This window comes from Kosakonia arachidis, from assembly GCF_900116535.1.
In the GTDB taxonomy this organism is placed as follows: domain Bacteria; phylum Pseudomonadota; class Gammaproteobacteria; order Enterobacterales; family Enterobacteriaceae; genus Kosakonia; species Kosakonia arachidis.
In genome coordinates, this window is record NZ_FPAU01000002.1 from 442047 (window position 1) to 498847 (window position 56801).

Annotated in this window: 58 protein-coding genes (2 of these 58 cut by a window edge); 20 read left to right on the forward strand and 38 right to left on the reverse strand. The window is 52.4% G+C overall.

From position 1 onward, the window contains the following. From BM427_RS10235 to budA, 8 genes are all read right to left on the reverse strand, one after another. A protein-coding gene (locus BM427_RS10235; protein WP_090121328.1) for a PACE efflux transporter crosses the window boundary here: on the reverse strand, positions 1-36 show its beginning. The gene continues 411 nt to the left of window position 1, outside the view; the window shows 36 of its 447 coding nt (coding positions 1-36); its start codon is at positions 34-36; its stop codon lies beyond the left edge, outside the window. A 388-nt stretch (positions 37-424) separates the two neighbouring features. Then, positions 425-859 carry a universal stress protein UspF gene (uspF, locus tag BM427_RS10240; protein WP_090121330.1) on the reverse strand — a complete coding sequence of 145 codons (435 nt, stop codon included), beginning with the start codon at positions 857-859 and terminating at the stop codon, positions 425-427. Between the two features lie 465 nt (positions 860-1324). Then, positions 1325-2362: a phosphate ABC transporter substrate-binding protein PstS gene (gene pstS / locus BM427_RS10245; protein WP_090121744.1), complete on the reverse strand. Its 1038-nt coding sequence runs from the start codon at positions 2360-2362 to the stop codon at positions 1325-1327. Positions 2363-2785: 423 nt separating this feature from the next. Then, entirely contained in the window at positions 2786-4339 is a 1554-nt protein-coding gene (locus BM427_RS10250) for an MFS transporter (RefSeq protein ID WP_090121332.1), read from the reverse strand. Between the two features lie 406 nt (positions 4340-4745). Further along, positions 4746-4913 (reverse strand): hypothetical protein, encoded by a 168-nt coding sequence (locus tag BM427_RS25725; RefSeq protein ID WP_167518554.1) that lies wholly within the window; start codon positions 4911-4913, stop codon positions 4746-4748. A 376-nt stretch (positions 4914-5289) separates the two neighbouring features. Beyond that, positions 5290-6060 carry a (S)-acetoin forming diacetyl reductase gene (locus tag BM427_RS10255; RefSeq protein ID WP_090121334.1) on the reverse strand — a complete coding sequence of 257 codons (771 nt, stop codon included), beginning with the start codon at positions 6058-6060 and terminating at the stop codon, positions 5290-5292. Between the two features lie 17 nt (positions 6061-6077). After that, a complete protein-coding gene (gene alsS, locus BM427_RS10260) occupies positions 6078-7757 on the reverse strand; it encodes an acetolactate synthase AlsS (protein ID WP_090121335.1) in 1680 nt (559 codons plus the stop codon). A gap of 22 nt (positions 7758-7779) precedes the next feature. Next, positions 7780-8559, reverse strand: a complete 780-nt coding sequence (budA, locus tag BM427_RS10265) for an acetolactate decarboxylase (RefSeq protein ID WP_090121337.1) — start codon at positions 8557-8559, stop codon at positions 7780-7782. A 107-nt stretch (positions 8560-8666) separates the two neighbouring features. On the opposite strand from budA, the gene BM427_RS10270 reads away from it, so the two are divergent. After that, positions 8667-9539 (forward strand): LysR family transcriptional regulator, encoded by an 873-nt coding sequence (locus BM427_RS10270; protein WP_090121338.1) that lies wholly within the window; start codon positions 8667-8669, stop codon positions 9537-9539. A 34-nt stretch (positions 9540-9573) separates the two neighbouring features. Here BM427_RS10270 and BM427_RS10275 read toward each other — a convergent pair whose 3' ends face one another. From BM427_RS10275 to BM427_RS10285, 3 genes are read right to left on the reverse strand one after another with little or no spacing between them, the layout of a single operon-like run. Next, positions 9574-9930 carry a TehB family protein gene (locus BM427_RS10275; protein WP_090121340.1) on the reverse strand — a complete coding sequence of 119 codons (357 nt, stop codon included), beginning with the start codon at positions 9928-9930 and terminating at the stop codon, positions 9574-9576. A gap of 23 nt (positions 9931-9953) precedes the next feature. Further along, entirely contained in the window at positions 9954-10283 is a 330-nt protein-coding gene (locus BM427_RS10280) for a DUF1869 domain-containing protein (RefSeq protein ID WP_090121341.1), read from the reverse strand. Positions 10284-10293: 10 nt separating this feature from the next. Then, a complete protein-coding gene (locus BM427_RS10285) occupies positions 10294-10626 on the reverse strand; it encodes a TehB family protein (protein ID WP_090121342.1) in 333 nt (110 codons plus the stop codon). A gap of 209 nt (positions 10627-10835) precedes the next feature. On the opposite strand from BM427_RS10285, the gene BM427_RS10290 reads away from it, so the two are divergent. After that, the gene (locus BM427_RS10290) at positions 10836-11423 is read left to right on the forward strand and encodes a flavin reductase family protein (RefSeq protein ID WP_090121344.1); all 588 of its coding nucleotides are present in this window, start codon (positions 10836-10838) and stop codon (positions 11421-11423) included. 42 nt (positions 11424-11465) lie between these two features. Here BM427_RS10290 and BM427_RS10295 read toward each other — a convergent pair whose 3' ends face one another. From BM427_RS10295 to BM427_RS10310, 4 genes are all read right to left on the reverse strand, one after another. Beyond that, positions 11466-12551, reverse strand: a complete 1086-nt coding sequence (locus BM427_RS10295) for a pectinesterase family protein (RefSeq protein WP_090121346.1) — start codon at positions 12549-12551, stop codon at positions 11466-11468. A 388-nt stretch (positions 12552-12939) separates the two neighbouring features. After that, positions 12940-13974 carry an ABC transporter ATP-binding protein gene (locus tag BM427_RS10300; protein WP_090121348.1) on the reverse strand — a complete coding sequence of 345 codons (1035 nt, stop codon included), beginning with the start codon at positions 13972-13974 and terminating at the stop codon, positions 12940-12942. A gap of 1 nt (position 13975) precedes the next feature. Continuing rightward, on the reverse strand, positions 13976-15550 hold the full coding sequence (locus BM427_RS10305) for an ABC transporter permease (protein WP_167518553.1): 1575 nt from the start codon (positions 15548-15550) through the stop codon (positions 13976-13978). 22 nt (positions 15551-15572) lie between these two features. Then, the gene (locus tag BM427_RS10310; RefSeq protein WP_090121350.1) at positions 15573-16589 is read right to left on the reverse strand and encodes an iron ABC transporter substrate-binding protein; all 1017 of its coding nucleotides are present in this window, start codon (positions 16587-16589) and stop codon (positions 15573-15575) included. A 338-nt stretch (positions 16590-16927) separates the two neighbouring features. Here BM427_RS10310 and BM427_RS10315 point away from each other — a divergent pair, with 338 nt between their 5' ends. Continuing rightward, entirely contained in the window at positions 16928-17164 is a 237-nt protein-coding gene (locus tag BM427_RS10315) for a hypothetical protein (RefSeq protein WP_090121352.1), read from the forward strand. A gap of 347 nt (positions 17165-17511) precedes the next feature. Here BM427_RS10315 and BM427_RS10320 read toward each other — a convergent pair whose 3' ends face one another. After that, on the reverse strand, positions 17512-18003 hold the full coding sequence (locus BM427_RS10320) for a hypothetical protein (protein ID WP_244316546.1): 492 nt from the start codon (positions 18001-18003) through the stop codon (positions 17512-17514). Between the two features lie 412 nt (positions 18004-18415). Here BM427_RS10320 and BM427_RS10325 point away from each other — a divergent pair, with 412 nt between their 5' ends. Together BM427_RS10325 and yghU are read left to right on the forward strand one after the other, a co-directional pair. After that, positions 18416-18973, forward strand: coding sequence for a DsbA family protein (locus BM427_RS10325; protein ID WP_090121354.1), 558 nt, complete (start codon positions 18416-18418; stop codon positions 18971-18973). Between the two features lie 63 nt (positions 18974-19036). Next, positions 19037-19900, forward strand: a complete 864-nt coding sequence (gene yghU, locus BM427_RS10330; RefSeq protein ID WP_090121356.1) for a glutathione-dependent disulfide-bond oxidoreductase — start codon at positions 19037-19039, stop codon at positions 19898-19900. A 140-nt stretch (positions 19901-20040) separates the two neighbouring features. Here the strand turns inward: yghU and hybG are convergent, their stop codons facing one another. The 10 genes from hybG to BM427_RS10380 form a co-directional block, all read right to left on the reverse strand. Next, positions 20041-20289 (reverse strand): hydrogenase maturation factor HybG, encoded by a 249-nt coding sequence (gene hybG, locus BM427_RS10335; protein ID WP_090121357.1) that lies wholly within the window; start codon positions 20287-20289, stop codon positions 20041-20043. Between the two features lie 7 nt (positions 20290-20296). Beyond that, on the reverse strand, positions 20297-20635 hold the full coding sequence (gene hypA, locus BM427_RS10340) for a hydrogenase maturation nickel metallochaperone HypA (protein WP_090121359.1): 339 nt from the start codon (positions 20633-20635) through the stop codon (positions 20297-20299). Continuing rightward, entirely contained in the window at positions 20628-21110 is a 483-nt protein-coding gene (hybE, locus tag BM427_RS10345; RefSeq protein ID WP_090121360.1) for a hydrogenase-2 assembly chaperone, read from the reverse strand. Before hybE ends, hypA begins: the two co-directional genes overlap by 8 nt. Then, on the reverse strand, positions 21100-21597 hold the full coding sequence (locus tag BM427_RS10350) for a HyaD/HybD family hydrogenase maturation endopeptidase (protein WP_090121361.1): 498 nt from the start codon (positions 21595-21597) through the stop codon (positions 21100-21102). Before BM427_RS10350 ends, hybE begins: the two co-directional genes overlap by 11 nt. Further along, positions 21597-23300 (reverse strand): hydrogenase 2 large subunit, encoded by a 1704-nt coding sequence (gene hybC / locus BM427_RS10355; protein WP_090121363.1) that lies wholly within the window; start codon positions 23298-23300, stop codon positions 21597-21599. The genes BM427_RS10350 and hybC overlap by 1 nt, the downstream gene beginning before the upstream one ends. Beyond that, positions 23297-24469 carry a Ni/Fe-hydrogenase cytochrome b subunit gene (gene hybB, locus BM427_RS10360; protein ID WP_090121364.1) on the reverse strand — a complete coding sequence of 391 codons (1173 nt, stop codon included), beginning with the start codon at positions 24467-24469 and terminating at the stop codon, positions 23297-23299. Before hybB ends, hybC begins: the two co-directional genes overlap by 4 nt. Continuing rightward, the gene (gene hybA / locus BM427_RS10365; protein ID WP_090121366.1) at positions 24459-25436 is read right to left on the reverse strand and encodes a hydrogenase 2 operon protein HybA; all 978 of its coding nucleotides are present in this window, start codon (positions 25434-25436) and stop codon (positions 24459-24461) included. Before hybA ends, hybB begins: the two co-directional genes overlap by 11 nt. A gap of 2 nt (positions 25437-25438) precedes the next feature. Continuing rightward, a complete protein-coding gene (gene hybO, locus BM427_RS10370) occupies positions 25439-26557 on the reverse strand; it encodes a hydrogenase 2 small subunit (protein WP_090121367.1) in 1119 nt (372 codons plus the stop codon). Between the two features lie 242 nt (positions 26558-26799). Further along, positions 26800-27087, reverse strand: a complete 288-nt coding sequence (locus BM427_RS10375) for a DUF2623 family protein (protein WP_090121368.1) — start codon at positions 27085-27087, stop codon at positions 26800-26802. A gap of 65 nt (positions 27088-27152) precedes the next feature. After that, positions 27153-28802, reverse strand: a complete 1650-nt coding sequence (locus BM427_RS10380; RefSeq protein WP_090121370.1) for a methyl-accepting chemotaxis protein — start codon at positions 28800-28802, stop codon at positions 27153-27155. Between the two features lie 1237 nt (positions 28803-30039). Here BM427_RS10380 and BM427_RS10385 point away from each other — a divergent pair. After that, the gene (locus BM427_RS10385) at positions 30040-31080 is read left to right on the forward strand and encodes an aldo/keto reductase (RefSeq protein ID WP_090121371.1); all 1041 of its coding nucleotides are present in this window, start codon (positions 30040-30042) and stop codon (positions 31078-31080) included. A 63-nt stretch (positions 31081-31143) separates the two neighbouring features. On the opposite strand, the gene BM427_RS10390 is transcribed toward BM427_RS10385, so the two are convergent. Together BM427_RS10390 and BM427_RS10395 are read right to left on the reverse strand one after the other, a co-directional pair. After that, positions 31144-31638, reverse strand: a complete 495-nt coding sequence (locus BM427_RS10390) for a TIGR00645 family protein (protein WP_090121373.1) — start codon at positions 31636-31638, stop codon at positions 31144-31146. An 87-nt stretch (positions 31639-31725) separates the two neighbouring features. Further along, complete coding sequence (locus tag BM427_RS10395) at positions 31726-32232, reverse strand: ESA_00282 family adhesion-associated protein (RefSeq protein WP_090121375.1); 507 nt, start codon at positions 32230-32232, stop codon at positions 31726-31728. Between the two features lie 102 nt (positions 32233-32334). Between BM427_RS10395 and BM427_RS10400 the strand changes: the two genes are divergently transcribed. Both BM427_RS10400 and BM427_RS10405 read left to right on the forward strand, forming a co-directional pair. Continuing rightward, the gene (locus BM427_RS10400) at positions 32335-32739 is read left to right on the forward strand and encodes a hypothetical protein (protein WP_090121377.1); all 405 of its coding nucleotides are present in this window, start codon (positions 32335-32337) and stop codon (positions 32737-32739) included. Then, the gene (locus BM427_RS10405) at positions 32732-33196 is read left to right on the forward strand and encodes a cytoplasmic protein (protein WP_090121379.1); all 465 of its coding nucleotides are present in this window, start codon (positions 32732-32734) and stop codon (positions 33194-33196) included. Before BM427_RS10400 ends, BM427_RS10405 begins: the two co-directional genes overlap by 8 nt. An 82-nt stretch (positions 33197-33278) precedes the next feature. Here the strand turns inward: BM427_RS10405 and exbD are convergent, their stop codons facing one another. Continuing rightward, positions 33279-33704: a TonB system transport protein ExbD gene (gene exbD, locus BM427_RS10410; RefSeq protein WP_090121380.1), complete on the reverse strand. Its 426-nt coding sequence runs from the start codon at positions 33702-33704 to the stop codon at positions 33279-33281. Between the two features lie 6 nt (positions 33705-33710). Then, the gene (gene exbB, locus BM427_RS10415; protein WP_090121382.1) at positions 33711-34442 is read right to left on the reverse strand and encodes a tol-pal system-associated acyl-CoA thioesterase; all 732 of its coding nucleotides are present in this window, start codon (positions 34440-34442) and stop codon (positions 33711-33713) included. A gap of 252 nt (positions 34443-34694) precedes the next feature. Here exbB and metC point away from each other — a divergent pair, with 252 nt between their 5' ends. Both metC and BM427_RS10430 read left to right on the forward strand, forming a co-directional pair. Next, entirely contained in the window at positions 34695-35882 is a 1188-nt protein-coding gene (gene metC / locus BM427_RS10425) for a cystathionine beta-lyase (protein WP_090121384.1), read from the forward strand. Between the two features lie 116 nt (positions 35883-35998). Beyond that, complete coding sequence (locus BM427_RS10430) at positions 35999-36658, forward strand: DedA family protein (RefSeq protein WP_090121386.1); 660 nt, start codon at positions 35999-36001, stop codon at positions 36656-36658. Between the two features lie 32 nt (positions 36659-36690). On the opposite strand, the gene BM427_RS10435 is transcribed toward BM427_RS10430, so the two are convergent. After that, positions 36691-37590 (reverse strand): AraC family transcriptional regulator, encoded by a 900-nt coding sequence (locus BM427_RS10435; RefSeq protein WP_090121387.1) that lies wholly within the window; start codon positions 37588-37590, stop codon positions 36691-36693. Positions 37591-37786: 196 nt separating this feature from the next. On the opposite strand from BM427_RS10435, the gene yqhD reads away from it, so the two are divergent. After that, positions 37787-38950: an alcohol dehydrogenase gene (gene yqhD / locus BM427_RS10440; protein ID WP_090121389.1), complete on the forward strand. Its 1164-nt coding sequence runs from the start codon at positions 37787-37789 to the stop codon at positions 38948-38950. 101 nt (positions 38951-39051) lie between these two features. Continuing rightward, positions 39052-39879: a 2,5-didehydrogluconate reductase DkgA gene (gene dkgA / locus BM427_RS10445; protein WP_090121391.1), complete on the forward strand. Its 828-nt coding sequence runs from the start codon at positions 39052-39054 to the stop codon at positions 39877-39879. A gap of 62 nt (positions 39880-39941) precedes the next feature. Here dkgA and BM427_RS10450 read toward each other — a convergent pair whose 3' ends face one another. The 4 genes from BM427_RS10450 to parC all read right to left on the reverse strand — a co-directional run bounded on the left by BM427_RS10450 (position 39942) and on the right by parC (position 46981). Further along, positions 39942-42125 carry a YgiQ family radical SAM protein gene (locus BM427_RS10450; RefSeq protein ID WP_090121393.1) on the reverse strand — a complete coding sequence of 728 codons (2184 nt, stop codon included), beginning with the start codon at positions 42123-42125 and terminating at the stop codon, positions 39942-39944. 151 nt (positions 42126-42276) lie between these two features. Further along, complete coding sequence (gene ftsP / locus BM427_RS10455; protein WP_090121396.1) at positions 42277-43689, reverse strand: cell division protein FtsP; 1413 nt, start codon at positions 43687-43689, stop codon at positions 42277-42279. 72 nt (positions 43690-43761) lie between these two features. Further along, the gene (locus BM427_RS10460; protein ID WP_090121400.1) at positions 43762-44499 is read right to left on the reverse strand and encodes a 1-acylglycerol-3-phosphate O-acyltransferase; all 738 of its coding nucleotides are present in this window, start codon (positions 44497-44499) and stop codon (positions 43762-43764) included. A 223-nt stretch (positions 44500-44722) separates the two neighbouring features. Beyond that, the gene (gene parC / locus BM427_RS10465; RefSeq protein WP_090121403.1) at positions 44723-46981 is read right to left on the reverse strand and encodes a DNA topoisomerase IV subunit A; all 2259 of its coding nucleotides are present in this window, start codon (positions 46979-46981) and stop codon (positions 44723-44725) included. Positions 46982-47379: 398 nt separating this feature from the next. On the opposite strand from parC, the gene BM427_RS10470 reads away from it, so the two are divergent. From BM427_RS10470 to BM427_RS10495, 6 genes are all read left to right on the forward strand, one after another. Further along, positions 47380-47961 carry an NAD(P)H-dependent oxidoreductase gene (locus BM427_RS10470; protein WP_090121405.1) on the forward strand — a complete coding sequence of 194 codons (582 nt, stop codon included), beginning with the start codon at positions 47380-47382 and terminating at the stop codon, positions 47959-47961. 34 nt (positions 47962-47995) lie between these two features. Then, positions 47996-48310, forward strand: coding sequence for a putative quinol monooxygenase (locus tag BM427_RS10475; protein WP_090121406.1), 315 nt, complete (start codon positions 47996-47998; stop codon positions 48308-48310). A gap of 326 nt (positions 48311-48636) precedes the next feature. Beyond that, on the forward strand, positions 48637-49548 hold the full coding sequence (locus BM427_RS10480; RefSeq protein WP_090121408.1) for a LysR family transcriptional regulator: 912 nt from the start codon (positions 48637-48639) through the stop codon (positions 49546-49548). A gap of 102 nt (positions 49549-49650) precedes the next feature. Beyond that, the gene (locus BM427_RS10485; protein WP_090121410.1) at positions 49651-50058 is read left to right on the forward strand and encodes a DoxX family protein; all 408 of its coding nucleotides are present in this window, start codon (positions 49651-49653) and stop codon (positions 50056-50058) included. A 10-nt stretch (positions 50059-50068) separates the two neighbouring features. Further along, a complete protein-coding gene (locus tag BM427_RS10490) occupies positions 50069-51025 on the forward strand; it encodes a glutathione S-transferase family protein (protein WP_090121413.1) in 957 nt (318 codons plus the stop codon). 12 nt (positions 51026-51037) lie between these two features. Further along, positions 51038-51646, forward strand: coding sequence for an alpha/beta hydrolase (locus BM427_RS10495; RefSeq protein ID WP_090121416.1), 609 nt, complete (start codon positions 51038-51040; stop codon positions 51644-51646). Between the two features lie 35 nt (positions 51647-51681). Here the strand turns inward: BM427_RS10495 and BM427_RS10500 are convergent, their stop codons facing one another. Continuing rightward, a complete protein-coding gene (locus BM427_RS10500) occupies positions 51682-53049 on the reverse strand; it encodes a formimidoylglutamate deiminase (RefSeq protein ID WP_090121418.1) in 1368 nt (455 codons plus the stop codon). 110 nt (positions 53050-53159) lie between these two features. Between BM427_RS10500 and hutC the strand changes: the two genes are divergently transcribed. Together hutC and BM427_RS10510 are read left to right on the forward strand one after the other, a co-directional pair. After that, positions 53160-53921 carry a histidine utilization transcriptional repressor HutC gene (hutC, locus tag BM427_RS10505; RefSeq protein ID WP_090121420.1) on the forward strand — a complete coding sequence of 254 codons (762 nt, stop codon included), beginning with the start codon at positions 53160-53162 and terminating at the stop codon, positions 53919-53921. Continuing rightward, the gene (locus BM427_RS10510; RefSeq protein WP_090121422.1) at positions 53918-54472 is read left to right on the forward strand and encodes a HutD/Ves family protein; all 555 of its coding nucleotides are present in this window, start codon (positions 53918-53920) and stop codon (positions 54470-54472) included. The genes hutC and BM427_RS10510 overlap by 4 nt, the downstream gene beginning before the upstream one ends. 71 nt (positions 54473-54543) lie before the next feature. On the opposite strand, the gene BM427_RS10515 is transcribed toward BM427_RS10510, so the two are convergent. Further along, complete coding sequence (locus BM427_RS10515) at positions 54544-56094, reverse strand: HAL/PAL/TAL family ammonia-lyase (RefSeq protein WP_090121425.1); 1551 nt, start codon at positions 56092-56094, stop codon at positions 54544-54546. A 14-nt stretch (positions 56095-56108) separates the two neighbouring features. Next, a protein-coding gene (locus BM427_RS10520; RefSeq protein ID WP_090121428.1) for an ABC transporter substrate-binding protein crosses the window boundary here: on the reverse strand, positions 56109-56801 show its 3' portion. The gene runs 189 nt beyond the window's last position; the window shows 693 of its 882 coding nt (coding positions 190-882); its start codon lies beyond the right edge, outside the window; its stop codon occupies positions 56109-56111.

Consider the following 56801-nt stretch of genomic DNA (forward strand, 5'->3'; position numbering starts at 1 on the left):
CCTTTCCTGAACACTTTTGTTTAGTTCAATTTCCATAGAATCATAATAATACTAACGAAGACGAAGCGTCTAAGTCTATCGCTCACACTTCAACAGAAATTAAACATATAATAAATATCTCAAACAGGCTAATTTATCTAACGAATAAGCTTCCGGATGCCCCGAGTTTTAACATACCTCGTATGACATGTTTTAACACGCTGTTTTACAGAATATTCGCGACATGCCGGCAATGCACAATGCAACGCGGTTTCCGGGACAGAAACTACTGACACAGTAATCCTCTCCCCGGAGCGAGTTCATCGCACTCAGTGAAACCAACCCTGACTCAGCACTCCGCCAACGACTGTATGCAGGAGCTTCAGGAGAGAGCAGGACACTCCTGCCTTCTCCGGGGTTCCTTTTCTGGCAAGTGCAGGACATGTTACCGAACGACCAGAACAGGGCATCTGGCGTGTCTCACCACTGCCGCAGCATTTGAACCTAACAGATAGGTAGAGATATCCGGCCGATGCGAGGAAATGATGATCAAATCCGCATTAATCGAATCGGCGAGCTTGAGGATTTGATCCTTTGGTGATCCGGTTACAACATGGGTCTGGATCTTTTCAGATGGCAATTTGAATTGCTTAGCAAGCTCATCCAGTTTTGATAACGCTGCATGCTGAATTTCTTTCATTTTCGGCATTTCAAGCGAATAGGCCAGACCCAACGATGAGTAATATGGTACCGAGGGTATAACCGTGAGAAAATGTACTTTGGCGGTATTCATCACGGCGTGCGCCTGCACAAAGGGTATGACCTGATGGGTCAGCTCTGTTTCAGAAATATCGATGGGAACCAGAATAGAATTGTACACTTTCGATCTCCTGTATTATTTTGATCACTTCAGAATAGTCTCCTTACAATTAAAAAATGTGTACCTGCTGCCAAATTTCAGCCCTTATCGAAGATGAAATATACCCTGAGGACGGCACATCAAAACCAGAAGATTGCGCTGTTTCATTAAGATAACGAACCGTGACACGGCGACCAGACAATCGTTACACCCGTTACCTGAAGATAAAAGAAGACCTCCCTGCCGATAATTATATTTCTTATCACTTTGAAGAAATTACTGATTTCTCTGGTCTCATGATTCAGCCAAAGTTCTGCAAGCGCTGATGGTGGAATTGTCGACTGAGATCTGGCCAGCGTTCCGGCACTCTGGAAGATTGAAAGCACCCGCTGGAAATCAATCACCACCTCCCCAGAAGGTGGTTTAGGGGTGACAATAAAAAAGCCCGGTACACAAGTATCGGGCTTTTTACAGGGTGATAAAAAATTAGTACAGCGCTTTACCGGAAGCGTCCTTGATATTCGCTTTCCAGGCAGCACGAATCTGGCTGGTTACAGAATCCGGCAGCGGTGCATAGTCAAGGCTGCTCGCAATCGCACTACCGTTTTTGTAAGACCAGTCGAAGAATTTCAGCACTTCTGCGCCTTTCGCGGCGTCATCCTGTTTTTTGTAGACCAGGATAAAGGTCGTAGAAGAGATTGGCCACGCGTCTTTGCCTTTCTGGAAAGTCAGATCCTGGGCAAAAGATTTGCCCCAGTCAGCCCCTTTAGCGCTGTTGCTGAAGTTCTGCTGCGACGGTTCAACGACTTTGCCATCGGCATCAAACAGTTTAGTCCAGGTCAGGTTGTTCTGTTTGGCATACGCATATTCCACATAACCAATAGAACCAGGCAGGCGCTGAACAAAAGCGGCCACGCCGTCGTTGCCTTTACCGCCGAGACCGACCGGCCAGTTAACGGTTGTACCTTTACCGATTTTGCTGGCCCAATCTGCGTTCACTTTAGACAGGTAGCTGGTGAAGACGAATGACGTGCCGGAGCCATCTGCACGGCGTACAACGTTGATATTGGTGTCCGGCAGTTTTACTTTTGGGTTCAGCTTAGTGATTTCCGGATCGTTCCATTTTTTGATGGTACCCAGGTAGATATCACCCAGCGTTTTACCATCCAGAGTCAACTCGCCGGATTTCACGCCCGGGATGTTCACCGCCAGCACCACGCCGCCGATCACGGTCGGGAACTGGAACAGGCCGTTTTTTGCCAAATCGTCATCGCTCATCGGAGCGTCGGATGCGCCGAAATCAACGGTTTTTGCAATGATCTGTTTGATACCGCCAGAAGAACCAATTCCCTGGTAGTTGACCTGAGAACCCACTTGTTTCTGATATTCAGCGGCCCACTTTGCGTATACTGGAGCCGGGAAGGTGCCACCTGCGCCCGTCACATTGGTTGCTGCAAATACGGTAGTCGTAGAAAGCGCAAGTGCTGCGGCCATCAGGCGAACAGATGCATGAAACGTTGCCATAATCTCTCCAAAAACAAATAAGTTGATAGATTTTTGAATAATTTTGCGGACGGAGGGAAGCATAGAGCGCTTACATGACAATTTTGTGTCAAGACAAAAAAATAGAACGGTATCAATCAGCAGAAAAAAACTCCGGGCAATAACCCGGAGGAGTGAATGAAAAGCAAAATAAATATGAAATTAACCCAAGGGTTAAAATGTGCAACCCGGCAATCATAGATTGGGCGAAGTTGCAGTAGCCGAGGATTATTAGATAGTGAAAAAATCGCAGCTATATGACAAAAGCGCCAAAATAGTGTAAGAGTATTTTTCTACACATGATCATGCTGTTACAATTTTCGCAAGGCAACATTAGTGATATTAATCGCCGCCCGAAGGACCTTTCATTCTGCTATTTCCCTGGCGGGGCGTTACTTACGCCAGTTATTTCCGCAGTGGCATCATTTTATTGAGCGTAACCGGTTCATACTGACCCGCAGAATCTTTACACCACAGTTTTTCATAGCCATAGCCGCTCAAATCTTCCACCACCGCACGCGCTTGCGGCGCAACATTCTGTTTCAGACCGTTCGCTTTCAGACGATCGAGTTCATCGACAAAAATCTTGTGCGTACGCTTGTTCAAATGGAATGTCAGCGCCTGCCACAATGCCACCAGCAATAATCCAACGGTGCCGACAAACAGCAATATCACAATGGTGGTCACCGCTTCCTGCGGTTGTACCTGGCTGCCTTTAACAAAGCCACCGCTTTGCAACAACAAACCGACAATAAAGGTGGCAATTGCAACGGTGGTTTTGCGTGAGAAGGTCATTACAGCGGCAAATAACCCCTCACGGCGCTGGCCGGAAATCATTTCGTCAATATCCGGAATAAATGGGAAAACATTCCATGGTGTGAATTCCAGTACACATCGGCCAACCTGATACACCCCAGCAAGAATCACCAGCAACACCACTTTGTTCTCAGTCGGGAACTGGTACACCAGGAAGAAACCGCCCAGACACAGAATCATCACGCTGTAGGCGAAAACATAAAGCCGCGATGGGCCATATTTAATCATCGCCACCCCCGCTGCCAACGTGACTGGTAGCCCGACGATACTCATCGACAGCAGGGTTCCCGCCAGTGAAGAGGAGACGTGCAAGCAATAGACGCAGAAGAAAACAAACACCGTGTTATAGATATCTTTTGCCGTGAATGAAAACAGATAGATAGCCAGATGTTTACGAAAAGCACGTACTTTGAGCGTTGAAGCGTAATCTTTAAAAAGGGTGAAAAACGCCTGCAATTTCTGGCTCACGCTGGTCGACTGGTTGCCTTTTTCCATCTCCGCCAGCATTTCAGGCGTTAATTCACGTTCCCAGGTGACTCGCCAGGAAATAAACACGCAGAGCATAAATAGCACGGCAAAAACGATACCGTTAATCATATAGGCATCAGCATTTTTCTCCCCCAACCAGCCAATCAACACGCCGGGAATAAACGTGGCGAGGAACGTGCCAGCAGCGGAAAGAAACATACGACAGGTGGAAAGTTTAGTACGCTCATTAAAGTCTTTGGTCATTTCTGAAGGCAGCGTTTCCCAGGGAATAAGCACCATTGCCGCGATAACTTCAAATGCCAGATACACGGCGAGATAAAAGAGAAAACTCATCCCGTCGAGCCACAACAAAATATAAACCAGCATTAATGGCGCACCGATTAACAAGAAAAACCGACGACGGCCAAATTTCTTACCGAAATAGTTTTTGTAAAAGTGATCGGTAAAGCGCCCCATAAATAAACTGACGATAGCATCAACTATGCGGGCAATAGCCACAATCGAAGCCGCTTCAATAGGCGACAAGCCCACGAAGGTGGTATAGAAAAAAAGTAACCATGCACCAATAACGGTAAATGCGCCACCACCCATAATATCCGTCATGCCATAGCCGATACTGACAGGAATGGTGACTTCCCGGTTTTTGCGCATCATAGCGTCTCTCCGCGTTTATACAGCTTGACCGCCAACGGAAAGCCTTTAAGACATTGATTTTGTTGTTTATTTTTCATGGACATCAAAACTCCATAAGCGAATCTTCATTCAACCCGTCCAGCGTAAAGCCGGGATCGTTAAAGCCAATACATCACGGCTTTCACGGTATCTCCCTTATGGTTTTCATGTCTACTACCATACAAGATAAAATGTATGAATTGTGACCAGAGGCGAAGGGTGCAGAAATATATCCCCTAAAAAGACGGAAATGAGAGGTGAAACGCAATTTCAAAATGGATTTTGGTGGGGTGAGAAAATAAAAAAACCGCCTCCTTTTTCAGGCGGGTTCTAATCCAGTACGCACAGTTCATTCCAGTAGCTGTAGCGCATCACCAGATGGAAGCGATCATTTTTCATCGTAAATCCATACAGAAGGATGATAATCAAGACCGTAGAGCAGACCGAATGGGATCATCAGCGCCACATGGCGACCAGAATCATATTCCCCCTCCTCCACCTGCACAGGCAGAACGGGAGCAAGACGTTCAAACCACTGTTGCAATATTCTCTTCATCTGCGATTTCTCCAGCTAAGGTTGGCCTTTTCAGTTAAGCGCAAACGCTTCCATAACCCAAACGAGAAATTTTGCGCTGGATTGCCGAAAATCGCATATACCACGGCAGATCATTTTCGCGAACAGCTGGCGATATAATTAAACTGGCGTCGATCAGCGAGGAAAAAGCGGAGCATACTGAGGAAATGAGCATGATCTTCACGGTTACGCAAACCGTTAAACATGGTTCTCTGCTCTCCATCTGACACAACTCACCAATAGCGTGTATTTAGATGCAACTTAAAATCTCTGTATATTGGTGATGACCGTCATTCCTGTTATAAAAAAGCCCCTGCGCGATCGCAGAGGCAAGGCTGTGTCCGAGCCATAAAACGGATTAGTTAAATACCATACCACCATCAATCAGCAGAGACTGACCTGTCATATAGTCCGAATCCGGCCCAGCAAGATATGAGACGCAAGCAGCAACATCTTCAGGCTCTGACAAGCGCCCAAGCGTGATGCGTTTGGCGAATTGTTCGGTACCGTAACCGAGCGGTTTGCCCGCGGCTTCAGAAATCTGGCGATCAATTTCGGCCCACATCGGGGTTTTCACAATCCCCGGGCAGTAGCCGTTAACCGTAATGCCCAGCGGCGCCAGATCACGTGCGGCGGTCTGGGTTAAACCGCGCACGGCGAATTTGCTTGAGCTATAAACCGCCAGTTCCGGGTTGCCAACATGCCCGGCCTGCGAGCAGGCATTGATAATTTTGCCGCCGTGTTTTTCCGCCTTAAAAGCGCTGACCGCCGCCTGAATCCCCCAAATCACGCCTTTAACGTTGATGTTATAAACCTTATCCACCACTTCCGGGGTGATCGTTTCAATTGGCGTTGAGGGCGCAACACCTGCATTATTGACGATAACATCAAAGCCTTTTAACTTACTTCTGGCCTCTTCCACCGCAGCAAAAACCTGTTCGCGATCGGATACATCTACTGTCACAGCCATCGCGCGCCCCTGATGGCTATTGATCTCGTCGGCAACGGCTTTGGCGGTGGCGGCGTTATAGTCGGCAACAGCGACGGCAAAACCATCTTTCGCCAGACGCAGCGCAATGGCTTTGCCAATTCCCTGACCGGCCCCGGTCACGAATGCGACTTTTTTCATCATTTCTCCTTGGTTATTCAAAGAATCTGATTAAGGTTAAGCTGGCCCATCAGCAGCGGGTTATCGCTATAATCCACCGGAATGGCAACAACTGCCGGGCCATCTGTGTCCATCGCTGTACGCAGGGTCGATTCAAGTTCCGCCGTGCTCTCGACGGCAAAACCTTTAGCGCCAAACGCTTCAGCATAGGCTTTAAAATCTACCGGGCCGAAATTCACCCCGGAAAGACGCTGGTATTTTTTCTCTTCCTGAATTGCCACCATGTTGTAGGCATTATCCACCCAGATGATGTGCAGCACATTCGCGCCGAGACGCACAGCGGTTTCCAGCTCCATACTGGATTGCAGAAAACCGCCATCGCCGGAAACCGACACCACTTTGCGTCCGGGGTTAACCAGCCAGGCGCCAATCGCCCACGGCAGAGAGACACCCATCGTCTGTTGGCCATTAGAAATCATCATCTGGCGGGCGCGAAAGCTGTAAAGATAACGGGCGATCCAGATGTGAAAACTGCCCATATCGACCGTCAGCGTCACGTCGTTATTCACAATGTCCTGCATCGCCCGCACAATGCGCAGCGGATGAATGGCGAACTGGTTAAGCTGCGTACCTTTGCGGTTGAGCAAGTCACGCTGGTTGCAGCGGTCAATCAAAATCTCCGATGCACGCGGGGTGAGGATTAGCGTTTTTTCAATTTTCGCTGCCATTTTGTTCAGCGTGCTGGCGATATCGCCAATCAGCTCAACATCTGGAATATAGTTGCGCTCTTCATAGGCGGGCAGCACATCAATGTGCACCAATCTGCCGTTGCCGGTGTTCCACATCGCAGGTTCATATTCCACCGGGCTGTAGCCAATACAGATAATCAGATCCGCCAGATGCAACAATCGATCCCCGGCCTGGTTATTGAATAACCCAACGCGTCCGGCGAAACGGCTGAAATGTTGCTGGTTAACTGCGCCTGCTGCCTGGTAAGTACTGGTGACCGGAATGTGGCTTTTTTCCAACAATAGATGCAGCGCCTCAATATTTTCCTGTCGGCTGGCCATAAGCCCCAGCAGAAACACCGGGTTTTCCGCCGCTGCGATCATTTTTACCACGTCGTTAATCATCGCATCCGGCGCAGCGCCTAACACAGGAGGCGAACCGGCAGGCAGGATCGCGCCACTGGCAGGCTGATCGGCAATATCCTGCGGCAAGCTAACAAAAGCACTGCCCGGTCGCCCCTGTTCTGCGGCGCGAAACGCATTTGACACCACTTCGGCAATAGCATCAGAAGAAGGGACTTCCACAGCGTATTTGGTTACCGGGCTAAACATCGCTACGGTATCCATACTTTGGTGCACCAGTTTGGCTTTGTCAGCGCGTTTAACCGCACCACCCAGCGCCACCACCGGGTCACCTTCGCTGTTCGCCGTCGCCATGCCAGTGATAAGGTTGGAGCAGCCTGGCCCGGAGGTTACCAGCGCCACGCCTGCCTTGCCGGTAATACGCCCAACCGCACCCGCCATAAAAGCGGCATTGGCTTCGTGACGAACCGGAATGATTTGGATGGATGAATCCAGAAGGGAGTCAAAAACTTTATCGATTTTCGCGCCGGGAATGCCGAAAATCTGTTTAACGCCCTGGGCTTCCAACTGCTTCACCACCATGTCGGCACCATGAGCCCACTGCTGCGTATGGTTTTCATTGCTCATTAGTCACTCCTTTGTCTGTGTCTCAGCTTTCTACCGAACGAATGGCGGCATCGAGATTTTCCGGGTGTAGATCGGCCTGAAGAAATGCCTCATCCGCAGGCAAATCAATCATCAGTTTGTGAATCTCACCGAAGGTCAACGTGCCGTGATCCAACTGATAATCCAGCAAATGGCCACCGCCGCGTCGATCGTCGGTAATAAAATGCTCGTGATAACCGGCAACATTGATTCCCTGCATATGCTGCGGCGTGCGGAAGCCGACTAACACGCCCGAACGGCTGTTAAAGCGAAAGACCGGCTGGTCGTCGAGTACGTCGGTCATCGCCCGGTAAGGCGGCGTCTGGCGCGGCACGGTGCGGGTATGTGCATGGCGAAAATGACCCTCAATGCGCAGGGCGCAAAAGAGGTTGTCGGAAGGAATCTGTTTATCAATGATATCGTGCAGTTGTTGCCGACTGACGGTAGCATCGAACTGCTGGCTGTAACTCGGTCGGAACCAGGTCATCACGGCGAACGGGGTTTTTTGATCCGGGCGCGCCTCCCTGGCACTGCCATCGGCACGTAACTGGTAGATCTCGCTATTAAAGGCAATCAGTTCGCCATCCAGTTCATTAAACGTGCCGAGCCCAAAGTCGCCGTGATTGAGTAAATCCTTAATCGTGGTATTTCCTTCGTAAACCCCACTTAATAGCGCACTCATTAGCGATGTTTGATATATCACACATTCAGGTTTGCTTTTAGAAAAAGCACGAATTGTTTTACTTAAATTTTCTTTGCAGGAACAATCATTTAGATTAGTCATCCTCTAATACCTCATTGAGTAGACCTTTAGGAAAGCTGATTAAATATTGACGTGTTCCAGCGAGAGATTCCAATATACAAACCATCACGGTTTGAGATGTTTTCGATATGGAACTTCGTTATCTACGCTATTTTGTCGCCGTTGCGCAGACGCAACATTTCACCCGCGCGGCGGAAATGCTGGGTATGTCGCAGCCGCCACTGAGCCAGCAAATTCGCCGTCTTGAGCAGGAAGTAGGAACGCCATTATTTCACCGTTTAACGCGCGGCGTGGAGCTTACCGAGGCGGGCGAAGCCTTCTATGAGGATGCCTGCCAGATCCTCGCCTTAAGTGATGCCGCACTGGAAAAAGCCAAAGGCATCGCGCGGGGAATCAATGGCAAACTCTATCTTGGCGTGACCAGTTCCAACGCTTTTCACATCCGCATTTTTGCCGTACTGCGCCAATTCCAGCATGACTATCCGCAGGTCGCGCTCCATCAGAAAGAGGACAATATGGCAACCCTCATGCAGGAGCTGGATGAAGGGCTGATCGACGTCGCTTTCGTGCGATTGCCCTGTGAAAACAGCAAAATATTTAATCTGAAATTAATTGATGAAGAACCGATGCTCATTGCGTTGCACCGTTCACATCCGCTGGCTGATGAAGCCGATCTGTTGCTGTCGGAGTTGTGCGACACGCCTTTGGTGATCTTTCCGCAGGCCGTGGCACCGGGGCTGTACGAACTGATTTACAACGCCTGTCTGCGGGCTGGCATCGATATGAGCCACCCACAGCAGGCATCGCAATTTTCTTCATCACTGAGCATGGTCAGTGCAGGATTTGGTTTCGCCATTGTCCCGCAGTCCATGTCCTGCTTTAGTCATCCGCTAGTGACGTTCCACCGCATCAAGGGTGAAGGGTTGAAAACAGACGTGGCGCTGGCGTGGAGAAAATTCGAGCGTTCACCGACGGTGAGGCGGTTTATTGATAACTTCTGAACGAAACGCCCGGTCTGCGCCGGGCGCGTGGCGTTTAGCTGCGGTGCGTATTGACCACCTGACCGATCCCTTTTCCTTCCAGCACTTCGTTCGGATCGGCAAAGAAATCGATATTGAAGTACGTGTCATCGGTAAGTAATTCAATGTGATGCCAACATTGCGGCGGGCTGATGCCAAAGTGCCCGGCTTCAATCACCACTTCCACTTCCGGTGTGGTGTCGTGCTCACCGGCAAAACCGAAATACTTCACCGCGCCCTGCATCACCGACAAACGACCATAAACGCCCTTTTTGGTATTGTGATGTGTAAGCAGCGCCTGCGGTACCGTCTCTTTCGTCCAGAAAGGCGTGGAGCGGGTATGGCGGAAGTGAATCGGAATTTGATATGCCATCGTGAACCTCCTGAAGTGTCGTATTACCAGCCACACACATTGGTTTCTTCATCCGATTCGTAGCCACGAACAATGTTAATCAACTCTTTTATCGAATCGGCGGCATTAAGCGGATCTTTCAACGCTTCAAGGCTGGAAAATTCTTTATCGACAGAAACGCCATTATTGTTGTTCGTAACCGTCAGAACATATTCACTGTTATTTTCGCTAAAGCCGGAAGTCAGCTCCGCAACGGCTTCTACGGCGACATCCGGAACATATAACGACATCGGCTTCAGCCATATTTTTTCTTTTGTTTCATGCTTGCTGGAATGCGAAACCGCTAAAGAATAACCTTTATTTTCAGTCGTCATGATAACTACCTCACTCTTCTAGCAAAATTTTCGGATCAACATAGAAATCGACGCTGAATATCGTGTCGTCAGTTAAGGCCTCAATGTTGTGCCATTTTTCCGGCGGAAAGACGGCAAATTCCCCAGCGTTGATTGTTACTGTTTCCACCGGTTGCGCACTGGTTTCATCCGCGTAGCCGTTATAGCGGATCGCCCCTTGTGACACGCTCAGTCGCGGGTACACACCCTGCCGGGTACCCGCGTCAAGATGGCGCTTCCAGATAGACGCCGGCGCGGTCTCTTTCGTCCAGAACGGCGTAGTGCGGGTATGAACATAGTTTGCGGGTATGGCAATACGTTGCATGTTTCATCCTCAAAGTTCTCAGCAAGTTGTGCTCACCGGGAGGGGAAAACCATATGTTGCATATCATATACCCCTTTTAAAATTTGTGGGATACTTTTTTAATGGTTATTTATTGCTAATTTTAGCTACTCAAAAATGGTTATTGTAAAAAACCATAAATAGAGTGAAAAATAGTCTCATTACGCCTTTAAATATAAGATAAAAGGACAATGAAAAACAAATCAAAACTCAACTCATTCTATTATGGCTTTCCTGTTTTTATGGTCACAACACAAGACTGTGATGGGATAAATAATATTTGCGCCGCATCTTCATCTATTTCCCTTGGTGAGAAAATCATTATCGGAATAAGTAAGGGTAGCAAAACACACAATAATTTAGTTGCCGGTTCCGATGCGGTCATCAATATTCCCGATCATACCCTGTGGGAGAAAGTCGAGCAGGTGGGCAGGCTGACTGGCGGCGATAAGCTGTCGGAAAACCAAACTAAATGGGGCGTGGAGATCTGCCATGATAAATTCGCCAAAGCCGGGCTGACAGCTGAAGCCTCGATTGATGTTGCGCCGCCGCGCATTGCTGAATGCCCGATTCAGGCAGAATGCCGTTTAGTGTCCATCAGCGATAAAGGCCGTTTTATTCTCGCCGAGCTAGATATTGTCAATCTGTGGGTAGAAAACCCCTTATTAGGTGAAAACGGCATTGTCGATTCCACCAAATGGAAGCCGCTTATTTTTAATTTCCGCGAATATGACACCGTTGGGGATGCACTGGGCTTTAACGTTAAATATGGCAACTGATAACGATAATCGCCCCCGTTACCGGGGGCAATGCCTGAAAATTCACTCCAGTAGGCTTTTATCCCAGCCATCAAAAATCGCTGCCAGGCTGTATTGCGCTGCGTTCGCTTTAGTGAGTTGATAGCGTGCACCACCCTGCCCGGCACCAGGTCCGCGGTTGTCGGATTCATAAAAACGGCTATCTTCCGGGTAGAACCAAATTTTATTCCCGGCTTTATCTTTGCCGGACATTTTGTCCCAACCGTAAATATGGTCATCCATCTCGCAGTGAATAAACGCCGCCAGGCCAATGGCATGCGGATCGGCATAGCGCCCGTCACTGAATTCAGTGGTTGGATGCCACGGACGCCCAAGCGCAAAGCTATTTGCCGGTACGCCCGGCTCTTTGCTTAATTTACTGTTGATGATAAACAGGCCAAATTTCTGATCCTGTGGGGTGGCAGGCGCAGTGATATAGCCGTACGGCGGGTCAATATCATGACGATTGCGGGCAATAATGTTACAGCGGTCAAACACCGCAATGCCAGGACCAAAGATAAAATCGACATGACCGCTCACTTCACAATCGGTGAAATAACTGCGGCTACCGCTTTTGCTGTAGAACGTATCCTGATACCCCTCCAGCCGGATATGGCGGAAACGCGCCTTATCCACACCTTCAGAAATCATCAGCGCTACCGCCTGCGTATCTTTCAGCTTTTTCGGATCCGTATCCGACAGCGCGGCATTGGCAGGAAAATCAAAGCGGTTGCGGATGGTCAGGTTCTCGATGGTCACGCCGGTGGCGCGGATCTCCACTGTGCTGGTCCGCCCGGTTCCCCACTTTTTCCCGCTGCCATCCAGCGCGCCCGCAGGGGTATTCGATTCAATCTGTGTCCGATCTTTTGACTGCCCCACCAGCGTGACCGGTTTTTCAATCACCAGCCGCTCGTTCCAGCGTCCCTCTTTGATCAGAATACGCCACGGTGTACCACTTTTCGGCGCAGCGGCCAACGCCTGGCTGATGGTGGCAAACTCGCCCGTCTTTGGCACGGTGGAAACGACCGCATTCCACTCTTCTGCCCGCACAGCAAACGGGCTGGCGCCCATACAGGCCAGCAACAGCGCGGAATAGTGCAGTGTCTTCATCAAAACTCTCCTTCGTTTTTCAGTAAGTCAGCCAGCGCGCGCAACGAAGGTGTCTGGCGAATTTGCCGGGCCACCTGTGTGGCGGCATTCGTCATGACGGGCAGACAGCCCAACAGCACAGTCAATCCCGGAGGTATTGCATAGGCATTATCCTGAAACAGATCTCCCCGTCCTCACAGCACCAGCGTAATCGAGAATTTCTGTTTCCTGGAAAATGCGAACTTAACAAAATGCCGGAGCACGCAATGCATATCCGGCCAAGAGAAGGTATTAATTATTATAGAGATAAAAACGAAACGAAGTTTTACACATTAAAAAACATCGTTTTGAGATCGAATTCAAAAATATGACAGATGGCAAACTCGCCCGCTGTAAAGCGGGCAGACGATCACAAGGCAAACACGCGCGCGCAGCCGTTAATCTGGATATTAACCTTCATACCCGGCAACCACCCTGGCCGGGTAACAGTCTGCACGGTAATGTGTTCGTTTGTATGCGTAAAAGCGAGCGTCAGTGCGGAAAGGTAACCAGCGAAATCGATATCCACGATGCGTGCCTGCGGCAGCTCCACTGCGCTATCGCACGGCTCGACGCTGATTTGCTCCGGGCGCAGCATAATGCGTCGCGCACCGGATACTGACGCATCATCAACGGGAATGTCGCCAAGCTGGCAGCGTGCTTTTCCTTGCGCAACGTCGGCTGACAGAATCAGCGCGTCGCCTAAAAACAACGCCGTCTCTTCATCCGCAGGCTGCGAATAGACCTCAAAGGGCGAACCAATCTGGGCAAAGCGCCCGTGGCGAATCACCGCAATCTGACTGGCGAATGACAACGCCTCTTTCTGATCGTGAGTGACCAGAATCGATGCCACACCAGCCTGAGTTAGTAAATCTGCCGTCGCTTTACGTGTGGCGGCACGCAAACCGGTATCAAGAGCGGAGAAAGGTTCGTCGAGCAGCATCAGGGACGGTTGCTGCGCCAGTGCACGCGCCAGAGCGACACGCTGCTGCTGACCACCGGAGATCTCATGCGGCCAGCGCTGGGCCAGTTTGCTATCCAGCGATACCATCGCCATTAACGCGTCCACGCGCGCACGCTTCTCATGACGAGAGCCGCTCAGCCCCCAGGCAATGTTTTCCCCCACACGCAGATGTGGGAACAACGCGCCTTCTTGCGGAACAAAACCAATTTTACGTTGATGAGCGGGAACAAACTGATCGTCAGCAAACAGCGGCCTTCCGTTCATCATCATCTGCCCGCTGTCCGGTCGCTCAAACCCGGCAATCAACCGCAGTAACGTGGTTTTCCCCGAGCCAGACGGGCCAACTATCGCCGTACGGCTGCCGGGTGGAATAAGCAGGTTCACACCGTCCAGCACGCGTGCGGAGCCAAAGCTTTTGGAAATATTGCTCAGTTCTAACATCTTAAAGACCCGACAGTTTTTGTGATTGCTTATAGAGAAGGCCGGTCAACGGCAGGGAAATCAAAATCATCAGCAGCGCATAGGGCGAGGCCGCAACATAATCGATCTCGCTGGTGAGCGCCCAGAAACCGGTTGCCAGCGTGCGAGTACCTAGCGGTGAAAGCAGCAGCGTGGCGGTCAGTTCATTGCTGACGCCGAGAAAAACCAGCGCCGCCGCCGCCGCCGCGCCGGGCGCCGCCAGCCGCAGCGTGACGCTCAACAGTGCTCTGCCGGGTGAAGTGCCAAGGCTTTGAGCCACCTGTTCCAGCTCCACTGGCGCTTGCGCAATCCCGGCACGCAGATTGATGAGCGCTCTGGGCATCAGCATCAGCATATATGCCAGAAACAGCGTTACCTCGGTTTGGTAAATCGGTCGGGCATAATGGATGGTGACAGTGACCAGCGCCAGTGCAACAACGATGCCCGGCAGCGAACTGGTGACGTAGTTGCATCCCTCCAGCACGCGGATCAGCGGGCGCGGATGGCGCACTGCAAGCCAGGCCGTCGGCAGCGCAAATGCCGTTGTCAGCAATGCACCGCAAAATGCCAGAAACAGCGTCTGGCGCAAAGAGAGCCACAAATCGGCGCTTGACCAGTTCGCCAGACCGCCAAGCCATAGCCAGCGGGCAAGCACCACCATAGGCGTACCGAGCGCGAGTATCGCCATCACCAGCATCAGCGTGAATCCGCACGCCGAACTCCCGCCGCCAAGCACAAAGCGGTGCTGCTTGCGTGCCGCACCTGCGCCGACGCGAGCATAACGCGCTTTACCGCGCGCGGCGGTCTCCAGTAATAACAACGCCAGACAGCAAAGAGCGAGCACGCCCGCCAGCATGTTGGCAGCCGGGCCGCTAAAGGTGGACTGAAATTGGTCATAAATGGCGGTGGTGAAAGTATCAAAACGGATCATCACGAACAGGCCATATTCCGCCAGTAAATGCAGTGCAACCAGCAGCGCGCCGCCGCAAATTGCCAACTTGAGTTGCGGTAAAACTACACGGAAAAAGATGCGCCACGGTGGCGTGCCCAACGAGGCGGCAACATCTTCAAGACCTGGATCCAGCCGACGCAATACGGCAGCCACTGGCATATAAATAAAGGGGAAATAGGCCAGCACCGCGAGAAAAACGGCGGCGGCCAACCCATTGAAACCCGGCGCGACGCTGACCCAGGCATAACTTTGCACAAACGCCGGGATTGCCAACGGCGCAACGGCCAGCAGCGACCAGATGCGCCGCCCAGGCAGCGTGGTTCGCTCCGTCAGCCAGGCCATGGCAACACCTGCGGCCACACAGGCCGGAACGGCGCATGCAATCAGCAAAAAGGTGTTGTTGAGCAATTCACCAACACGCGGGCGAAAAATGAGCGCCCTCACCGTCGGCCAACCGGTATCAATACCCACCCCAATAACAAATCCCAGGGGTAGTAAGGCAAGCAGTGCCGCAAAAGTGGCTAATACCACCAGCACCACAGAAGGGCGGCGCCGGACGGTTTGGCTGGCCGCGCGGCGTGTCGCCGGAAGACTCAAACTGGACATAAAACGCTCATTCATACGGCAATTACAGGAGACCGGCCTCGGTCATTAACTCATTCACTTTTTTGCTGTTCAGCGCAGAAGGCTCAACCTTCGGCGCATCCAGTTGGTTCAGCGGTACTAGTTTCGCGTTGGACGTCGCGCCCACACCAACGGCATATTCAAAAGCGGTATTGGTACGCAGCATATCCTGCCCGGTTTTACCGGTGATCCACTTGATGAAGGCCTGAGCCTGTTTCTGGTGCTTACTGGAGGCTAAGACACCGCCGCCGGAAATGCTGACGAAAGCGCCCGGATCCTGATGCTTAAAGTAGTGAAGCTGGGTGTTTTTGCTGTTTTCGCCAGTTTTGGCCTGATCAACAAAGTAGTAGTAGTGGTAGATAATGCCGCCATCAATCTGCCCGGCATTAACCGCTTTTAAGACGGTGCTGTTGCCTTTATAAGGCACGAAATTGGTTTTCATGGCTTTCAGCCAGTCGAGCGTAGCCTTTTCGCCTTTCAGCGTGAGCATCGCGCTGACAATTGCCTGGAAGTCCGCACCTGACGGAGACGCCGCCCAGCGGCCTTTCCATTCCGGTTTGGCTAAATCCATCATCGATGCCGGAAGCTGCGCCGCGCTGATTTTTGTCGGGTTATAAACAAACACCGTGCTGCGCGCGGCAATACCGATCCAGCGGCCATGCGCCGGGCGGAACTGCGCCGGAACCTGTTTCAGGGTATCGGCATCCAGCGGCGCGAACAGGTTGGCATTATCGACCAGCGTCATTGCCGGTGAGTTTTCGGTCAGGAAGACATCAGCCGGAGAAACCTTTCCTTCCTGAACAAGCTGGTTGCCCAGCTCCGTGTCGCCGCCGTTACGCAGCGTCACTTTAATACCCGTTTCTTTGGTGAATTCATCAACCCAGGATTTTGTCAGGTTTTCATGCTGCGCGTTATACACCACGATCCCGTCGTCGTTATTGGCGGCAGAGGCCGCAGACGCGGCGAAAACTGAAGAGATGACCAGTGCGATTGAACAGAACGGCAAAAAGCGATTCTTCATCCTCATTCCTTTTAAAATAAGTGTAATAGTCAGCGCATGCGACCCGGCAGAAGTTTAATACCAGTAAAGGATGAATGAGAATCGAAATAATTATCAAAAAGAGCGTTCAAAATTAAATACTATAAAAATGCGGATAACCAAATTAATATTCTAGACATTAATTGCGGGATACTACTAAGCTTAAGATAACCTTAAGTTATGCGACAATATTTCAGCTAATATTAAGCTCGGGGTTATAGCAACCGTCGATTTTCTTTGAGAGGATAATAAATTAGCACCTGAACACACGGAATAGAATACAGGCATCGCATAACAGCCTGAAAAGGTAAAAAATAACCATGAAAAATAAAAAGATAGATACGATGGCAAAAGTGGCGATGCGCAGCAGAGGCTTGTCAGTGAAGGAGAGACGTGTTCGCTATCAGGGGAAAATTTTCACATTTAAATATGTATCCGGACACTATGAAGTGTTCTTTAACGATGAAAAGGTTGATGTTATCGAAACAGAAAACATCAATCAGGCAATTGCCGACTACAAAGAAAAACACAACAAAACCAAACGCCAGATGCCGTAAAAATTAACCACAACGTTAATGCGGCTGTACGACGTGTCTTCATCGTAATAACCCATCGTTTACCCCGACAAATTCCTCACACAGCAAATATTAAGCCTGCTAAGTAAGTAGTGCATTCTGCCGTCAGTAAAAACAGCAGTGATGTACCTTCTCTCGTGGCAGACGCCAGACAGCCGCAATCCTCAGCAATAAATAGCTGAAGCAAAATGGCACCGATACTGACTTAAACTAAATATACATCAACACAACTACGCTATTCCGCTCAGGCCACCCATAACATATAAGATATATTTTATGGATAAATTCTGAATTGCCTTTGCTTTGATTACGGATTTACCGCCAGAGGATTATTTCAGATCCGTCGGCTGTGATTCTCCGGGAGTGAATGCCTGCACTTCCTGCGCAACCTTTTTCGCTTCCTGCTTGCGTTGCACATGTTCGCTGTTTTCTTTCTCGGCCCGGGCCATCTCCAATTCCTGCTGCGTTACTTTTTTGCCGGAAAAGGCGTCAATCATTTCCGTGCTGCCGTCAGGATATTTAACAATCGTTACCAGACGTCCACCAAATTGCGGAATGCCGGTCATCGCCAGCGCATAATCAATTTGATGATTTTCGACTTCTTTCTTTTGTGCGAGCTGTTGCTCCTCCTTTATAGCCTTCGCCTCTTTATGGCTTTCGGCACGGCTGGAGAGCGTCACTTTGGTACTTTCTTCCTGATGAGATTTATTACCCGCTCCGCTTTCAGTGGTGGTGTGTAGATCAGCTTTAACCGCCGTATTTTCATGTGTTGCATTGGCAAGCTGCGAGGTTGCCTGAATCGCCTGAATCTCCTGCATCATTATCTCCGCTGATGGTTACCCAGATAATTCTCTGCTGACTCATCCGATCTGAGTCGAAAAAAAACCCTCATAACGATTATCGACAGCAGAGAGGAACGGATTAATAACAAATAATGATGAAATAATAGTCGATAAAGACAAAATTTAAATAAGCAAATATTGTTCAATGACATTGATAATTTGCATTAAGGTGGATTTATTAAATTGAATATTATTTAAGTCACCACCTTAAAGTTAATTATATACATTACAGCAGTATTTATTTCTTATTACTCATAACATTCACGTTTGGAAATGTTACAGCCATCGAACACCGCACGATAACCGCATCTGACGCCAAGCGAGTTCCCCACACCTGCGGCATGCTGCTACTCTCAAACTCTCACAAAATGAAAAAACAGCAGGAGTGACCATGAGCCAACAACCTTTACATGCCGCACCACTCAGTTGGGGCCACGGCCCTCGTACTTTCGAGATCTTTATCGAACCCACCTGCCCCTTCTCCGTCCGGGCGTTTAACAAACTGGAAGCGCTGTTAGAAGCCGTTGGCGAAGAGAACGTGACGGTCAAAATTCGTCTGCAATCACAGCCCTGGCATCTCTTCTCTGGTGTGATTGTACGCTGCGTCCTCGCAGCTTCGACGCTACCCGATGGCAAAAACGCAGCGCATAAAGTGCTGCGTGCGGTTGCCGAACATCGAGAAGAGTTTGAATTTACGGATCATTGCAGCGGTCCAAATATGGATGCCACACCGCAGCAAATTATTGAACGCATTGAAAATTACAGCGGTGTGCAACTGGTAGACGCTTTTGCCCGCCCGGAGCTGCAAACCGAAATCAAATGGCACTGTAAATACGCGCGTCAGAACGGCATTCATGTATCCCCAACCTTTATGGTCAATGGGCTGGTGCAGGCCGATCTTGGCAGCGGTGATGAGATCAGCGTCTGGGCACAGCACATACTTGCCTGAACCCACAACCACTTATACTCACTTAACCTGAACGTCAACACATCAACAAAAAGGCGGACCAAAATGTCAGACAACTATCAGCCACCGAAGGTCTGGACGTGGGATAAATCCGGCGGCGGCGCTTTCGCTAATATCAACCGCCCGGTTTCCGGCCCGACTCACGATAAAACACTGCCGGTGGGCAAACACCCGCTCCAGCTCTATTCGCTCGGCACGCCGAATGGTCAGAAAGTTACGATCATGCTGGAAGAACTGCTGGCAAAAGGGGTTAGCGAGGCGGAGTACGACGCCTGGTTGATTCGTATCGGCGAAGGGGATCAATTCTCCAGCGGTTTTGTCGAAGTCAACCCGAACTCCAAAATCCCGGCACTGCGCGATCACAGTACTACGCCGCCGACGCGGGTGTTTGAATCTGGCGCGATCCTGCTGTATCTGGCTGAGAAATTCGGCCACTTCCTGCCAAAAGATCCGGCAGGACGCACGGAAACGCTGAACTGGCTGTTCTGGTTACAGGGTTCTGCGCCGTTCCTTGGCGGTGGCTTTGGCCATTTCTACAACTATGCGCCGGTTAAAATAGAGTACGCAATCAACCGCTTTACCATGGAAGCCAAACGCCAGCTGGACGTGCTGGATAAACAACTGGCCGACCATAAATTCATCGCGGGTGATGAGTACACCATTGCCGATATGGCAATTTGGCCATGGTACGGTAATGTCGTGCTTGGCAATGTATATGACGCTGCCGAATTCCTCGATGTGGGCAGCTACAAAAATGTGCAGCGCTGGGCACAGGAGATTTTCGCCCGCCCGGCAGTGAAACGTGGTCGCATCGTTAACCGAACATTCGGCGCGCCGAATGAGCAATTGCACGAGCGCCATGACGCCAGCGATTTCGATACGCAGAGCGAAGATAAACGCAACGCATAATCTTCGCTACCGGGCGGTATTCCGCCCGGTTTCTTATACTGCTCCCGCGATCTTCTGCTGTTTTTCACGATAAACACCACCAGAGTCTTAGAGAGCCGTGATTGGTCAGACACAGAGATCGAACCGCCCGGAATACATGCCTAACGCGCCAGCTCGTCGCTCTCCATTTGTCGAAGCGCCGCGAGCGTTGCCAGCGCCTCTTGCTCATCAATAATGCTCATGGCAAAGCCGACATGCACCAGCACCCACTGGCCGAGCAATTGGCGCGGCGATTCCTCGCACACCAGCGCGATATTGACATCGCGGCGCACACCACATACATCGACCTGCGCCAGTTGATGAAAATCTTCGCCAACGGCCACCACCTGGCCCGGTACGCCTATACACATCGTTGCATTACTCCACTTCAATACTTTTAATCTGCACGCCATCGCTGTGCTCAATATGCAACGTCGGGCAGTGACAGCGCGGACATTCGTCGTGCCGGGTGATCTCTACCGACGCACTACAGTTCCAGCACCACGCTTGCGCGGGTTTATGGATGATATGCAACGCGCAACCCTGTGCAAGCGTATCGCGACAGGCAATATCGAAACCAAAACGCAGGGCGCTCTCTTCGACACAGGCCAGAGCGCCAATTTCCAGCCAAACGCCAGTCACGCGCTGCGCGCCGTGCTGCTTCGCCTGCTGTTCGATAATTTCCACCGCATTCTGGCACAGCGATAACTCATGCATGCTGTGCATCTCGCTTGCCGAACAGCAACGCGCGGCGGCTTACACTGGCATCCGTTACGGGTAGCGAGAGCGCCATCTTCAGGCAGTTATCCGCCAGTTGTACGCCCTGCTGTGGGCTGAGATCGGGCGTTAGTGGCGACATTAAGGAGCAACTCAGGTACTGCCCCAGCGCCGGTAATTCTCCCACGGTAAAAGTCATCTCGCCGTAGGGTAATTGTAACCCCAGTCGCTCGCTGACGCGCCGCACCGGCCAGCTTTGCTGCGGACCAGGATAGATTTGCAAACTCAGCATCCACGGCGTCAACACGCAACCAATCCACTGATTTTCAAACAGAGTAAATGGCGTGGCGTAGACGTCCATTTGCGGATGCACGAACGGCAGCCCCTGCATTTCATGGTCGGCAATCGTCTTAAAAGACTGCTGAACTTCGAGATGCGGCGAAACGTCAAATCCTGCTAATACATCATTGTGCATGAGCAGCCTCCCGTGGCGTCAGCACAACACCGGATTCAGCCAACGCATCCATCACCGCCGCCAACGCGCTATCAAGGCTGGATTCCACTACCGGCGTCATGCCGATATGCGGCTCCAGCGAGGCTGGCGTAACGCCGATCAGTGTGAGTTTTGCTGGAAACTCACCGGTAAAACGCAGCGCCGACAGGACATCCGCCAGCCCCAGTTGGTGCGGAGAAATTTTATTACTGAACAGCGTCGGCACTTCGTCGTCGCGCAGGATAATAACCCTTCCAGGATCGCTTTTCCTGCTGACGATCGCATCGGCAATAATCAGGTGATCGCGGTTAGCCATCGCGTCGAGTAGTTCCATTCCGGCGGTACCGCCATCCAGCACGTCAACGTCTTCCGGCAGGTGGAAGCGCTGCGCCAGCGCCTCCACAACCCGTACGCCAATCGCTTCGTCGGTCAATAAAATGTTGCCGACGCCCAGTACTAAAATCGACATCACAGCACCTTCACCGACACAACATCGTTGCCGTCCGCATCCAGCACATGCACTGCACAGGACATGCAGGGGTCGAACGAATGCACGGTGCGCACCACTTCCAGCGGTTTTTGCACGTCCGCAACCGGCGTACCCACCAGCGACAATTCGTATGGCCCGGCGTCATCATTAAAGTTGCGCGGCCCGGCATTCCAGGTCGATGGCACAACCGCCTGATAGTTTGCGATTTTACCGTCTTTGATCACCACCCAGTGGGAGAGCATGCCGCGCGGCGCTTCCAGAAAGCCGACGCCTTTAAATTCGCCGCTCTGCGGAATGTCGGTTTTCACATAGGTCTGCATGTCGCCTTTGCCGATGTTGGCGAGCAGCGCCTGATACTGATTTTGCAACACGCCGTGGAGTTCACAGGCGTGAACGGTGCGACCAATAATACGTCCCAGCGTTGAATGTAGCTGCGCCACGCCGATGGTTTTGCCGGCCAGTTTCTGGTAGATAGCGACAATATCGTTCAGCTTAGTCGCCGTGGTTTCGTGCTTCGCCGCCAATTTACAGAGCATATTCGCCAGCGGACCGACTTCCACCGTTTTGCCGTAAAAAGTGGGCGATTTCACCCAGGAATATTTGCCCTCTTCCTGCCAGCCGGTGTACTGAGGCAATGTGGTGCCCTGCCACGGCGCCTGCGGTGCCTCATCTTTGTACCATGCGTGTTTTGAGCTCTCCTGGATCCCTTTCACCATAAAGGGATCGTCACCCGTCGTGATCGCCCGGAAGGTACTGAGATCGGCATTCTCGATATACCCGCCGGGGAACAGGAAGCTGCCATTTTTGGCATCGGTGGGAAATTCCGGCGTACTGAGGTAATTCACCGCGCCTTTGCCAAGCGACAGCCACTCGGGATAAAACGCAGCAATAACAGCGGTATCGACTTTATAAACTTGCTCAATAAAACCCTCAAGGCGATCGATAAACGACTTCAGGTACATCAGACGTTCAAGATTCAGCACTTCAATGCCATCGAGGTTGATCGGGTTAGCAACACCGCCGACCGCCAGGTTCTGGATATGCGGCGACTTGCCACCGAGCAGCGCTACTATGCGGTTAGCATCGCGCTGACACTCCAGCGCTTGCAGGTAGTGTGCGACGGCTATCAGGTTCACTTCCGGCGGTAACTTCATTGCCGGATGTCCCCAGTAACCGTTGGCAAAAATGCCCAACTGCCCGCTGGCGACCAGTGCTTTGATCTTATCCTGTACTGCTTTGAACTCGCCTTCACTGTTCTGCGGCCAGTCGGAGATCCCTCTCAGCAGCGCGGCGGCTTTTGCCGGATCGGCCTGCAACGCCGAGGTGATATCAACCCAATCGAGCGCCGAGAGTTGATAAAAATGGACGATGTGATCGTGGATCGAGTGTGCTGCAAGAATGATGTTGCGGATGTACTGCGCATTCAGCGGCACATTGACCTTCAACGCGCTTTCTACTGCCCGCACCGAGGCGATAGCGTGAATGGTAGTACAAACCCCACAAATACGCTGCATGATGATCCAGGCATCGCGTGGATCACGATCCTTCACAATCTCTTCCATTCCGCGCCACATGGTTCCCGATGACCAGGCCTTTGATACGACGCCGTTTTCAATTTCGCAATCAATGCGTAAATGACCCTCAATGCGGGTCACCGGATCGATGGTGATACGTTGACTCATGCTTCACTCGCCTCATGTCGCGCAGGTGTTTTTAACGGAGGAATAATAGGCAACAGACGTATGAGTAAGATGTATGCACAGACTTCAATTGCCACAAAACCAATAGAGATCATCAGCTCCTCCCACGTCGGGAAGTAGCCATATCCGTTGCCGGGATTGAAGGCCAGCAGCGAATAGGAGAGCCGCCACAGCGCGCAGCCTAACAGCATGCTGAGAGCGGCCAGGAACAGAATACGGGAATCGTTGCGCCAGCGGGAAACGCGCAGCGCCAGTAACGGGAAAGCCAGTAGTGCCAGTTCCAGCCAGAATATAAGGCTGTAAAAATCCCCGGCGAACGCGTAATGCCATTTGCCGCGCCAGCTGATTTCCCCGACGCGCAGCAGCAGGAACAGCGCCAGCAGGACGCTTAGTACGCCCATCAGTTTATTGAACAGGCGCTTCTCATCCGGGCCGTCACCCCGCAGGCTGGCCTGCATTAAGGAACCTTCAAAGATAACGATCGAAAAGCCCATTATAAAAGCAGTCAGTAGTGAGAAGAGCGGCAGCATTTCGTAGCTTTGCCACAGCGGATACACTTTGTATCCGGCGGCAATCATCAGCGATCCCATCGATGACTGGTGCATCGTCGGCAACAGAGCGCCAAGGGCGATGATAAAAAACATCACCTTGTTCAGACGACGTAGCGAAACCTTCCAGCCCAGTCTTTCGAGCAGAGCTGGCGCAAATTCCAGCGCCATTACGCCGATATAGATAGTCATACACACGGCTGTTTCAAACAGCACCGAATTGACGTTGAAGTATCCGGGAATGTAGAAATACGGCAGATTCCAGTAGCGGCCAACGTCAATGGTGATGGATAACCCGCCCAGCGAGTAACCAAACAGGCTACACAGCAGCGCCGGACGCACCAGCGGATGATAATCGCCGCGATTGAAGACGTAGACCGCCCACGCCAGCGCCCAGCCGCCGCAGGCGAAACCAGTGCCGATCAGCAGGTCAAAAGCGATCCAGATCCCCCACGGATACCCGCCATTCATATCAGAGACCGATCCCAGACCGAAGATCAGACGCTTGAGAATAAAGATCGCGCACAGCACGACCAACGGGGCGAACATAAGCACGGGTTTGCTCAGCAGCTTACCGCCCATGGCTTGTGGATCATGACTCATGGTCATCCTCCTCGTGATGCTCCCTTGTATTACGCCGTACCAGCGCCGTCAGACCTGCCAGCACCGCCAGTGGCAACATCATGCCTTTATACACCGTATGCTGAACGTGTTCGGATCGTGCGCCGGTAGCTAGAGAGTCCAGCGTTGGCAAACCAAGATCCGTGTAAGGCACGCCTGTCAGTACCAGCACCTGCGTGCCACCACCCTCTTTCTCGCCGTACAAATGCGGGTAGTAGTGCGGAACATCGTGAAGATAAACATCATCGGCGTGCAGCGTCTGGCGGGGATAGCGATATTCGGAACCCGGCTTCAGCATGAGGCGTTTTTTGGCTTCGGCCAGTAACTCCTCGCGGGTACCGTAGATCACCGCGCCTGCCGGACAAACTTCCACGCAGCCGGGAAGCTCGCCTTTATCAAGACGCTCGACGCCTTTCTGATTACAGAGCTGGCATTTGTGGATCTGGCCGAACGGGTTGTCGTAATCATATTTCGGCACATCGAAAGGACAAGCGACCATACAGTAGCGGCAGCCGGTGCAGACATCCGGGTTGTAGTGAACAATGCCGGTGACAGCATCTTTCTTCAGCGCCTGTACCGGGCAGACCGACACGCAGTTGGCATCCACACAGTGCATGCACTGCTTTTTGATGTAGGCATAGCCATTGTCAGCCTGGTCTTTGTTTTGCCCATTACCGCTGTGCCAGACCTGAATAATGTTGTTGGTATACGGAGAGAGTTTGTCGTTGTTCGACCAGGTTTGTTCACCCTGCGGATTAGGCACCGGCGAGTTGATCGCCTGGCAGCGTGAGACGCAGGCCTGGCAACCGACACAGAGCGTAGAGTCATATAACATGCCCAGCGCTCCGGGGATCGGCGGCCGGTTTTGCGCAGCGGCAAAACTGGTGGACGATCCCCCCATCAGCAGCGCCCCGCCGGACGCCACTTTGAGAAAATCACGTCTGTTCACGGCTATTCTCCCTGCGAATCAGCGTCGTTTTTCTTCTGTTGCCGTCCCAGCTCGCGCACCGTCATCACGCCAACGCCCGCCACCAGACCGACTACGCCACCCAACAGGCCGACGGCCGTTGCCGACACAGTGCCACCCTCTTTCAGTTGCACGTCGGGTTTTTCAACGCGCGGCGTCGGGTTTTCGACATGGGCAAGCTGAGCAATACCTTTATGAAAGCCAACGCCTTCCTCATTACAGCCATAACAAGGATGTCCAATAGCAACTGGCCATGCACCGCCGACATCGCAGAACTGTAACGTAGAGCAGTTGCCCCAGGTCTCCGGGCCTTTACAACCGAGGTGATAAAGACACCAGCCCTGCCGATGCCCGGCATCGCCGAACTCTTTCGCAAAACGCCCGGCATCGAAATGCGGACGGCGCTCGCAGTTTTCGTGAATCAAGCGCCCATAGGCAAAAGAAGGTCGGTTTTTGCTATCCAGCGCCGGGGGTTTACCAAAGGTGATGAGATGCGCCACGGTAGCGAGGAAATTTTGTGGGTTCGGCGGACAGCCAGGAATATTAATCACCGTTTTCCCCGGCAACACCGCCTGCAAACTAACCGCTCCAGTGGGATTCACCCCTGCCGCCGCCACACCGCCCCAGGAGGAGCAGGAACCGATCGCGATGATGGCGGCGGCGTTTTCAGCCGCCTTACGAATATGGTCAACAATAGGCTCTCCAGCCACCATGCAGTAAATACCGCCATCTTTCAGCGGAATGGAGCCGTCAACCACCAGCACGTACTGGCCTTTATACTGCTCCAGCGCATGGTGTTTGTTCTCTTCAGCCTGATGCCCGAACGCGGCGGAAAGCACTTCGTGGTACTCCAGCGAAATGGTTTCCAGCACAAGGTTTTCAACGGTGGGATGGGTGGCGCGAAGTAGCGATTCGGTACATCCGGTGCACTCCTGCGCACCAATCCAGACAACCGGAGGACGTTGCGGATGGCTGATGGCTTCTGCCATCTCTGCGGCTGCCTTGCCGCTCAACCCCATTGTGGCCGCCAGCGCGGCACACAGCTTCATAAAATCACGACGACTCACACCCTGGGATGCTAAATGTAAATTATCTCCTGCCATTTATTTTTTATTCCTCAGCCCGAACTAAGAATATTCTCCATCCAACAGGAAGAAGAGTGCTGCGATCGCTCCGACAATTAAGCACATAAAAATCATGGGCATTATGCAAAAATGAGACGAGGATTACATTACACGGACTGGGTGTAGGGATATTAGGGCACAAATGAACAAAAAAAATGAAAGCCACTCTCGACAAAAGTGACCTTCACAAAAGAGAACCACATATTGAGCGAAGCGTATTGTTATGTTTCGAGGCGGTATCCCGCCATAAAAAATCGGATCACCATACTGGAGTGGCTCTCGCGAAAGAAATCCATCACCATCTCTTTATCCAGCCCGTAACGGCGAGTGAGAATGCCTGCTTCCCACGCGCTGAGCTGTCGATCACCTGTCTTTTCAAACATGCGGTGCGAAAACCCAAGGACAAAGCCCCGCTTATAGTCCGGGCAGAAATGCGCCACATTGCTGGCGCTATCCGCCTGCGCCGCATTCAGCCCGGCCATTAAACCTTTACCAAAATGGTTTTCCATCGTTATCCCCCCAAACGCTATATAAAAAATTATATAACGATCTAATGTGGGGATGATAGCGCTGATTAAAACGCCACCCATTCGTCCGGCGATGCACCCGATTTAGAGGTGGTTTTACGCGACAAACCCGGTTTCACCAGTGCGGCCGTTGGTGGGGTATTCTGCTCATTACTGGAAAGACGGAACTGCTGAACAGAGCGTTGCAGCTCTTCTGTCTGGCGCTCCAGCGCCTCCGCTGCCGCCGAGATCTGCTCTACCAGCGAGGCGTTCTGCTGCGTGACGCTATCCATCTGGCTAATCGCGAGGCCTACCTGCGAGATACCTTTACTCTGCTCTGCAGAGGCCGAGGCAATTTCTTTCATAATGGTGGTTACTTCGGTAACGGCGCGCAGGATACTTTCCATGGTGGTGCCGGTGTCATTAACCAGTCGCGCCCCTTTCTCAACGCGGCTGACTGAATCGGCGATCAGCGTTTCGATTTCTTTCGCAGCGCCGGCACTTCGGCTGGCAAGATTACGGACTTCCCCGGCGACGACGGCGAAGCCACGCCCTTGCTCGCCTGCGCGCGCTGCTTCAACCGCAGCATTCAACGCCAGAATATTCGTCTGGAAAGCAATGCTGTTAATCACGGTGGTGATCTCAGCAATTTTCTTCGAGCTACCGGAAATACCATCCATCGTGCTGATGACATCTTTAACCAGCGCACCGCCTTTGCTGGCAGTGGCTGAAGCCACTTCCGCCAGTTGGCTGGCCTGGCTGGCGTTATCAGCATTCAGTTTGACCGTGGATGTCAGTTCTTCCATGCTGGCTGCTGTCTGCTCCAGCGCGGAGGCCTGCTCTTCGGTACGGGAAGAGAGATCATTATTGCCGGAAGATATCTCACTCGCTCCTCGCCAGATATTTTCACTGCCGTGACGGATACTGCTGACCGCTTCACGCAGGCTATCCTGCATTGCCAGCAGCAGCGGCACAACTTTGCCGACGCAGTTACGACCAAAATCTTCCAGCGGCTGGCTGAGATCGCCCTGCGCCATCAGCATGAAATGTGCGCGGATACGATCGAGCGGGCGCACCAACATGGCGACCAGATAGCGATCGGTAAAGAGCAGGATCAACAAGCCAATCACCATCGCTGCAATAATTGCCACGCGGGTGCTTTGCGTTCGGCTATCGACGACAACGCGCGTCTGATCGAGCATATCGCCCGCCGCTTTATTAAAGCTTTCGGCCGACGCACCAAAGTTGCGACTTAAACCCGGTGTGACATTATTTGCTTGCTGGCGATAAGCCTCAAGCGTTCCCTGCTGAGCCAGTTGAAATTGCGGCGTGATCCCCTGCTCCAGCAGCGCCTGCCAGTTACTGATCACTTGCTCAGAGATTTTCGCATCCATCGGCCCAGGCGAAATCGCTTTAAACGCCACCAGATAACGGGCCATATTGTCCAGCGACTGTTGCACTGGTGCCATATCCGGCGAGCCACCCGCAGCTTTGGCTTCCATTACGCGACTGAGACGAGTCACAAACCGAAAGTATTGATCATTGCCCTGGCTAAGCAGGGTCATCTGTGACACCAACTGGCGATCCACCTCATTGCCATCGGCCACTTTTGACAGAGAAAAAACACTATACAAACCAACGCCTGACCACAGCACGCCGAAAATCCCGAGGATCGCCAGCATAACGGCTCGTATAGTAAAGTTACGAAGCATACTCATAATATTATCCTTGCGGTGAAGGTACATTCTCGCCTGCGGGCAAGACTTATCTTCGTTATCGGCATGGGCAAGAAAATTCTGCATAGTAAATCTGAAAAAAATGATAAAAAAATTTCATCCTTATGTTTTTTTCATCAATCTGCGCCGTGGCCGTATAGAATGCTACCCTGACTCATCATTGAGTTAGTAATTATCATTACCATCATAGTTTTAACTTACAGCATAAAGAATAAGTTGTTGTTTTTTAACATAAAAATAATAAATATGGATCCACTAATTATTTCAAAAATTAATATTCTAAAAATTCATGGTAAATAATAATAAAAAAATATAACCAGCCTAATAATAAATACAAAGGATAAAGTTAAATGTTACAAAAACTTAAAAAAATAATTTTTAAAAAGTTAAAAAGGAATAAAAACACACAGAGAAAAAACACCTTTGTAAAAATTTAATGTTTTTTTATAAAAAATTATTTTTAAAATATATTAAAATTCATTTTAAGCATGGTTAACTGATTATTTATCACTCTGAACATTGTGATGTTTTTTCGCACTTACTGGCGCGGAAAGATCGCCGTAAGCTGCATAACCACTGACCTGCAGCGATACAGCAGCGAAGTTGCGAACTCTCCTGGACGCCGGTTACAAACGCGGTAAGAAGGAAAACTTATATTCAGCGCGGCATCCGTTCTATTTCCTGTCTTTCACTGGCGTTTCGCTTGAAAGATTTTTCGCAGACAATTATCCAGCGTTTTCGCAGAAGAATGGGAACACCTAACGTAAATTAATAGTGCAGTTTTACTTGCGAACGGATAATAAAAATCTGTCATTATCTATACAGAATCTATTTTTCGCCGCCTGATAGCATAAAAATCTGCAATAATTAATTTTTCTGCGAATAAAAATGAACAATGTATTTTTAATAATACATTCCGCCACATGGCTATTTTTTGTTCTTTTCGTGAGCAATCGACTCAATGCAGATATTTTTCAAACTATCCAGGAGTTCGTTGCCAGGACAGCTTCGTCGCCGTAACAAACGCTAATGCTCCCTACTTTGCCAGTGGCATCCTGATGCTTTTGCAGATGCTCAATGGCGGCAAAGAAGTCATCTATCCGTTTTGTAGACGCGACTTTTTGTTGCCGCTCATGCCCTTTTGATACGCAGCAAACGGACGTAAGATAAAAACGCTGTTTCGATTTTCATATAAAATCCAGATAAGAAAGGAGACATCATGCCCGGTTTCGCCAATCCGAATCGCTACGAACAGATGCAGTATCGATACTGCGGTAAAAGCGGCCTGCAACTGCCCGCACTTTCTCTCGGTTTGTGGCACAGTTTTGGTCATGGGCAGGCGCGGGATTCGCAACGTGCTCTGCTGCGTAAAGCGTTTGACCTTGGCATTACCCACTTTGATTTAGCCAACAACTACGGGCCACCGGCGGGCAGTGCGGAAGAGAATTTTGGTCGCTTGTTGCGCAATGACTTCGCGGCTTATCGCGACGAAATCATTATCTCCACCAAGGCTGGTTACGATATGTGGCCAGGCCCGTATGGTTCAGGCGGATCGCGTAAGTATCTGCTGGCTAGCCTCGATCAGAGCCTGAAGCGCATGGGCGTTGAGTACGTGGATATCTTTTATTCACACCGTGTAGATGAAAAAACGCCGATGGAAGAGACCGCGGCAGCGCTCGCTCAGGCGGTGCAAAGCGGTAAAGCGCTGTATGTCGGCATCTCTTCTTACTCAACTGAACGTACGCAACAGATGGCAGCGTTGCTGCGCGAGTGGAAGATCCCGCTGCTTATCCATCAGCCTTCGTACAACCTGCTGAACCGCTGGGTCGAAAAAACTGGCCTGCTCAATACACTGGAAGTTAACGGCGTGGGATGTATCGCCTTTACTCCGCTGGCGCAGGGGCTGCTGACCGGCAAATACCTGAGCGGTATTCCGGAAGGTTCCCGTATGCAGCGTGAAGGCAAGAAAGTACGCGGTTTAACGGAGAAAATGCTGACGGACAGCAATCTCAAAAGCCTTCGGTTGCTCAATGAGATGGCGCAGCATCGCGGGCAGTCAATGGCGCAAATGGCGTTGAGCTGGCTATTGAAAGATCAGCGCGTCACCTCAGTGCTGATTGGCGCAAGTCGTCCAGAGCAGATCGAAGAGAACGTACTGGCGCTGAATAACCTAACGTTCAGTGAAAAAGAGCTGGCGCAAATTGATAAGCATGTTGCCGACGGTGAGTTGAACCTTTGGCAGGCATCGTCAGATAAGTAACAAAAAAGCCGGGTAGTGCTGCTTGCCCGGCTTTCAACCCTCTTGAGGCTTTCCCTCTATGAATCAGTGATTATGGCGCGTCAGACGATCCAGATACCCCATGACGAAAGCAGACAAAACAAACGTCAGATGGATTATCACATACCACATGAGTTTATTGTCCGGAACGTTTTTTGCGTCCATAAACACGCGCAGCAGATGAATCGAAGAGATCGCCACAATTGACGCCGCCACTTTATTCTTAAGCGAAGTGGAATCCATTTTGCCGAGCCAGTTCAGTTTCTCTTTGTGTTCGGCGATATCCAGTTGTGACACGAAATTTTCATAGCCGGAAAACATCACCATCACCAGCAACCCACCCACCAGCGTCATATCGACCAGCGACAGCAACATCAGGATCAGATCGGATTCCGCCAGGTTGAAAACATTGGGCAGAACGTGAACAATCTCCTGAAAGAATTTCAGCGTCAGCGCAAGTAAAGCGAGGGAAAGACCAAAGTAGACCGGGGCGAGCAACCAGCGCGAAGCGTACATTGCATTTTCCAGAAAGCGTTCCATGTGGCGTTAGTGTCCTGTCAAATAGCGAAACCGACGCCCAGTATATCTCAGGATGGCAAACAATTAGCAGCAGCCGAGCAGACGGAGTTACACATCCTCCGGGTTCACCCACGGGCGCTGATTCTCAGGCCAGACCAACACCACCAGCGCCGGATAGGCTTCCATACTGAACTCGCGAAAACACTGTCGCAGGTTGAGGACATCCAGATCGGACTGTGCAACTTTTTCACCGTTGACACAGCGTTTTTTTATGTTGTCGTAATACTTATATACCGCTGAGTTGAGATCGCTACAGCGACGTTGTGCTTCAAATAACCCCGGCGTACTATTTAATTCCGCCATGTTCATACGTTTAATTGTCGCATGAAGAAAATCAATATATTCATGATTGACGCGCCAGTACCATACCGGAGTAATCGCGTTCATTAATACCGAAAAATGATCTTCGCCTTCCTCTTTCGACAATGGTTGATACTGCGGAGGGCGATTGTCAATTTCACGAAGGGGAGTTTTTTTATTGTGCTCACGCATCAATAAAAGTATGCCGCCCGTCAGCAGCAATATAGTAATAACAGAATAAAAAATACTGTTCATGAGCAGGCTCCTTTTTTTTGATTTTAAAAGTGCGCCGTGATATTGTCAACGAACCTCACGCCTGCGTTCCCTCTCCCTTGTTGATATTAAAGGACATTAGAAATGCTTCCCGAGAATCTTGTCCCGGCACGATTTCATATTTCTACTGCTGAAACCAGCCCTGGAGAAGAAGGAACAGAAGCTAATTTAGCTCAGGGTAAAACAACCCTCGCCGATCATGCCAAAGATATATTGGCTAATGCCAGCCGTGGCGGTCAGTCAAGAAATATGTTACTTGAAGAGCACGATCGCCAAATAAGAGATCGTCTGTTCCGGGTGGTAAAAATCGAGACATTCGCTCGTCTGCTTAATGAGTTACAGGAAGAGGGCGAGATTGAACCTCAAACATTAAGTCAAATAATTACCGAAAAAACGCAGCAAATTAATGAAAACGGAAATGTGATTTGGCTTAACCTGATTACTCGCGAAAAAGACGGGCCACTATTTTATAAGCTTGGGGATGAATAACGTGAGTGATGTCGATAATAATGTTTATTTAACTTTAACCGACAAAAATAGCGATGAATTTATCTTAGAGCACAATAAAGAGGCTCTGATACTCAGTAAAAATGAAACCATAGCCCGTATTGCCCATGAGCTGGTTTCCATTCCTGCGGCGCTTGTGCGCCTGAAATGGCAGAACCGCCGTGAAATCTACCCGCTACAGGTGAAAGAGGAAATTTACGGCGCGACGATCAATGCCATTATCGAGCTAAAGCCTGAACTGCGCGACAAAATCATGGGGCGGCTGGAGGCTAACTACCAGCATCTACTGGCACGGGAAACCGCAACGCTACGCCTGAGTCGCAAACTCAGCGACGGCGAATACCATACCACGACAGTCTCTACCGTCGCGCCAGAACCGGAAAACCAAAAAGCTGCGCCGGAGAAGCAAGAAAAAACCGCAGGCACAAAATTAAAGTAAGCGCGCCGCTTTTTATACTGCTAATGGCGCAGACGTAAAAAAGCTGGCATTTGCCAGCTTTTATCACTTATCAGCACCGAATTTAGTGTGCTTTAACCGTCTCTTCACCCACCAGACCGATTTTGAGATAGCCCGCCTGATGCAGGGTATCCATCACTTTCATCAGCGTCTCGTAATCCACAGTTTTATCCGCACGGAAAAAGATCGTGGTGTCCTTTTTACCTTCCGTCACGGCATTGAGCTGGTTAACCATCGTCTCGTCGGTTACCGGATCGTTACCGATGAACATGGTGTTATCAGCTTTTACCGACAGGTAGACCGGTTTTTCCGGGCGCGGCTGTGGCTGGCTGGTTGAGGCGGGAAGATTCACTTTTACATCAACGGTAGCAAGCGGCGCGGCCACCATAAAGATAATCAGCAGCACCAACATAACGTCGATAAACGGCGTCACGTTGATTTCATGCATTTCGCCGTTATCATCCAGGTTTTCATTAAGACGCATTGCCATGGAGCATCAACCTAAACGTAATTTCGAAGCGGTGCGAACCGGCTGCGCATTGCTGGCGGCCAGGTCAAGATCGCGGCTTTGCAGCAGCAGAACCTGCGCGGCAACGTCGCCAAGTGTGGCTTTGTAACTGCCAATCATGCGCGCAAAGACGTTATAAATCACCACCGCAGGAATTGCCGCGACCAGGCCGATAGCCGTTGCCAGCAGTGCTTCTGCAATACCCGGTGCGACAACAGCAAGGTTAGTGGTCTGCGTCTGCGCAATACCAATAAAGCTGTTCATGATGCCCCAGACCGTACCAAACAGGCCGATAAACGGTGAAATCGCGCCAATCGTCGCAAGATAGCCGTTACCGCGCCCCATATGGCGACCTGTCGCCGCAACACTGCGTTCCAGACGGAAGCCGGTACGCTCTTTAATGCCTTCGTTGTCTTCACTGCCTGCGGATAGCTCCAGTTCATTCTGGGCTTCATTAATTAATGACAGACTCAGACTTCTGGCGTGGAAAGAAGAGGCAATTTCGCTGGCCTGATACAAAGAACGTGCTTCAGCCAGTTTTTGCTGCTCACGCTTAAGACGGCGCTTCTGCGAGATCATCTCCGCGCTTTTACTGAAGAACAACGCCCATGTAACGACTGACGCGAGAATCAGGCCGATCATCACAACCTTTACGACGATGTCAGCATGGTGATACATACCCAACACGGATAGATCCGTCTGCATCAAATTATTACCCACTGTATATCTCCGAGATGCAAATCACAAAATCTGCGCGTAATAATAGCAAAATGCCACCGAATTGATAGTGGTTCTCATTACTATTTACATAGTGCCGTAAAGAAAGGCCTGTTTCTTTGCGCTAACACAGTAAACCTCCGCGCAAGATACGGAATGCGAAAAAAATAACGCTCTGCCGCCAACATGGCGATGCATCAACACGCAATCATGGTAGTCTGGACATCCAGACGTATAAAAACAGGTTGAGCAACAATGACGGCGAAGCATATAGATACCGCTCTGGTAAATGCAGGGCGCAGCAAAAAATACACGCAGGGTTCAGTGAATAGCGTTATCCAGCGCGCGTCTTCACTGGTATTCGACACGGTTGAAGCCAAAAAACATGCTACGCGCAATCGCGCCAATGGCGAATTGTTTTACGGCCGCCGCGGTACGCTGACGCACTTCTCTTTACAGGAAGCGATGTGCGAACTGGAAGGCGGTGCGGGCTGTGCACTCTTCCCCTGCGGAGCAGCGGCAGTGGCCAATACCATTCTGGCGTTTGTCGAGCAGGGCGATCATGTGTTGATGACCAACACGGCTTACGAGCCAAGCCAGGATTTCTGCACCAAAATTCTTGCCAAACTGGGTGTTACCACCAGTTGGTTTGACCCGCTGATCGGTGCCAGTATCGTCAAGCTGATCCAGCCCAACACCAAAGTGGTGTTTCTCGAATCTCCCGGCTCCATCACCATGGAAGTCCATGACGTTCCGGCCATCGTTCAGGCGGTAAGAAGCGTCGCGCCAGAGGCAATTATCATGATTGATAACACCTGGGCGGCGGGGATCCTGTTTAAGGCGCTGGAATTTGATATTGATATCTCCATTCAGGCCGCCACAAAATATCTTATTGGCCACTCCGACGGCATGATCGGTACGGCGGTTTCCAATGCACGTTGTTGGGAACAACTGCGTGAAAATGCTTACCTGATGGGACAAATGGTCGATGCCGACACCGCCTATATGACCAGTCGGGGTCTGCGCACGCTGGGCGTCCGTTTGCGTCAGCATCATGAAAGTAGTCTGAAGATTGCCGAATGGCTGGCAACGCATCCGCAAGTCGCGCGTGTTAATCACCCCGCGCTGCCTGGCAGTAAAGGGCATGAATACTGGAAACGCGATTTTACGGGCAGCAGTGGTCTGTTCTCGTTTGTGCTGAATAAGCGATTGAGCAACGAAGAGCTATCGCAGTATCTCGACCACTTCAAACTGTTCAGCATGGCCTATTCATGGGGCGGTTATGAATCCCTGATTCTGGCGAACCAGCCAGAACAACTCGCTGCGATTCGCCCGAATGGCGGCATCGATTTCAGCGGGACATTAATCCGTCTGCATATCGGTTTAGAGAATGTTGATGATCTGATTGAAGATTTAGTAGCAGGCTTCCAGCGCATCGTGTAAACCAGGCCTCCGGGGCAGCAAGCCAGGAAATTTCTAATTTCTTGCGCCCCGGATCAAGGTGTTTCAGGCGAGTTGGAGTACAATAGCCTCCTCTACGCAGTACCACAGGAAAGTCCATGGCTGTTATTCAAGATATTATTGCTGCGCTCTGGCATCACGACTTTGCTGCGCTGGCAAATCCACATGTTGTCGGTGTCGTTTATTTGGTGATGTTTGCCACGTTGTTTTTAGAAAACGGCTTGCTTCCTGCCTCATTTTTGCCGGGCGACAGCCTTTTACTGCTCGCTGGTGCTCTGGTTGCACGCGGCTGCATGGACTTCATCTCCACCCTCGCGATCCTCACCACTGCAGCCAGCTTCGGCTGCTGGCTGAGTTATTTGCAAGGAAAATGGCTCGGCAATACACGGGTAGTAAAGAGCTGGCTGTCACATCTGCCGGTGAAGTATCACGAACGGGCGACTTATATGTTTGACCGTCATGGTCTGCTGGCGCTGCTGGCCGGTCGCTTTCTTGCGTTTGTGCGCACGCTGCTACCGACCATGGCGGGTATTTCCGGTCTGTCGAACCGCCGCTTCCAGTTGTTTAACTGGCTGAGCGCGATGCTATGGGTTGGCGTGGTGATGTCGCTGGGCTATGCCATCAGCATGATCCCTTTCGTCAAACGTCATGAAGATCAGGTGATGACCTTCCTGATGGTGTTGCCGCTGTTCCTGCTGGTAATTGGCCTTGTCGGCGCAGTCACCGTGGTGCTGAAGAAAAAGTATTGTAGCGCCTGATTTTCCCCCTCTCCATTCCAGGAGAGGGAAAATTACGCGCCCTGTATCAGGCGGATCCTTGCTACATCCTCACCTGGTGTCATGCCGAAATAACGCTTAAATTCGCGGCTGAATTGCGACGGGCTTTCATACCCTACGCGTATTGCCGCCGCGCTGGCTTTCATCCCGTCATGCACCATCAACATCCGAGCTTTGTGCAGGCGGAACGTTTTCAAATACTGCAACGGCGACGTGCTGGTCACTGACTTAAAGTTGTGGTGAAACGCAGAGACGCTCATGTTAGCTTCCGCCGCCAACTGATCCACGCTGAGATTTTCCGTGTACTGACTTTCAATACGTTTCAGCACACGGCTGATCAGGCTGAAATGCGTCTGACGGCTGACCAACGCCAGCAGCGCTTCGCCGCGCGGCCCGGTCAGTACGTGGTACAGCATTTCACGGATAATCTGCTTACCGAGAATACGGGCATCCAGCGGATGTTCCATCACATCCAGCAAACGTTCTGCCGCGCAGAGGATCTCCTCCGACAGCACCGCCGAGTTGATACCGCTGGCCGCAGCGCCAGGATGGAAATATTCGTCTTCACCAATATCCATCAGTAGCTCCTGCAATTGCAGGATATCGACATTTAAGCGCAACCCCGCCAACGGAACCTCTGGGGTAGCAAAAGTTTCGCACTCAAACGGCAGTGGAACCGTCAGCAGCAAATATTCATTGGTGTCATAACGGAACACCCTTTCATTGATATAACCAATTTTATGGCCGGAAAAGAGAAAAACGATCCCAGGCTGGTACATCACCGGCGTGCGTGTTCCTGGCTGAGTACCGTACAACAGGCGAATATCCGGCAACAACTCAGTTAGATATTTTTCTTTAATTTTCAGCTTCTTAATTTTTTCTGTCAGTTGCAGGCAAATCTCTTCACGCTTCATTTTACGCTACTCCGCAAGACATTTTGACGAGCACAGTGTGCAGGGTTTTGTGCCTTTTCTCCAGTCGGATAGAGAAACAGGCAAGACATCGACAGGAATGTGCATTGAGAGAGTGGATGCACTCGCCCACAATAACCGTCATCAGGCAGTCCGCTGCCTCCTTTTTCTTTCACCTCTAGTTAGAAGGGAACGAGCAATGAACAATTTCAATCTGCATACCCCGACCCGCATTCTGTTTGGTAAAGGCGCGATTGCCGACCTGCGAGAGCAAATCCCGGCTGGCGCACGCGTGCTGATCACTTACGGTGGTGGCAGCGTGAAGAAAAACGGCGTACTGGATCAGGTTTACAGCGCGCTTGAAGGGCTGGACATTCTTGAATTCAGCGGTATTGAGCCAAACCCGACGTATGAAACCCTGATGAAAGCAGTAAAAATCGTCCGCGAAGAAAACGTCACCTTCCTGCTGGCCGTAGGTGGGGGTTCTGTGCTGGACGGCAGCAAATTTATCGCGGCTGCAGCAAACTATGCTGACGGCATCGATCCGTGGCACATCCTGCAAACCCGTGGTAGCGAAATCAAAAGCGCTATTCCGATGGGTTCCGTACTGACACTGCCCGCGACCGGCTCTGAATCCAATGCCGGTGCCGTGGTTTCACGTAAAGCCACAGGCGACAAGCAGGCATTCCACTCGCCGTTCGTCCAGCCAGTATTTGCCGTGCTGGATCCGGTTTACACTTATACTCTGCCACCGCGTCAGGTTGCGAATGGTGTGGTCGATGCGTTCGTGCACACTGTTGAGCAGTACGTCACTTATCCGGTGAATGGCAAAATTCAGGATCGTTTCGCCGAAGGCATTCTGCTGACACTTATCGAAGAAGGCCCGAAAGCATTGCAGGAACCTGAAAACTACGATGTTCGTGCCAATGTGATGTGGGCAGCAACACAGGCGCTGAACGGTCTGATTGGTGCGGGCGTACCACAGGACTGGGCAACCCATATGCTGGGCCATGAACTGACCGCAATGCACGGACTGGATCACGCGCAAACACTGGCGGTTGTACTGCCCGCGCTGTGGAATGAAAAACGTGAAACTAAACGCGAAAAACTGCTGCAATATGCAGAACGCGTATGGAATATCACTGAAGGTTCCGAGAATGAGCGCATTGATGCCGCAATCGAAGCCACCCGCAACTTCTTCGAACGCATGGGCGTACCAACGCGTCTTTCTGGCTACGGCCTTGACGGTAGCTCCATCCCGGCGCTCCTGGCAAAACTGGAAGAACACGGCATGACACAGCTTGGCGAACATCACGATATTACGCTGGACGTCAGCCGTCGTATCTACGAAGCGGCGCGCTAAGCGCTGAAAAGTCTGGCTTCCGTTTTTGTTTTTTTCGACCACACTTAATGCACACCACCTTACCGGGCCTGTCCCGGTAAGCCTATTGAAAGGAGAAATGCATGACACATCCTACCGTGATTAAGCTTTCCGATGGCAACCTGATGCCGCAGCTCGGCCTTGGCGTGTGGAAAGCAAGCAACGAGGAAGTGGTAACTGCCATTCATAAAGCGCTGGAAGTGGGCTATCGGTCTATCGATACCGCGACGGCCTACAAAAATGAAGACGGCGTTGGCAAAGCATTAGCCAGTGCAGGCGTGGCGCGCGATGAACTCTTTATCACCACCAAACTGTGGAACGACGATCAGAAACGGCCAGTTGAAGCCTTGCAGGAAAGCCTTAAAAAACTCCAGCTCGACTATATCGATCTCTGGCTGATGCACTGGCCAGTTCCGGCAATCGATCATTACGTGGACGCCTGGAAGGGTATGATCGAGCTGCAAAAACAGGGGCTGGTGAAGAGCATCGGCGTGTGCAATTTCCAGGTTCATCATCTGCAAAAGATCATCGATGAAACCGGCGTGGCGCCGGTGATCAACCAGATCGAGCTGCATCCGCTGATGCAGCAGCGCCAGCTACATGCCTGGAATGCCACACATAGGATCCAGACTGAATCCTGGAGCCCGCTGGCACAGGGCGGCGAAGGTGTGTTTGATCAGAAAATTATCCGCGATCTGGCGGATAAATACGGCAAAACACCAGCGCAGGTAGTGATCCGCTGGCATCTCGACAACGGGCTGATCGTGATCCCGAAATCGGTCACCCCGGCGCGTATTGCCGAGAACTTCAATGTCTGGGATTTCCGTCTGGACAAAGATGAGCTGACGGAAATCGCCAAACTGGAACAGGGTAAACGGCTGGGGCCGGATCCGGATCAGTTCGGCGGTTAACGTCTTTTTCGGTTACTGATAAACAAAACCCGGCGTTTTTTTGCCGGGTTTTGCTATTGCAGTTAACGAACGCGCGGCGCGCGCTTTTTCGCCGGCGCTGCAGCGGCGCTCTTGCCGTTGCTACGCTGGTGCACAATCGGTGTGTGCTTGGTCAGGGCCGGGCGCGACTGGCGATTCTGGCGGCGCGCCTCCCGCATCTCGTCCATGGTCGGCGCAGGCACCAGGCAATCACGGCGTGAACCAATCAGATGCTTTTTGCCCATGGCTTCCAGTGCTTCGCGCAGCAGCGGCCAGTTCGCCGGATCATGGTAACGCAGCAGCGCTTTATGCAGACGACGCTGTTTATCTCCTCTCGGTACAACCACTTCCTCGCTCTTGTAGTCGATTTTCGACAGCGGGTTTTTGCCGGTGTAATACATAGTGGTTGAGTTAGCCAGCGGCGAAGGATAGAAGTTCTGTACCTGGTCGAGACGGAAACGGTGGCGTTTCAACCACAGCGCCAGATTCACCATATCCTCATCACGCGTACCTGGGTGCGCTGAAATAAAGTATGGGATCAGATACTGTTCTTTACCCGCCTCTTTCGAGTAGGTATCGAACAGCTGTTTAAAGCGATCATAGCTGCCCATGCCCGGCTTCATCATTTTCGACAGCGGCCCCTCTTCGGTATGCTCAGGAGCGATCTTCAGGTAACCACCAACGTGATGCGTCGCCAGTTCCTTCACATAGCGAGGATCCTCCACCGCCAGATCGTAACGCACACCAGAAGCAATCAGGATCTTCTTGATGCCTTTCAGGCTGCGCGCACGGCGATAGAGATCGATGGTCGGCTGATGATTGGTGTCCATGTGCGGGCAGATATCTGGATAGACACAGGAGAGACGACGGCAGGTTTGCTCCGCACGCGGCGATTTGCAGCGCAGCATATACATGTTGGCCGTTGGGCCACCCAGATCTGAAATCACGCCGGTAAAGCCCGGCACCGAATCACGGATCGCTTCGATTTCATTGATGATCGAATCTTCAGAGCGACTCTGAATAATGCGCCCTTCGTGTTCGGTAATGGAGCAGAAAGAGCATCCGCCAAAACAACCGCGCATGATGTTGATCGAGAAGCGGATCATCTCGTACGCCGGAATACGGCTTTTACCGTATGACGGATGCGGCACGCGCTGGTACGGCAGTGCAAAAACACTATCCATCTCTTCGGTGGAGAGCGGGATCGCAGGCGGGTTGATCCAGATATAACGATCGCCATGCTTTTGTAACAGCGCACGGGCGCAACCGGGGTTAGTTTCATGGTGCAAAATACGCGACGCATGCGCGTAGAGCACCTTGTCGCTTTTTACCTTCTCATAGGAAGGCAACAGCACATAGGTTTTCTCCCACGGTTTCGGACGCGGCGGTTGAACGGTGACGTGCTTCACTTCCTGCGCCTGCGGTGCGACCGGTTTATTATCCGCACACGGCAGATCTTCACCATAAGGATGCGGGATCGGATCGATTTTACCCGGCGTATCCAGACGGGTGGAATCTACTCCGCTCCAGCCTGGCAATGCTTCCTTAACAATGATCGCCGTGTTGCGAACATCACGGATCTCCGCGATCGGCTCACCGGCAGCAAGGCGGTGCGCCACTTCAACCAGCGGGCGTTCACCGTTGCCGAACATCAGCATATCCGCTTTGGCATCAATCAATACCGAGCGGCGCACGGTATCAGACCAGTAATCGTAATGGGCGGTACGACGAAGGCTGGCTTCGATACCGCCGAGGATCACCGGCACATCTTTCCATGCCTCTTTGCAGCGCTGGGTATAGACCAGCGTGGCGCGATCCGGACGTTTACCAGCAACGTTATCCGCCGTGTAGGCATCGTCGTGGCGTAGCTTACGATCGGCGGTATAGCGGTTGATCATCGAGTCCATGTTCCCGGCGGTTACGCCGAAGAACAGGTTCGGTTTACCCAGACGCATAAAATCGTCTTTGCTGTTCCAGTCCGGCTGGGAAATGATGCCGACACGGAACCCCTGCGCTTCCAGCATACGGCCGCAAATCGCCATGCCAAAGCTCGGGTGATCGACATACGCATCGCCGGTAACCAGAATAATGTCGCAGCTATCCCAGCCAAGTTGATCCATCTCTTCGCGCGTCATCGGCAAAAAAGGCGCAGGGCCGAAGCAGGCCGCCCAGTACTGGGGCCAGGAGAAAAGGTCTCGATCCGGCTGGATCAGGGATATTGCGCTCATTTTGCTTCCAAAATTGGTAAAAAAATAATCAAAGGCCGGCGATTATACGCCGGATTGTAGCGTGAAATGAAGGAGTATTACGCGCTTGTTTCCCTTGCCCAAAAAGCCCAAGAAACATAAGCCTGGTAAATACGTTATCAGACTGTGGAAGTTACGCCGATGGGTTGACCAGCAGTTGCCCTACCGAGCCGCGATCGGCCATTTCCAGCGTCTGGCTCTGGAACTGAAAAGGAAAGTGCGGCCATGAAGGCTGACCAAACCACACCAGCAGCTCAACCTGCCCGTCGATCCACACCGTGTCTTTCCAGCCACGATCTTCCGGGAACGGCAGCGCGCCGTTCACGTTGCGCACGAGGAACATTACGCCTTCAATGTGAAACGACTGTGGCATATCTGCGCGCACTGTCCAGCGTTCCCATGTTCCTTGCTGAGCAGTGATATCAATACGCTGCGCGTCCCATAATTGGCCGTTAATGCCCGGATCGCTACCCAACGTAATATCGCGGCTGCGCGTCGGCGTACCGGCCATGACATCGGACGGCAGCAGGCGCATCGGCAGCGTATCAGTCACCAGTGGCAGCAGCCCGGTAGGGCGCAGCGTCAGCACCAGCGTGGAGATTAAAATGCTGGACGGCTCAAAAATGCCGCGCAGCCTCTCCATCAAACTCGCCGCCTCACCGCAGGTGATCGACACTTCATCTCCGTTTGTCATATCCACCAGCACTTCGCGACGCTCGCCAGGTGCCAGCGACAGTTGTTTCACGGTAACAGGCGCAGGTAAAAAACCCTGATCGCCCGCAATCACATGCAGCGCGCGACCATCGCTCATTTGCAACAGATAGCGGCGGGAGTTGGAGGCATTCAGTAAACGCAGGCGCACCCACCCGCGCGAGACCTCAACATACGGGCTTTGCGCGCCGTTCACCATCAGGGTATCGCCGACAAATCCCCCGCTCCCCGGCTCGCTGTACTCCGGCGTACCGAAGTTATCCAGCCTTTTATCCTGAATAATGATCGGAAAATCATCCACGCCGTAGTGGTTCGGCACTGGCAGCGATTTGCTGATTTCGTCTTCCACCAGCCACATACCGGCGAGGCCGCTGTAGACCTGTTGAGCGCTGCGGTTTGGCGTGTTGGCGTGATACCACAGCGTTGCCGCACTCTGGCGGATAGGCAGCACCGGTGCCCAGTCGTTGTTCGCCGTCATCATCCGCGCGGCACCACCCATCAGTGGGCCTGGCACCTGCAAACCGCTGACGGTCATGGCGACATTTTCCGCCAGTCGGTTACTGTAGATCAGCTTAACGTCGTCACCGTTCCAGACGCGAATAGTCGGCCCCAGGTAACGCCCGTTAATGCCGGAGACCTGCGCGCGGGTACCGGTAGCAAATGACCAGTGCGCGTGTTGCAGCGTCATAAACAGCGGCTGGCCGCGTCGTGATTCCAGCAGAGGAGGAACCGGCAGTGGCGGTTGCTGCCCGGCAGCATTTGCTCTCAGCGGCACCGCGCCTGCACAAAGCGCAACTCCTGATGCCTGAAGAAACTGACGCCGACTGAGTGACATATTTGCTCCGTGTAAAACTAACTCAATTCGCCGAAAGCGATACCGCCGACGGACTTGCTTTGTGACGAAAGATTAAACCCGACCCGTTGCTTCGCGTTCGGCAACTTCTTTATCAAGCTCTTCAATCTTTTTTGCCATCAGATCATGGCAGTGCGTCGCCAGTTGGCGAACCTGATCTTTACCAAACTGCGCCACATCAATAGGCGGCAGCATCTCGACAATCGCCAGCCCATTACGCAGACGGTTAAGGTTGATTTTGTTAGAAGTAGTGGAAACACAAACCGGGATAATCGGCACGCCCGCCGCAATCGCCGCGTGAAATGCGCCAGTTTTAAACGGCAGCAGACCGCGGCCACGGCTGCGTGTGCCTTCCGGGAACATCCAGACGGAGATATTGCGTTTCTGGATCTGTTTCACCACCTGAGCAATGGTGCTGTGCGCTTTCGCGCGGTTATCACGGTCGATCAGCAAGTTGCCTGTCAACCAGTAAAGCTGGCCGAAAAACGGGATCCACAGCAGGCTCTTTTTGCCCACTGTTACCGTTGGCGGCAACACAATACTGGATGCCGTAACCATATCGTAGTTGTTCTGGTGGTTGGCGATGTAAATAGCGTTACCAAATTTCTCAGCGCCCGGCGGCAGACGAGTTTCCACTTTCAGCCCAAGCACCGGCGCAAGGCGACCAAACATATGGCCGAACGTGGCGACATGCTTAGGGTTACGTGGGCTGAACAGACAGTAGATTGACCCGAATACGGACACCAGAATGGAGTAAATAACAACGATGATTATACGAAAAATGAATAGCATAGCGACCTCTGAAGCCCATACCTTTGAGCATAATATCCATGCCTGCAATGACGCTAAAACAGGCTGTACCACCGATGACCATTACCTGGTCTGGGCTTTTGTGTTATGCGGCCTTTAAAACAACGTATTGTTAATCGCAATGCACGAATAAACAACGCTTTTACGGGAAATTTTACGTGTACATGCGCCCCTCAAGAAAGGAGAGGCGCACACTTTAGGAAGATTATTCTTCGCTATCGCCTGCCGTCGGACGGGAAGGTGCATCAATCTCCACGCGGTCGATTTTCTGCAGGCCGCGCATCAGCGTACCGCGGCGTCCACGCTCGCCCTGCACTTTCTGCAACTCTTCCGGACGCAGTTTGATTTTACGTTTGCCGACGTGAATGGTCAGCGTGCTGAGCGGCGGCAGCAAATAGAGATGCGCCAGGCCATCAACACCTTTCGCCGCATCCGCCGACGGAATACCGATGATCTTGTTGCCTTTGCCCTTCGACAACTGCGGCAGCTCACTCACCGGGAACATCAGCATGCGTCCTGCGGTGGTGATGGCCAGCAGCATATCGTCACCGTTGTCGATTGCAAGCGGAGGCATCACTTTCGCCCCGTCCGGCAGGCTGATCAGCGTTTTCCCGGCCCGGTTACGCGCCACTAAATCGTTGAAGGTACAGACAAAACCGTAACCGGCATCGGAAGCCATCAGCAGCTTCTGATCGTCATTACACATGAGCATATGCTCAACCGTCGCGCCCGGCGGTAGCGTCAGCTTGCCGGTTAACGGCTCACCCTGGCCGCGCGCAGATGGCAACGTAATCGGATCGATAGCGTAGCTGCGCCCGGTGGTATCAACAAACACCACAGGCTGGTTGCTTTTACCTTTCACCGACGCTTTCCAGCTGTCTCCGGCTTTGTAGCTTAGACCCTGCGCATCAATGTCATGGCCTTTGGCGCTACGCACCCAACCCATTTGCGACAGCACGATGGTGACCGGCTCAGACGGCTGCATGTCATGCTCGTTCATCGCTTTCGCTTCTTCACGCTCATGCAGCGGCGAACGGCGATCGTCGCCAAATGCCGCGGCATCAGCCTGCAACTCTTTCTTCAGCAGATTGTCCATCTTGCGCTCGGAAGCCAGGATCGCCTGCAACTGATCGCGCTCTTTTTCCAGATCGTTCTGTTCACCGCGAATTTTCATCTCTTCCAGTTTGGCGAGATGACGCAGTTTTAGCTCAAGGATCGCTTCCGCCTGCGTTTCACTGATACCAAAACGCGACATTAACGCCGGTTTCGGATCGTCTTCAGTACGGATAATTTCGATCACTTCGTCGATATTAAGAAACGCCACCAGCAAACCTTCAAGAATATGCAGGCGCTTAAGCACTTTCTCCAGACGATGGTTCAGACGGCGGCGTACCGTATCGCGACGGAACGCCAGCCATTCGGTAAGGATCTCCAGCAGGTTTTTCACCGCCGGGCGGCCATCCAGACCGATCATGTTCAGGTTAATGCGATAGCTCTTTTCCAGATCGGTGGTGGCGAACAAGTGATTCATCACCTGCTCCATATCCACGCGATTAGAGCGCGGCACAATCACCAGACGCGTCGGGTTTTCATGATCCGATTCATCACGCAGATCGTCGACCATTGGCAGCTTTTTATTACGCATCTGGGCGGCAATCTGCTCCAGCACGCGTGCGCCGGAAACCTGATGCGGCAGCGCCGTGATCACCACTGCGCCATCCTCTTTTTTCCACACCGCGCGCATACGCACCGAGCCGCGACCGTTCTGGTAGATTTTGCGAATTTCAGCGCGGGAGGTGATGATCTCTGCTTCGGTCGGATAATCTGGCCCCTGCACAATATCCAGCAGTTGATCGAGCGTGGTTTTCGGCTGTTCAATCAGAGCGATAGCCGCATTCGCCACCTCTCGCAGGTTGTGCGGCGGAATGTCCGTCGCCATCCCGACGGCAATACCGGTGGTGCCGTTCAGCAGGATGTTTGGCAACCGCGCAGGCAGCATTTTCGGCTCCTGCAACGTACCGTCGAAGTTCGGCACCCAGTCAACGGTGCCCTGACCCAGCTCACTGAGCAGCAGTTCGGCGTATTTCGACAGGCGGGATTCGGTATAACGCATAGCGGCGAAGGACTTCGGATCGTCCGGCGCGCCCCAGTTGCCCTGGCCATCCACCAGCGGATAACGGTAGGAGAACGGCTGCGCCATCAGCACCATCGCTTCGTAACAGGCGCTGTCGCCGTGCGGGTGGTATTTACCCAATACATCGCCGACCGTACGGGCGGATTTTTTAAACTTCGCGCTGGCGTTTAAACCCAGCTCTGACATTGCGAAAACGATGCGGCGCTGAACCGGTTTCAGACCATCACCGATAAACGGCAACGCACGATCCATGATGACGTACATGGAGTAGTTCAGGTATGCGTTTTCCGTAAATTCATGCAGCGCAAGGCGCTCTGCCATATCGCTCATTAATCGAGATTCCTTAACGTATGCGACCGCCTGTGCGACGGCAATATTGCCGCAGATACTACCTTATCTGCGGCGAAGAGTCATAACGGTGAGCAATTTTTCGCGCACATACCATAATGCCGCACATGAGCTATGTAGTCCGCTTGCGGCGCTGAAAGTACAAACCGGGGAGACACAGCGTTCCGATGACAACTCCGAAGCGCTGCAATAAGCGCTCTCCCAGCCCCATCACATGTCGGTATCCTTCAGCAGTCATCCTGCGTGAGGCTTTGTCACACAGATGACCTGGTCACGCGATTATTGCCCCCACCGTAAAAGTCTTTGCACTTTTTACCAATTTTTCCGTCCCGATGTTCAGGGTAACATTGCCGCCATTCGATTTTGATTAAGGACGTCCCATGAGCAATATTTTGATTATCAACGGTGCGAAAAAATTCGCGCACTCTAATGGTCAACTGAACGACACGCTGACCGAAGCGGCAGAAAGCTATCTACGCGACCTCGGACATGATGTTAAAACCGTGCGTACCGACGGCGATTACGACACCAAAGCGGAAGTGCAGAACTTCCTGTGGGCCGACACCGTTATCTGGCAGATGCCGGGCTGGTGGATGGGCGCGCCGTGGACCGTGAAAAAATATATGGACGACGTATTCACCGAAGGTCACGGCTCACTGTACGCTAGCGATGGCCGTACCCGTTCCGATGCTTCCAAAAAATACGGTTCCGGCGGCCTGATTCAGGGCAAAACCTATATGCTGTCGCTGACCTGGAATGCACCACTGGAAGCGTTCACCGAGAAAGATCAGTTTTTCCACGGTGTCGGCGTTGATGGTGTTTACCTGCCGTTCCATAAAGCTAATCAGTTCCTTGGTATGGAAGCGCTGCCGACCTTTATCACCAATGACGTGATTAAAATGCCGGATGTACCGCGCTATATCGCAGAATATCGCAAGCATCTGGCGGAGATTTTTGCTTAACTGTGTAGCTGGACTTAGAAGGAGTTAGCCAATTATGTTGACAGTTATTGCCGAAATCCGTACCCGTCCCGGGCAGCATCATCGTCAGGCGGTACTCGATCAGTTCGCGAAAATCGTGCCTGTTGTATTGCAGGAAGAGGGTTGTCACGGCTATGAGCCACTGGTCGATCACGCTGCGGGCGTTAGCTACCAGGCTACTGCACCGGATTCCATTACGATGGTGGAGCGGTGGGAAAGCGTGGCGCATCTTGAAGCACATCTGCAAACGGCGCATATGAAAGCATGGAGTGAAGCGGTCAAAGGCGACGTGCTGGAAACACATATCCGCATTCTGCAAGCGAGTCTTTGAGCCCCCCTCACCGCGCGGCGAGGGACGTGACGAAAGCCGGATAAGCGCAGCCGCTATCCGGCGTTTTTATTTCTACCAGCACGGTTTCCAGCTCCGCGAAAAACGTGCCAGCGCTTCCACAGAGAAGTAATCCCCAGCTACAGCACTCATCCCCTTTTTATTGCCCGACAGAGGGTAGATAGCCGCGCGGGTAACCTGTTTATTGGAAATGTATCGGTGAACGCCGCAGCAATAGCGTAAAAATCATGCGTCGCAACGGCGCTGACTGTTGCCCATGACGCACTTTTGTTATGGTGAGACACTGATAATTATGCGGAAAAAGACGTATGGAACGGCTGGATTGCGATCGCATGTTTGTGGCGGTGATGGAAACGGGCAGCTTTACCGGCGCGGCGCTACGCTGCGGAACCAGCCACGGCCAGGCGTCAAAACTCATCTCCCGCCTGGAACAAGAATTGGGCGTTAATCTGCTGCGGCGCAGCACCCGCTCGCTGACGCCAACCGAAGTGGGTCTGGCCTATTATGATCGTATCCGCCAGTTGCTGATTGATTATGATGCGCTTAATGATGCGGTGCGTAATATCGCCAATGCACCCTCTGGCTTGCTGCGCATCTCTGCGCCCGTCACGTTTGGTACGTCCCAGCTCACGCCCCATCTGGTGGCGTTTGCCCGCCGCTATCCGGAAATCGAACTGGATGTGAACTTTGCCGACCGCCTGGTCAATGTGGTGGATGAAGGGTTTGATATTGCCCTACGCATCGGCGCACTTTCCGACAGCAGCCTGGTGGCTCGCCGCCTGTGCGCGATCCGCAATGTGGTCGTCGCCTCGCCGGATTACCTTGCCCGACAAGGCGAACCCACGCACTGGCAGCATCTTGAGCAGCACAGCCTGATTGTTGATACCAACTTCCGCGATCCCTGGCACTGGCCTTTCCTTGATGAGCACAAACAACTGCATCTTCAGCCAGTGCGTGGACATATTAAATTTTCCAACGCTGAAGTGTGCCTTGAAGCCGCCTGCGCCGGATTGGGCGTAGCGCGCATCCCGGTGTTTGTCGCCGGTAAGGCATTGAAAGAGAAGCGCATAAAACCCGTGCTTACGACCTATGAAGCCCCACCGGTGGCACTGTTCGCCGTTTATCCCCCCGCCCGCTACCTGGCGCAGAAATCTCGCGTGCTGATCGATTTTCTGGTGGACGCTTTCTCAGCGCAGCCGGAATGGGAACAGGGGTGGTGATTATTTCCAAAATGGAAATAAACATCCCTGTTTTACACGGATAATTTTCCAGCTGGAAAGACTATACACTCCTCTCATCAATATACTGAGAGGAACACCACCATGTTTGACCAACGCACTACCCCGTATGCCGCACTGCTTATGCGACTGGCGCTCGGTATTCTGTTTCTGGCGCACTTTAGTCTGAAATTTTTCGCCTTCACTCCAGCTGGCACCGCGAAATTCTTCGCCTCGCTTGGTCTGCCTGGCTGGCTGGCGTATATCACCATGACGGTTGAACTGGTAGGGGCGATTGCCCTGATCCTGGGTGTTTACGCACGTATTGCGGCGATTGTGCTGATCCCGATTCTGCTCGGCGCTATCTTCACCGTTCATGGCCCGGCAGGTTTCTTCTTTACTAACCCGAATGGCGGTTGGGAGTTCCCGGCCTTCTGGATTGTTGGTCTGTTAACACTGGCGCTGACGGGCGACGGCAAATTTGCGCTGAAACCCACCCCGGTAAAAGTCTAACGGAGGCGACATGCTGATTGAGGGTAAATGGACGGCCGACTGGCACCCGGTTCAGGCCACCGACGAGAAAGGCGGCTTTGTTCGCCAGACCTCCAGCTTTCGCCACTGGGTGACCCCGGACGGCCAGCCCGGTATCACCGGCGAAGGCGGATTCATCGCCGAACCTGACCGTTACCATCTGTATGTTGCGCTCATTTGCCCATGGGCCTCGCGCACGCTGATTGCCCGCAAACTGAAAGGGCTGGAATCAGTGATTAGCGTGTCAGTGGTTGAACCGTGGCTGCTGGATGAGGGCTGGCACTTTGGTGACTATCCAGGTACCGACCGTGACACCCTGAATCAGGCCGAATGGCTGCACCAGCTCTATACCCGTGCCGACCCTAACTTTACCGGGCGTGCAACGGTACCGGTACTGTGGGATAAGAAAACCCACACTATCGTTAATAACGAGTCGGCAGATATTGTCCGCATGCTGAACAGCGGTTTTGGTTCTCTGGCAAACAACGCTCTCGATCTCTATCCGGCGCACCTGCGTGATGAGATCGACCAGTTGAATGCGGAGATCTACCCAAATCTCAATAACGGGGTCTATCGCGCCGGTTTTGCCACCACCCAGTTGAGTTACGCAGAAGCGGTGAACGATGTGTTCAGCCAACTTGATAAGCTGGAAAACCACCTCTCCCAGCGCACGTTCCTGTGCGGCGAGCAGCTTACGGAGGCAGATATTCGCCTGTTCGTCACGCTGATTCGCTTCGATGTGGCTTACCACGGCGTGTTTAAGTGCAATATCCGTAAGCTGGCGGAGTACCCGCATCTGGATCGCTATCTGCGCGAGATGCTGGCGGTTCCCGGTATTCGCGAGACGGTGAATATTGACCATATCAAGCAGGGTTATTACTCGATTAAAGTCCTCAACCCCAATGGTATTGTTCCGCAAGGGCCGGATTTACGCGCTTACGGGCTGTAACAGGAGGCGCTAATGAAAAAATTGATTGTACTGTTGCACGGCGTTGGTAGCAGTGGCGCGGACTTGCAAGGGCTGGGGAGATACTGGTCGCAAACGCTCGACGATGTGATTATCGCCACGCCCGACGGGCCGTCGCCTTTTGATATGGGGGCGGGCTTCCAGTGGTTCAGCGTTAATGGCATCACCGATGAAACGCGCGCTGCGCGGATTGCCGAAGCCCGCATCGCCTTTAACGCCACTATCAATGGCCTGCTGGAGAAATACAATGTGCAGCCTGGACGAGACAAGCTGGTGCTGAGCGGTTTTTCACAAGGGGCGATCATGTCGCTGGATGCGCTGGTCAATGCTCAGTGGCCGCTGGCAGCAGTGGTGGCGTTTTCTGGTCGTCTGGCCTCGGCACAGCCGTGGTATCCTGCGCCGCACACGCCAGTGCTGTTGGTGCACGGTGCAAGCGATCCGGTGATTCACTATCAGCAGAGCCAGCTCGCTGCCGAACAACTTAGCGCAGCGGGTATTGATGTTGATACCTATTTTGAGCCCGGCGTGCCGCACACTATTACAGCGAACGGTGCAATGAAAGCGGCCAACTTCCTTCTGCCGCTGCTTAACCGCGTAGACTAATGGACCAAAAGGGATGCCGCCTGGCATCCCTTGTTTTACGCCACCAGTTGCTGCATGACCTTGATAAACGCAGATGTCACCTGCTCTTCCTGCGCGTGACGCCCCTCTTCAATCACCCAGCGTCCTCCGGTCATTACCCTTTTTATTGGGTTCGTCGCACAGGCGAAAATCCAGCGATTCAGACGTTCACGATCGCCTGAGGCGGCAAGAAAGGGATCACGGCTGTCAAGCAATAGCATATCCGCACGCTCGCCTGGTGCCAGTTGACCGACCGCTTGCCCCAGCGCGCGGCGCCCTCCCTGCAATGCACCCTGATATAGCACATTGCCAATATAAGGTTCATCCGGCAGATGTAGCACGTTGCGCCGTCTTTTGTTTAGCCGTTGCCCATACTCAAACCAGCGCAAATCCTCGCTGACGCTGACACTGATATGGCTGTCGGAGCCAATCCCCCAGCGTCCCTGCTGCGCAAGATAGTCCGGTCCCGGGAAAATACCATCACCAAGATTGGCTTCGGTGGTCAGGCACAAGCCCGCCACTGCGCCGGAGGCAGCAATCTGTTGGGTTTCCTGCGGCGTAAGGTGCGTGGCGTGAATAAGACACCACTGCTCATCCACTGGCATATGCTGGTAAAGCCACTCCACCGGACGCAGACCGGACCAGGCTACGCAGTCATCGACCTCTTTTTGCTGCTCGGCAACATGAATATGTACCGGCTGCGGTTGCGAACAGGCTTTGAGTACGATCTGCATCTGCTCCGGCGTAACGGCCCGTAGCGAATGGAAGCACAGCCCGGTACGCTGCATCGACTCAGCGGCAAGCTGCGCAGTCAGCGTGTCATGCAGCGCCAGATAACCTTCCGTATCGTGAATAAAGCGGCTCTGCCCATTGGTCGCTGGCTGCCCGCCAAAACCAGAGAAGCTGTAAAGCACCGGCAACAATGTCAGGCCAATGCCCGCTGTTTTCGCCGCTTGCGAAATACGCAACGCCAGCTCGGCTGGCTGAGCATAAGGTTTTCCGCCGCGATCGTGGTGCAAATAGTGAAACTCGGCCACAGAGGTATAACCGGCCTTCAGCATTTCGATGTACAGATAGCTGGCGATTATTTCCAACTGTTCGGGGGTAATTTTATCCACCAACCGGTACATTAAATCGCGCCATGTCCAGAAGCTGTCTGCCGGATCGGCAACCACTTCGGTCAGCCCGGCCATTGCGCGCTGAAATGCATGTGAATGCAAGTTTGGCATACCCGGCACCAGGAAACCCTCCAGGCGAATCGTGTTGTCGTCTGGCTGACTGCCGCTTTCCAGCGCGGTGATGATGCCCTGTGCAGAAACCGTAATACGGACATTCTCCGCCCAGCCCTGCGGCAACAATGCTTTTGCCGCGAAATATACCGTCATATCGCCCCTCACCATCTGCCGTCATTTAAGATGTATATACATGATTATATATATACATCCAATTGTACGTAGAGTAAACTTCAACGGTCATCCGGCCGAGGAAAGGGTTAATGGATCAAAGCGAAATTTTTAATGCAGCCGCAGGCGAGACGCATCTCGATCAGCCAGCCCCTTTCTATGAAAGGGTGAAGAGCATGATCAAAACCAATATCCACAGCGGTGCCTGGCCCGTGAATTACCGCGTGCCGTCCGAAAGTGAACTGGTCAGTCAGTTTGGCTACAGCCGGATGACCATTAACCGTGCGCTGCGTGAACTGACCGCCGAAGGGCTGCTGGTGCGCATGCAGGGCGTTGGCACCTTTGTCGCCGAAGTGCGCGGGCAGTCGGCGCTGCTGGAAATCAATAACATTGCCGATGAGATTGCTAGCCGCGGTCATCGTCATCACGCCAGAGTGCTGGAGCTGACTCAACTGCATGCGGATGCTCAGCAATCACTGGCCTTTAATCTTCCGAAAGGCAGCCGCCTGTTCCATTCGCTAATTTGTCATTATGAAAACGGCGTTCCGGTGATGCTGGAAGACAGGCTGGTAAATGCACTGATTGTGCCAGACTACCTGCAACAGGATTTCACCCGCATCACCCCGAATGCTTATCTCTCTTCCATCGCGCCGATTGTCGAAGGCGAGCATATTATCGAAGCTGTGAACGTGCCCCGCAGCGAGTGCGTTTATCTGGAAATAGATGAGCACACCCCGTGCCTGCAAGTGAACCGCCGCACCTGGACCGGTCGTCAGGACAAGAAAATCGTCACCAGTGTGCGTCTGGTCTATCCGGGTTCGCGCTACCGCCTGGAAGGAAGCATGCGCAAATGAGGCGGCTGCCTTATAGCGGCTACGCTGAGATGCGCTGGAAAAATGGCCAGGGCGTCACCCGCGAAGTGTGCCGTTTTCCCACCGATGAACAGTATGACTGGCGCATATCCATTGCAACGATCCGCGAAGACGGCGCGTTTTCACGTTTCGCCGGTTACCTGCGAAATATCAGTGTGCTGGAAGGCGAAGGCATGTTTCTGACGGTTGATGACCAGCGCAGCGCGTTAATTCCACAGTTTCAGACGATGGATTTTAACGGCGACAGCGCGGTGTTTTGCGAGGTTGTTGGCGGGCCGTTACTCGATTTCAACGTGATTTATCGCCGTGAAACCACCCAGGCAACAGTATGCTGGCTGCACGAGGGCGCATGGCAACATCAACAGGGAACGATGCTGCTGTTCAACGCCGGAGATTTGCTTGATGTTACCGTCGACGATGAACGCCATACCCTGCAACATTACGACAGCTTGCTAATCGATAATCCGGCAACGGTTACCGTTCACGCAGGCAGCGACACGCTTTTCGCCTGCGTAACACTGACATCCCGTTAACGCCCGGTAAACTGCGGCGTTTGCCTGTTCTGAAACGCCGCCAGTTGTTTGAATAAAAGCCTTCCCGCGTTTCACTCCGCCTTAATCAATAACGCGAGCTGGCGGTTTAATTCGCCACCAGCAATCAGATCCCGAACGGCGTGCATATCCGTGTACAGCGGCGTGTCGGTTTCACGAAACGCCACTTGCTGGCGCACCTGCGACAGCGTTAGTTCCGCCCCCACCGAAGCGCGTAGCGGGCGATGAAATTCAATCGCCTGACAAGCACACAGCAGCTCAATAGCCACAATATCCACGGCGTTTGCCACTGCCTGCATCGCTTTTCGCGCCGAGGAGACGCCCATGCTGATATGGTCTTCCTGCCCGGCACAGGTGGAAACCGTATGTATGCTGGCGGGCACCGCCAGACTGCGGTTATCCCCGGCAAGCGCGGCAGCGACATACGGCGGGATCATCATCCCGGAATTGGCGCCACTTTTACTGACCAGAAACGCCGGTAAACCACTGAGATGCACGTTAGTGATACGATCAGAACGTGCCTGCGATGCCGTGCTCAGTTGCGCGATAGCCACCGCCAGCGCATCGAGCGCCAGCGCCAGCGGCGCACCGTGACCGTTGCCACCAGGCAAAATCACCAGCGCATTGTCTTCTATTAGAAATACCGGGTTGTCGGTCACCGAATTGAGTTCGGTGGTGACGATATGGCGGCAATGCGCCAGTTGATCGCGCACTGCGCCATGGATTTGCGGGATGCAGCGCAAACTGAGCGCATCCTGCACGCGGTGGTCGCGGTAATGCTGAAGGATCTCGCTGCCGTGCAGTAAGCGGCGCAAAATCTGCGCCGTTTCTTGTTGCCCGTCATGGGGGCGCAAGGCATGAAGACGCGCGTCATAGCCGCGGGTGTTGCCTTTCAGCGCTTCGAGACACATGCCGCCTGCCATATCCGCAACCAGCAGTAACTGCTCGAAATCCCGCACCGCCAGACAGGCCAGTGCAGTAATTTCGTAGGTGCCGCTGATCAGCGCGTGTCCTTCGCGCGGGCCGGGAATGCGCGGCGCAATGCCCGCTTTCGCCAGCGCTTCGGCGGAGGGCAACAACTCGCCCTGATACCAGCACTGCCCTTCGCCAAACAACGATAAGCCGATATGTGCGGTAGCAATCAGATACCCCACTGAACCGCTGGCAGGCGACCACGGCGTCACCTGCCGGTTCAGCATCAGGCACATCCGCTGCGCCAGTTCAGCGCTGACGCCGCTGTAGCCCTGCAGAAGCGATTTCAACATCACCGCCATCATCGCCCGCACTTCCCGCACCGACAGATCCGGTCCCATCCCGCAGGCGTGACTACGCAGCATATTGAGCTGTACGCTGGCAATTTGATCCGCAGAAAGACGCTCAGTCACCAGGTCTCCCACGCCGGTTGTCAGGCCATAAATCACCTTTCCGTCAGCAATGGCGTTATGAATGTAACTACTGACCTTATCCATTTGTGCCAGCGCATCATCAGCCAGAACAACCAGCGCGCCATCGGCAATGCGCACCAGTTCATCAATGGTGGTAGCGGCAGTGCCTAAGGTGACCGCATCCGAGTGCGGTGTGGAAGAACAGGTTGTATTCGTCATCTCGCGGCCATTCCTTACTTACTCAGTTGGTGTTTAACCAGCCACTGGTGCGCCACATCATCAATGCTGGCGAACTCAGCAAGCTGTTCGTTCATGGAAATCAGATCTTCGGTGGTGAGCTGTGCGGAGATTTTGTTCAGCGTGCTTTCAATGGTCGGGTTCAGCGTGCTGCTGGCGACAATCGGCACGATGTTCTGCGCGGCAAACAGGTGTTTTGGATCTCCCAGCGCAACCAGGTGATCTTTTTTGATCTCCGGCGTCGTCGAGGTCAGGTCAGCCACCTGAATCTGGTTGTTTTTCAGCGCCGTCAGCGTCAGCGGGCCAGCGACATCCAGCACTTTGAAGGTTTTGAAATTCAGACCATAAACCTCACGCAGACCGGGAACGCCTTCATGACGGGTTTTCCACTCCGCCGGGCCACCAAGCACTAACTGCCCGGCAACAGGCTTCAGGTCGTCGATGGTTTTCAGTTTGTATTTGTCGGCCGTTTTCTTCGTTACCGCCAGCACATCACTGTTCTGCGCCGTAGAAGTGTTCAGCATTTTCAGTTTTTCCGGCAGCTTAGCGGCCAGCGCCTTCGCCACGTCTTCCGAGCTGTGCGCTTCATTTTTCGCATCCAGGTAGCTCAGCAGCGCGCCGCTGTACTCCGGGATCACGGTGATGGAACCATCCAGCAGCGCCGGGATATAGACTTCGCGGCTACCAAT

Coding starts and splice junctions, on each gene's coding strand:
- pstS (WP_090121744.1), bottom strand. CDS start 2,362: ATGGCAACGTTTCATGCATCTGTTCGCCTGATGGCCGCAGCACTTGCG.
- BM427_RS10250 (WP_090121332.1), bottom strand. CDS start 4,339: ATGATGCGCAAAAACCGGGAAGTCACCATTCCTGTCAGTATCGGCTAT.
- BM427_RS25725 (WP_167518554.1), bottom strand. CDS start 4,913: ATGAAGAGAATATTGCAACAGTGGTTTGAACGTCTTGCTCCCGTTCTG.
- BM427_RS10255 (WP_090121334.1), bottom strand. CDS start 6,060: ATGAAAAAAGTCGCATTCGTGACCGGGGCCGGTCAGGGAATTGGCAAA.
- alsS (WP_090121335.1), bottom strand. CDS start 7,757: ATGAGCAATGAAAACCATACGCAGCAGTGGGCTCATGGTGCCGACATG.
- budA (WP_090121337.1), bottom strand. CDS start 8,559: ATGACTAATCTAAATGATTGTTCCTGCAAAGAAAATTTAAGTAAAACA.
- BM427_RS10270 (WP_090121338.1), top strand. CDS start 8,667: ATGGAACTTCGTTATCTACGCTATTTTGTCGCCGTTGCGCAGACGCAA.
- BM427_RS10275 (WP_090121340.1), bottom strand. CDS start 9,930: ATGGCATATCAAATTCCGATTCACTTCCGCCATACCCGCTCCACGCCT.
- BM427_RS10280 (WP_090121341.1), bottom strand. CDS start 10,283: ATGACGACTGAAAATAAAGGTTATTCTTTAGCGGTTTCGCATTCCAGC.
- BM427_RS10285 (WP_090121342.1), bottom strand. CDS start 10,626: ATGCAACGTATTGCCATACCCGCAAACTATGTTCATACCCGCACTACG.
- BM427_RS10290 (WP_090121344.1), top strand. CDS start 10,836: ATGAAAAACAAATCAAAACTCAACTCATTCTATTATGGCTTTCCTGTT.
- BM427_RS10295 (WP_090121346.1), bottom strand. CDS start 12,551: ATGAAGACACTGCACTATTCCGCGCTGTTGCTGGCCTGTATGGGCGCC.
- BM427_RS10300 (WP_090121348.1), bottom strand. CDS start 13,974: ATGTTAGAACTGAGCAATATTTCCAAAAGCTTTGGCTCCGCACGCGTG.
- BM427_RS10305 (WP_167518553.1), bottom strand. CDS start 15,550: ATGTCCAGTTTGAGTCTTCCGGCGACACGCCGCGCGGCCAGCCAAACC.
- BM427_RS10310 (WP_090121350.1), bottom strand. CDS start 16,589: ATGAAGAATCGCTTTTTGCCGTTCTGTTCAATCGCACTGGTCATCTCT.
- BM427_RS10315 (WP_090121352.1), top strand. CDS start 16,928: ATGAAAAATAAAAAGATAGATACGATGGCAAAAGTGGCGATGCGCAGC.
- BM427_RS10320 (WP_244316546.1), bottom strand. CDS start 18,003: ATGATGCAGGAGATTCAGGCGATTCAGGCAACCTCGCAGCTTGCCAAT.
- BM427_RS10325 (WP_090121354.1), top strand. CDS start 18,416: ATGAGCCAACAACCTTTACATGCCGCACCACTCAGTTGGGGCCACGGC.
- yghU (WP_090121356.1), top strand. CDS start 19,037: ATGTCAGACAACTATCAGCCACCGAAGGTCTGGACGTGGGATAAATCC.
- hybG (WP_090121357.1), bottom strand. CDS start 20,289: ATGTGTATAGGCGTACCGGGCCAGGTGGTGGCCGTTGGCGAAGATTTT.
- hypA (WP_090121359.1), bottom strand. CDS start 20,635: ATGCATGAGTTATCGCTGTGCCAGAATGCGGTGGAAATTATCGAACAG.
- hybE (WP_090121360.1), bottom strand. CDS start 21,110: ATGCACAATGATGTATTAGCAGGATTTGACGTTTCGCCGCATCTCGAA.
- BM427_RS10350 (WP_090121361.1), bottom strand. CDS start 21,597: ATGTCGATTTTAGTACTGGGCGTCGGCAACATTTTATTGACCGACGAA.
- hybC (WP_090121363.1), bottom strand. CDS start 23,300: ATGAGTCAACGTATCACCATCGATCCGGTGACCCGCATTGAGGGTCAT.
- hybB (WP_090121364.1), bottom strand. CDS start 24,469: ATGAGTCATGATCCACAAGCCATGGGCGGTAAGCTGCTGAGCAAACCC.
- hybO (WP_090121367.1), bottom strand. CDS start 26,557: ATGGCAGGAGATAATTTACATTTAGCATCCCAGGGTGTGAGTCGTCGT.
- BM427_RS10375 (WP_090121368.1), bottom strand. CDS start 27,087: ATGGAAAACCATTTTGGTAAAGGTTTAATGGCCGGGCTGAATGCGGCG.
- BM427_RS10380 (WP_090121370.1), bottom strand. CDS start 28,802: ATGAGTATGCTTCGTAACTTTACTATACGAGCCGTTATGCTGGCGATC.
- BM427_RS10385 (WP_090121371.1), top strand. CDS start 30,040: ATGCCCGGTTTCGCCAATCCGAATCGCTACGAACAGATGCAGTATCGA.
- BM427_RS10390 (WP_090121373.1), bottom strand. CDS start 31,638: ATGGAACGCTTTCTGGAAAATGCAATGTACGCTTCGCGCTGGTTGCTC.
- BM427_RS10395 (WP_090121375.1), bottom strand. CDS start 32,232: ATGAACAGTATTTTTTATTCTGTTATTACTATATTGCTGCTGACGGGC.
- BM427_RS10400 (WP_090121377.1), top strand. CDS start 32,335: ATGCTTCCCGAGAATCTTGTCCCGGCACGATTTCATATTTCTACTGCT.
- BM427_RS10405 (WP_090121379.1), top strand. CDS start 32,732: ATGAATAACGTGAGTGATGTCGATAATAATGTTTATTTAACTTTAACC.
- exbD (WP_090121380.1), bottom strand. CDS start 33,704: ATGGCAATGCGTCTTAATGAAAACCTGGATGATAACGGCGAAATGCAT.
- metC (WP_090121384.1), top strand. CDS start 34,695: ATGACGGCGAAGCATATAGATACCGCTCTGGTAAATGCAGGGCGCAGC.
- BM427_RS10430 (WP_090121386.1), top strand. CDS start 35,999: ATGGCTGTTATTCAAGATATTATTGCTGCGCTCTGGCATCACGACTTT.
- BM427_RS10435 (WP_090121387.1), bottom strand. CDS start 37,590: ATGAAGCGTGAAGAGATTTGCCTGCAACTGACAGAAAAAATTAAGAAG.
- yqhD (WP_090121389.1), top strand. CDS start 37,787: ATGAACAATTTCAATCTGCATACCCCGACCCGCATTCTGTTTGGTAAA.
- dkgA (WP_090121391.1), top strand. CDS start 39,052: ATGACACATCCTACCGTGATTAAGCTTTCCGATGGCAACCTGATGCCG.
- BM427_RS10450 (WP_090121393.1), bottom strand. CDS start 42,125: ATGAGCGCAATATCCCTGATCCAGCCGGATCGAGACCTTTTCTCCTGG.
- ftsP (WP_090121396.1), bottom strand. CDS start 43,689: ATGTCACTCAGTCGGCGTCAGTTTCTTCAGGCATCAGGAGTTGCGCTT.
- BM427_RS10460 (WP_090121400.1), bottom strand. CDS start 44,499: ATGCTATTCATTTTTCGTATAATCATCGTTGTTATTTACTCCATTCTG.
- parC (WP_090121403.1), bottom strand. CDS start 46,981: ATGAGCGATATGGCAGAGCGCCTTGCGCTGCATGAATTTACGGAAAAC.
- BM427_RS10470 (WP_090121405.1), top strand. CDS start 47,380: ATGAGCAATATTTTGATTATCAACGGTGCGAAAAAATTCGCGCACTCT.
- BM427_RS10475 (WP_090121406.1), top strand. CDS start 47,996: ATGTTGACAGTTATTGCCGAAATCCGTACCCGTCCCGGGCAGCATCAT.
- BM427_RS10480 (WP_090121408.1), top strand. CDS start 48,637: ATGGAACGGCTGGATTGCGATCGCATGTTTGTGGCGGTGATGGAAACG.
- BM427_RS10485 (WP_090121410.1), top strand. CDS start 49,651: ATGTTTGACCAACGCACTACCCCGTATGCCGCACTGCTTATGCGACTG.
- BM427_RS10490 (WP_090121413.1), top strand. CDS start 50,069: ATGCTGATTGAGGGTAAATGGACGGCCGACTGGCACCCGGTTCAGGCC.
- BM427_RS10495 (WP_090121416.1), top strand. CDS start 51,038: ATGAAAAAATTGATTGTACTGTTGCACGGCGTTGGTAGCAGTGGCGCG.
- BM427_RS10500 (WP_090121418.1), bottom strand. CDS start 53,049: ATGACGGTATATTTCGCGGCAAAAGCATTGTTGCCGCAGGGCTGGGCG.
- hutC (WP_090121420.1), top strand. CDS start 53,160: ATGGATCAAAGCGAAATTTTTAATGCAGCCGCAGGCGAGACGCATCTC.
- BM427_RS10510 (WP_090121422.1), top strand. CDS start 53,918: ATGAGGCGGCTGCCTTATAGCGGCTACGCTGAGATGCGCTGGAAAAAT.
- BM427_RS10515 (WP_090121425.1), bottom strand. CDS start 56,094: ATGACGAATACAACCTGTTCTTCCACACCGCACTCGGATGCGGTCACC.